47 protein-coding genes are annotated in these 50016 nt (G+C 60.9%); 38 read left to right on the forward strand and 9 right to left on the reverse strand.

Annotated features, from left to right (window positions below):
* The 4 genes from ftsY to rpoH all read left to right on the forward strand — a co-directional run.
* The coding region (gene ftsY / locus AC2CGI_RS21100; RefSeq protein ID WP_484593888.1) for a signal recognition particle-docking protein FtsY at positions 1-1097 on the forward strand (1097 nt) is incomplete at its 5' end.
* 5 nt (positions 1098-1102) lie between these two features.
* Positions 1103-1774 carry a cell division ATP-binding protein FtsE gene (gene ftsE / locus AC2CGI_RS21105; RefSeq protein ID WP_004934337.1) on the forward strand — a complete coding sequence of 224 codons (672 nt, stop codon included), beginning with the start codon at positions 1103-1105 and terminating at the stop codon, positions 1772-1774.
* Positions 1764-2717, forward strand: a complete 954-nt coding sequence (ftsX, locus tag AC2CGI_RS21110) for a permease-like cell division protein FtsX (RefSeq protein WP_004934340.1) — start codon at positions 1764-1766, stop codon at positions 2715-2717. Before ftsE ends, ftsX begins: the two co-directional genes overlap by 11 nt.
* 317 nt (positions 2718-3034) lie before the next feature.
* Positions 3035-3892, forward strand: coding sequence for an RNA polymerase sigma factor RpoH (gene rpoH / locus AC2CGI_RS21115; RefSeq protein WP_004934345.1), 858 nt, complete (start codon positions 3035-3037; stop codon positions 3890-3892).
* Between the two features lie 63 nt (positions 3893-3955).
* Here rpoH and AC2CGI_RS21120 read toward each other — a convergent pair whose 3' ends face one another.
* The 3 genes from AC2CGI_RS21120 to panM are packed head-to-tail and all read right to left on the reverse strand — an operon-like array spanning position 3956 to position 7618.
* Complete coding sequence (locus AC2CGI_RS21120; protein WP_175628167.1) at positions 3956-5968, reverse strand: hypothetical protein; 2013 nt, start codon at positions 5966-5968, stop codon at positions 3956-3958.
* Positions 5969-6011: 43 nt separating this feature from the next.
* The gene (locus AC2CGI_RS21125; protein WP_076741134.1) at positions 6012-7229 is read right to left on the reverse strand and encodes a DUF3142 domain-containing protein; all 1218 of its coding nucleotides are present in this window, start codon (positions 7227-7229) and stop codon (positions 6012-6014) included.
* A complete protein-coding gene (gene panM / locus AC2CGI_RS21130) occupies positions 7226-7618 on the reverse strand; it encodes an aspartate 1-decarboxylase autocleavage activator PanM (protein ID WP_015376288.1) in 393 nt (130 codons plus the stop codon). Before panM ends, AC2CGI_RS21125 begins: the two co-directional genes overlap by 4 nt.
* Positions 7619-8023: 405 nt before the next feature.
* Here panM and AC2CGI_RS21135 point away from each other — a divergent pair, with 405 nt between their 5' ends.
* From AC2CGI_RS21135 to AC2CGI_RS21190, 12 genes are all read left to right on the forward strand, one after another.
* A complete protein-coding gene (locus tag AC2CGI_RS21135; protein WP_015376289.1) occupies positions 8024-9139 on the forward strand; it encodes a branched-chain amino acid ABC transporter substrate-binding protein in 1116 nt (371 codons plus the stop codon).
* Between the two features lie 117 nt (positions 9140-9256).
* Positions 9257-10183 (forward strand): high-affinity branched-chain amino acid ABC transporter permease LivH, encoded by a 927-nt coding sequence (livH, locus tag AC2CGI_RS21140; RefSeq protein ID WP_015376290.1) that lies wholly within the window; start codon positions 9257-9259, stop codon positions 10181-10183.
* Positions 10180-11463 (forward strand): high-affinity branched-chain amino acid ABC transporter permease LivM, encoded by a 1284-nt coding sequence (locus AC2CGI_RS21145; protein WP_004934385.1) that lies wholly within the window; start codon positions 10180-10182, stop codon positions 11461-11463. The genes livH and AC2CGI_RS21145 overlap by 4 nt, the downstream gene beginning before the upstream one ends.
* On the forward strand, positions 11460-12230 hold the full coding sequence (gene livG, locus AC2CGI_RS21150; RefSeq protein WP_015376291.1) for a high-affinity branched-chain amino acid ABC transporter ATP-binding protein LivG: 771 nt from the start codon (positions 11460-11462) through the stop codon (positions 12228-12230). Before AC2CGI_RS21145 ends, livG begins: the two co-directional genes overlap by 4 nt.
* A 1-nt stretch (position 12231) precedes the next feature.
* Positions 12232-12933 (forward strand): high-affinity branched-chain amino acid ABC transporter ATP-binding protein LivF, encoded by a 702-nt coding sequence (livF, locus tag AC2CGI_RS21155; RefSeq protein ID WP_015376292.1) that lies wholly within the window; start codon positions 12232-12234, stop codon positions 12931-12933.
* A 44-nt stretch (positions 12934-12977) separates the two neighbouring features.
* Positions 12978-14165, forward strand: coding sequence for an aminotransferase-like domain-containing protein (locus AC2CGI_RS21160; RefSeq protein WP_044030277.1), 1188 nt, complete (start codon positions 12978-12980; stop codon positions 14163-14165).
* 187 nt (positions 14166-14352) lie between these two features.
* Complete coding sequence (gene ugpB, locus AC2CGI_RS21165) at positions 14353-15672, forward strand: sn-glycerol-3-phosphate ABC transporter substrate-binding protein UgpB (RefSeq protein ID WP_075685250.1); 1320 nt, start codon at positions 14353-14355, stop codon at positions 15670-15672.
* 78 nt (positions 15673-15750) lie between these two features.
* Complete coding sequence (ugpA, locus tag AC2CGI_RS21170; protein WP_015376293.1) at positions 15751-16638, forward strand: sn-glycerol-3-phosphate ABC transporter permease UgpA; 888 nt, start codon at positions 15751-15753, stop codon at positions 16636-16638.
* Positions 16635-17480, forward strand: coding sequence for a sn-glycerol-3-phosphate ABC transporter permease UgpE (ugpE, locus tag AC2CGI_RS21175; protein WP_004934403.1), 846 nt, complete (start codon positions 16635-16637; stop codon positions 17478-17480). Before ugpA ends, ugpE begins: the two co-directional genes overlap by 4 nt.
* Before the next feature lie 5 nt (positions 17481-17485).
* On the forward strand, positions 17486-18556 hold the full coding sequence (locus AC2CGI_RS21180; protein WP_021504802.1) for a sn-glycerol-3-phosphate import ATP-binding protein UgpC: 1071 nt from the start codon (positions 17486-17488) through the stop codon (positions 18554-18556).
* Positions 18556-19293, forward strand: coding sequence for a glycerophosphodiester phosphodiesterase (gene ugpQ, locus AC2CGI_RS21185; protein ID WP_004934408.1), 738 nt, complete (start codon positions 18556-18558; stop codon positions 19291-19293). The genes AC2CGI_RS21180 and ugpQ overlap by 1 nt, the downstream gene beginning before the upstream one ends.
* Before the next feature lie 60 nt (positions 19294-19353).
* Positions 19354-20310: an AEC family transporter gene (locus tag AC2CGI_RS21190; RefSeq protein WP_015376296.1), complete on the forward strand. Its 957-nt coding sequence runs from the start codon at positions 19354-19356 to the stop codon at positions 20308-20310.
* Here AC2CGI_RS21190 and AC2CGI_RS21195 read toward each other — a convergent pair.
* On the reverse strand, positions 20291-20620 hold the full coding sequence (locus AC2CGI_RS21195) for a hypothetical protein (protein WP_016929457.1): 330 nt from the start codon (positions 20618-20620) through the stop codon (positions 20291-20293). The genes AC2CGI_RS21190 and AC2CGI_RS21195 overlap by 20 nt on opposite strands.
* A 151-nt stretch (positions 20621-20771) precedes the next feature.
* Here AC2CGI_RS21195 and AC2CGI_RS21200 point away from each other — a divergent pair, with 151 nt between their 5' ends.
* A complete protein-coding gene (locus AC2CGI_RS21200; protein ID WP_004934420.1) occupies positions 20772-21632 on the forward strand; it encodes a carboxylate/amino acid/amine transporter in 861 nt (286 codons plus the stop codon).
* 16 nt (positions 21633-21648) lie between these two features.
* Here AC2CGI_RS21200 and metR read toward each other — a convergent pair whose 3' ends face one another.
* Positions 21649-22593, reverse strand: coding sequence for an HTH-type transcriptional regulator MetR (gene metR, locus AC2CGI_RS21205; protein WP_015376299.1), 945 nt, complete (start codon positions 22591-22593; stop codon positions 21649-21651).
* A 90-nt stretch (positions 22594-22683) separates the two neighbouring features.
* On the opposite strand from metR, the gene metE reads away from it, so the two are divergent.
* Complete coding sequence (metE, locus tag AC2CGI_RS21210; RefSeq protein WP_076741133.1) at positions 22684-24972, forward strand: 5-methyltetrahydropteroyltriglutamate--homocysteine S-methyltransferase; 2289 nt, start codon at positions 22684-22686, stop codon at positions 24970-24972.
* 86 nt (positions 24973-25058) lie between these two features.
* Here metE and AC2CGI_RS21215 read toward each other — a convergent pair whose 3' ends face one another.
* Positions 25059-25886, reverse strand: a complete 828-nt coding sequence (locus AC2CGI_RS21215) for a dienelactone hydrolase family protein (RefSeq protein ID WP_004934429.1) — start codon at positions 25884-25886, stop codon at positions 25059-25061.
* 487 nt (positions 25887-26373) lie between these two features.
* On the opposite strand from AC2CGI_RS21215, the gene udp reads away from it, so the two are divergent.
* From udp to hemB, 12 genes are all read left to right on the forward strand, one after another.
* Entirely contained in the window at positions 26374-27135 is a 762-nt protein-coding gene (udp, locus tag AC2CGI_RS21220) for a uridine phosphorylase (protein WP_004934432.1), read from the forward strand.
* A gap of 129 nt (positions 27136-27264) precedes the next feature.
* Entirely contained in the window at positions 27265-28047 is a 783-nt protein-coding gene (locus tag AC2CGI_RS21225) for a tyrosine-protein phosphatase (protein ID WP_015376302.1), read from the forward strand.
* Positions 28048-28126: 79 nt separating this feature from the next.
* Positions 28127-28657 (forward strand): DedA family protein, encoded by a 531-nt coding sequence (locus tag AC2CGI_RS21230; protein WP_004934438.1) that lies wholly within the window; start codon positions 28127-28129, stop codon positions 28655-28657.
* Between the two features lie 140 nt (positions 28658-28797).
* The gene (gene rmuC, locus AC2CGI_RS21235) at positions 28798-30345 is read left to right on the forward strand and encodes a DNA recombination protein RmuC (RefSeq protein ID WP_076741132.1); all 1548 of its coding nucleotides are present in this window, start codon (positions 28798-28800) and stop codon (positions 30343-30345) included.
* A gap of 78 nt (positions 30346-30423) precedes the next feature.
* The gene (ubiE, locus tag AC2CGI_RS21240) at positions 30424-31179 is read left to right on the forward strand and encodes a bifunctional demethylmenaquinone methyltransferase/2-methoxy-6-polyprenyl-1,4-benzoquinol methylase UbiE (RefSeq protein WP_004934443.1); all 756 of its coding nucleotides are present in this window, start codon (positions 30424-30426) and stop codon (positions 31177-31179) included.
* 13 nt (positions 31180-31192) lie between these two features.
* Positions 31193-31801: a ubiquinone biosynthesis protein UbiJ gene (gene ubiJ, locus AC2CGI_RS21245; RefSeq protein ID WP_015376304.1), complete on the forward strand. Its 609-nt coding sequence runs from the start codon at positions 31193-31195 to the stop codon at positions 31799-31801.
* Entirely contained in the window at positions 31798-33429 is a 1632-nt protein-coding gene (ubiB, locus tag AC2CGI_RS21250; protein ID WP_004934451.1) for a ubiquinone biosynthesis regulatory protein kinase UbiB, read from the forward strand. Before ubiJ ends, ubiB begins: the two co-directional genes overlap by 4 nt.
* Before the next feature lie 80 nt (positions 33430-33509).
* Positions 33510-33773, forward strand: coding sequence for a Sec-independent protein translocase subunit TatA (tatA, locus tag AC2CGI_RS21255; RefSeq protein ID WP_004934452.1), 264 nt, complete (start codon positions 33510-33512; stop codon positions 33771-33773).
* A gap of 3 nt (positions 33774-33776) precedes the next feature.
* On the forward strand, positions 33777-34346 hold the full coding sequence (gene tatB / locus AC2CGI_RS21260) for a Sec-independent protein translocase protein TatB (protein ID WP_004934455.1): 570 nt from the start codon (positions 33777-33779) through the stop codon (positions 34344-34346).
* A 3-nt stretch (positions 34347-34349) separates the two neighbouring features.
* Positions 34350-35120: a Sec-independent protein translocase subunit TatC gene (gene tatC, locus AC2CGI_RS21265; RefSeq protein ID WP_004934456.1), complete on the forward strand. Its 771-nt coding sequence runs from the start codon at positions 34350-34352 to the stop codon at positions 35118-35120.
* 53 nt (positions 35121-35173) lie between these two features.
* A complete protein-coding gene (tatD, locus tag AC2CGI_RS21270) occupies positions 35174-35956 on the forward strand; it encodes a 3'-5' ssDNA/RNA exonuclease TatD (RefSeq protein ID WP_048326672.1) in 783 nt (260 codons plus the stop codon).
* 14 nt (positions 35957-35970) lie between these two features.
* A complete protein-coding gene (gene hemB, locus AC2CGI_RS21275) occupies positions 35971-36993 on the forward strand; it encodes a porphobilinogen synthase (protein WP_076741131.1) in 1023 nt (340 codons plus the stop codon).
* 45 nt (positions 36994-37038) lie between these two features.
* Here hemB and rfaH read toward each other — a convergent pair whose 3' ends face one another.
* Positions 37039-37527, reverse strand: coding sequence for a transcription/translation regulatory transformer protein RfaH (gene rfaH / locus AC2CGI_RS21280; protein WP_004934466.1), 489 nt, complete (start codon positions 37525-37527; stop codon positions 37039-37041).
* 244 nt (positions 37528-37771) lie between these two features.
* On the opposite strand from rfaH, the gene pepE reads away from it, so the two are divergent.
* The 3 genes from pepE (at position 37772) to fre (ending at position 40832) form a co-directional block, all read left to right on the forward strand.
* A complete protein-coding gene (pepE, locus tag AC2CGI_RS21285) occupies positions 37772-38497 on the forward strand; it encodes a dipeptidase PepE (RefSeq protein ID WP_076741130.1) in 726 nt (241 codons plus the stop codon).
* A gap of 62 nt (positions 38498-38559) precedes the next feature.
* Positions 38560-40080 (forward strand): 4-hydroxy-3-polyprenylbenzoate decarboxylase, encoded by a 1521-nt coding sequence (ubiD, locus tag AC2CGI_RS21290; RefSeq protein ID WP_033631521.1) that lies wholly within the window; start codon positions 38560-38562, stop codon positions 40078-40080.
* Between the two features lie 50 nt (positions 40081-40130).
* On the forward strand, positions 40131-40832 hold the full coding sequence (gene fre, locus AC2CGI_RS21295; RefSeq protein WP_004934474.1) for an NAD(P)H-flavin reductase: 702 nt from the start codon (positions 40131-40133) through the stop codon (positions 40830-40832).
* Positions 40833-41004: 172 nt separating this feature from the next.
* Here fre and fadA read toward each other — a convergent pair whose 3' ends face one another.
* Complete coding sequence (fadA, locus tag AC2CGI_RS21300; protein ID WP_025304928.1) at positions 41005-42168, reverse strand: acetyl-CoA C-acyltransferase FadA; 1164 nt, start codon at positions 42166-42168, stop codon at positions 41005-41007.
* A 10-nt stretch (positions 42169-42178) separates the two neighbouring features.
* A complete protein-coding gene (gene fadB, locus AC2CGI_RS21305) occupies positions 42179-44368 on the reverse strand; it encodes a fatty acid oxidation complex subunit alpha FadB (RefSeq protein ID WP_076741129.1) in 2190 nt (729 codons plus the stop codon).
* A gap of 233 nt (positions 44369-44601) precedes the next feature.
* On the opposite strand from fadB, the gene AC2CGI_RS21310 reads away from it, so the two are divergent.
* The 5 genes from AC2CGI_RS21310 to hemG all read left to right on the forward strand — a co-directional run bounded on the left by AC2CGI_RS21310 (position 44602) and on the right by hemG (position 49898).
* The gene (locus AC2CGI_RS21310) at positions 44602-45798 is read left to right on the forward strand and encodes an MFS transporter (protein ID WP_076741128.1); all 1197 of its coding nucleotides are present in this window, start codon (positions 44602-44604) and stop codon (positions 45796-45798) included.
* A gap of 112 nt (positions 45799-45910) precedes the next feature.
* The gene (gene pepQ, locus AC2CGI_RS21315) at positions 45911-47242 is read left to right on the forward strand and encodes a Xaa-Pro dipeptidase (RefSeq protein WP_004934485.1); all 1332 of its coding nucleotides are present in this window, start codon (positions 45911-45913) and stop codon (positions 47240-47242) included.
* On the forward strand, positions 47242-47856 hold the full coding sequence (locus AC2CGI_RS21320; RefSeq protein ID WP_004934489.1) for an IMPACT family protein: 615 nt from the start codon (positions 47242-47244) through the stop codon (positions 47854-47856). The genes pepQ and AC2CGI_RS21320 overlap by 1 nt, the downstream gene beginning before the upstream one ends.
* A gap of 35 nt (positions 47857-47891) precedes the next feature.
* Positions 47892-49343, forward strand: a complete 1452-nt coding sequence (trkH, locus tag AC2CGI_RS21325) for a Trk system potassium transporter TrkH (protein ID WP_004934492.1) — start codon at positions 47892-47894, stop codon at positions 49341-49343.
* Between the two features lie 21 nt (positions 49344-49364).
* Entirely contained in the window at positions 49365-49898 is a 534-nt protein-coding gene (hemG, locus tag AC2CGI_RS21330) for a menaquinone-dependent protoporphyrinogen IX dehydrogenase (protein WP_004934493.1), read from the forward strand.
* The last annotated feature ends 118 nt before the right edge of the window (positions 49899-50016 follow it).

Consider the following 50016-nt stretch of genomic DNA (forward strand, 5'->3'; position numbering starts at 1 on the left):
CGGTCGTTGAGCCTGAGCCGGTCGTTGAGCCTGAGCCGGTCGTTGAGCCTGAGCCGGTCGTCGAACCCGAGCCGGTCATCGAACCCGAGCTGGTCGTTGAGCCAGAGCCGGAAGCGGAAGAAGAGCCGCTGGAACCCGTCGTGCCGGCCGCTGCGCAAGAGCAGGAGCGCCCGACCAAAGAGGGCTTCTTCGCGCGCCTGAAGCGCAGCCTGCTGAAGACCAAGCAGAACCTCGGCTCCGGCTTTATGGGGCTGTTCCGCGGTAAAAAGATCGACGACGACCTGTTCGACGAGCTGGAAGAACAGCTGCTGATCGCCGACGTTGGCGTGGACACCACGCGCAAGATCATCACCTCCCTGACCCAGCACGCCAGCCGCAAGCAGCTGAAAGACGCCGAAGCGCTGTACGGCAAGCTGAAGGAGGAAATGTCCGAAATTCTGGCCAAGGTCGATCAGCCGCTGGATGTCAGCGGGAAAACCCCGTATGTCATCCTGATGGTCGGCGTGAACGGCGTGGGTAAAACCACCACCATCGGCAAGCTGGCGCGCCAGTTCCAGGCGGAAGGCAAGTCGGTGATGCTGGCGGCGGGGGACACCTTCCGCGCCGCGGCGGTGGAGCAGCTGCAGGTGTGGGGTGAACGCAACCGCATTCCGGTGGTGGCGCAGCATACCGGCGCGGATTCCGCTTCGGTGATCTTCGATGCGGTGCAGGCCGCCAAGGCGCGCGGCATCGATGTGTTGATCGCCGATACCGCCGGCCGTCTGCAGAACAAATCGCACCTGATGGAAGAGCTGAAGAAGATCGTCCGCGTCATGAAAAAACTGGACGACCAGGCCCCCCATGAGGTTATGCTGACGCTCGATGCCAGCACCGGCCAGAATGCGGTCAGTCAGGCGAAATTATTTAATGAGGCCGTGGGCTTAACCGGCATCACGCTGACTAAACTGGACGGTACCGCCAAGGGCGGGGTGATCTTCGCCATCGCCGATCAGTTCGGTATCCCGATCCGCTATATCGGCGTCGGGGAAGGCATCGAAGATTTGCGGCCGTTTAAGGCTGACGATTTTATTGAGGCACTTTTTGCCCGAGAGGATTAATACGGATGATTCGCTTTGAACAGGTCAGTAAAGCTTATCTGGGCGGACGGCAAGCGCTGCAGGGGGTTGATTTCCATCTGCGCCCGGCGGAGATGGCGTTTCTGACCGGCCATTCCGGCGCGGGGAAAAGTACCCTGCTGAAACTGATTTGCGGTATCGAACGGCCCAGCGCCGGCCACATCTGGTTTGGCGGTCACGACATCAGCCGTTTGAAAAACCGCGAGGTGCCGTTCCTGCGCCGGCAGATCGGCATGATCTTCCAGGATCACCACCTGCTGCTGGATCGCACGGTGTATGACAACGTGGCGATGCCGCTGATCATCGCCGGCGCCAGCACCGAAGATATCCGCCGCCGCGTTTCCGCCGCGCTGGACAAGGTCGGTTTGCTGGATAAAGCGAAGAACTTCCCGATTCAGCTGTCCGGCGGTGAGCAGCAGCGTGTGGGCATCGCCCGTGCGGTGGTGAACAAGCCGGCGGTGCTGCTGGCGGATGAACCGACCGGTAACCTGGACGATGCGCTGTCGGAAGGCATTTTGCGCCTGTTTGAAGAATTCAACCGCGTCGGCGTGACCGTTCTGATGGCGACGCACGACACCGGGCTTATCGCCCGCCGCAATTACCGCATCCTGACGCTGAGCCAGGGCCGCATGCAAGGAGGCGCTCACCATGGCCAATAACGCAAAAACCGCCAAGAGCAAGGCGCTGCGCGGCGGCTGGCGCGAACAGTGGCGTTACGCCTGGATGAACGCCATCAAAGACATGCTGCGTCAGCCGTTGGCGACGCTGCTGACGGTGATGGTGATCGCCATTTCCCTGACGCTGCCGAGCGTATGCTACATCGTGTGGAAAAACGTCAGCACCGCGGCCAGCCAGTGGTATCCGACGCCGCAGCTGACCGTCTATCTGGATAAATCGCTCGATGACGACGCCGCGCTGAAAGTGCTCGACGCCATCAAGGCGGAAGCCGGCGTGGAGAAGGTCAATTACCTGTCGCGTGAAGAAGCGCGCGGCGAGTTCCGCAACTGGTCGGGCTTTGGCGGCGCGCTGGACATGCTGGAAGAGAACCCGCTGCCGGCGGTGGCGATCGTCACGCCGAAGCTGAGCTTCCAGAGTTCGGACACCCTCAACACCCTGCGCGATCGCGTGGCGGCGGTGCAGGGCGTGGAAGAAGTGCGTATGGATGACAGCTGGTTTGCCCGCCTGGCGGCGCTGACCGGGCTGGCGGGCCAGATTGCGGCGATCATCGGCGTGCTGATGATCGTGGCGGTGTTCCTGGTGATCGGCAACAGCGTGCGTCTGAGCATCTTCAGCCGTCGCGACACCATCAACGTGATGAAACTGATCGGCGCCACCGACGGTTTTATCCTGCGGCCGTTCCTCAACGGCGGGGCGATGCTGGGCTTTGCCGGCGCGCTGCTGTCGCTGGTGTTGTCCGGGGCGCTGGTATGGCAACTGGAGTCGGTGGTCGCCGGCGTGGCCAAGGTATTCGGCACCACCTTCACCCTGCACGGGCTGGGTTGGGATGAGGCGCTGCTGCTGCTGATCATCTCCGCGATGATCGGTTGGATCGCCGCCTGGCTGGCGACGGTGCAACATTTACGCCGATTTACACCACAGTAAGATTTTTTTGGTATACTCTTCTCCTGCTGCTTTTGATCGCGTTGCGGGAGAAGAGTGACCTCAAGCGAAGTCAGCACCATCCCTCTCTTCTTAGCGCACAAATTCCCTATCGGCCTGCACCTTCGTCACGTATTGTCAGCAACAATGCTTGCAAAAAAGGGTGAACTTCTGGGGCGGAATACGGTCAAAAATTGCAGCAAATGTTAAGGTGCCCGGCGTGTGGAACCGCTTTTGCTTCAGCAACTGCCGTAGAATCAATCATTTCCCCGCTGTAATAATCACCTGCATGATTTTGTATTCTCATAGAGAGGGTTTGAATGACCAAAGAAATGCAAACTTTAGCCTTAGTACCCCAAGGTAGCTTGGAAGCCTATATCCGGGCAGCCAACGCCTATCCGATGCTGACGGCAGAGGAAGAGCGGGAGCTGGCTGAACGGCTGCATTATCAGGGCGATCTGGATGCCGCTAAGCAGCTCATCCTGTCTCACCTGCGCTTTGTCGCTCATATTGCCCGCAACTATTCAGGCTATGGTCTGCCGCAGGCGGATCTGATTCAGGAAGGCAATATCGGCCTGATGAAAGCCGTTCGCCGCTTCAACCCTGAAGTCGGCGTGCGTCTGGTTTCCTTTGCGGTGCATTGGATTAAGGCGGAAATCCACGAGTACGTATTGCGCAACTGGCGCATCGTGAAAGTGGCGACCACCAAAGCGCAGCGCAAGCTGTTCTTTAACCTGCGCAAAACCAAGCAGCGTTTGGGTTGGTTCAACCAGGATGAAGTGGAACTGGTGGCTCGTGAGCTGGGCGTAACCAGCAAAGACGTGCGCGAGATGGAATCGCGCATGGCGGCGCAGGACATGACGTTCGATCCGACTCCGGACGACGAGGCCCGCGACGGCCAGTCGATGGCGCCGGTGCTGTACCTGCAGGACAAGAGCTCGGACTTCGCCGAAGGCATCGAGGAAGATAACTGGGAAAGCAACGCCGCAGACAAACTGGCCTATGCGCTGGAAGGTCTGGACGAGCGCAGCCAGCATATCATTCGCGCCCGTTGGCTGGACGACGACAACAAGTCGACGCTGCAGGAGCTGGCCGATCAGTATGGCGTTTCCGCCGAACGCGTGCGCCAGCTGGAAAAGAACGCCATGAAGAAACTGAAAATGGCGATCGAAGCCTGAGTCGATGCGAGATTCGATAAAAAAGCCCGGCAAGCCGGGCTTTTTAGTGCCTGAAATCCGGCGCTATGGCGCCACGGCGGCAAAGTCTGGCGCCGGGCAGTCGTAGCCGAATTTCGCCGCCCACGGGTAGCGGGTGCCGGTGTTGATGTAGCGCTGATAAAGCGCCCGGCCGGTTTTGGCGTCGCGCTTGATAACCCAGCTGGCGGCGTTACACAGCACGGCGGCATAGGCCTGGCTCTTCGGCGGCAGCAGATCGGCCGCCTGCTGCGCCAGCCCAACCGCCTGCCAGCGATAGTGCAGGAAACGGTTGTCTTCCGCCGGTAGCGCCGCCTTGGCGCGTACCGCTTCCGCGCTGTCGATCCAACTTTTGTGCTTCAGCTCGCGGGTATCGAACGCATCCCCCAGATAGGAATAGCCGGCGCCATAGATGGCGTAGTCCGGCGTCATCTCATAGCCGGTAAATTCCAGCCCCTGGGCGCGCAGCAGGTTGGCGGCGCGATAGTAAGCCTGCGCACGCGCCAGCGGTGCGGCGGATTTGTCCTTGGCGGCCTTCAGCTCGTCGGCATACTGCTGCGCTGCCTGCCGGTAGTTGGGGATATCGAAGTAGGCCAGCGCCTCCGGCGCTCTTCCGGCGCGCATCAGCCGCCGCGCCAGCAGTTCGCGCAGCTGCACTTCCGGCGTGATCTGCTGGCCGCCGTAGTCGTCCGGGTTAACCGGCTTGAGCGGCGTCGTCGGCGCCGGGGCGTGCTTATCGACAAAGCCTTTCAACTCATCGACGGTCAGCACTCGCTCCGCCACGTCGGCCACGTCGGCCCAATAGAGCGCCTTGCCGCGATACAGCAGGTCCATCGCCTGCAGATAGTCGCCGCGGTTCAGCGCCAGGATGGCCTGTTCGCCGGCCACCCGGCATTCGGGCACGATGGTTTCCGCAACGAAGTCGGCGTTGCGCTGTTCACCCCAGCTTTCGTCGGCGGGGAACGCGCTTGCCGCCTTGGCGTAGGCGGCGGTGGCGGCTTTCACATCGCCGTCGCGCAGCGCCATTTTGGCGCGCAGCCACCACGCCAGGCCGCTGTCGCCGGCATTTTTCAGCAGGCTCGCCGCCATCGGGTACTGCCCCGAACGGTAAGCCAGAGCCGCCAGCCGATCGCTGCCGGCGAAGCCGCTTTTCACTGAGCCGTCCAGCAGCGTCAGGATCTGGTTGATGATTTGCGCGGAGCGGCCGTTGCCGTCGGTATCCGCCATTTGCAGGTTGCCGCTGCGAGCGAACAGCTCAATGGTCACCAGCTGCTGGATCAACGGATCGCCGATAATCTGTTTCAGCGTGTCCAAATGGTCGGGATTGACCAGGAAGCTGGAGACGTACTGCAGCGACTGCCCGCCGCTCGGATCGCCCTGCGCCGCCTGCTGTGCGTACAGGTGGGCGGCGGGGGCGACCTCACCCAGCCACAGGTGGATGCGCGCCTGCTGCCCAAGGCTGCTCAGCGCCAGCTGATCGGGATCGGCGGTACCGTTTTTCACCCGATCGATCACCTGCTGGAATGCAGCCAGCGCCTGTTCGAGCGCGGCTTTTGGCGGGTGCTCGGCGGCGGGGGCCGCTTCACCGGATTCGTTCACCGGCGTCCCGTGGTCCGCCATCAGTACCCGCCCCAGCGAATACTGCGCCCGCAGCCCCCAATCGCCCTGCTCGGCGGCCGGTAGCTTCAGCACCTGCTGGAAATAGTCTGCGGCGCGCGGATCGTGGCTGGCGAAAGCCACGGCGCCCAGTTGATAGAGACGCGCAGCGTTGGACAACCCCTGCGTATTGACGGCGTCAGCCTCTTCCACCGTTTTGGCGGCGCGCATTTTGCCGATCGCTATCGTTTCCGGCGATTGCGGCATCGGTTTCGGCGGCATCGGCGGCGGCGGGGCCTGCCAGTGCGGCAACTGACTGTCCGCCGGCACCAGCCGACCGGCTTCGAAGGCGAAATTGCCCTCCGGCATATACAGCAGGGTGCCGTTGCGATCGATCAGCAGCCGGTTAGGAAAATCCGGGCCGCAGGCATAGCCGCCCAGCGGCAGTGCGGCGCCGATCAGCATGGCCAGCGGAAGAAGGCGGCGGGTGTTCCGTGCCGCGCGCGTATCAAGGTGTGACAAGGGTGCCTCCTGGCGTCAGTTGTTGGCAGCGCAGCCAGCCCAGCGGCCGGGATTGCCCGGCGCGCAGCTGATCGCCGCTGATGCGAATAAAGCGTTGCCGTTGCGGTGTGGATTCCAGCCGGTAGTTGCCGACCGCGTCCGCCGCCAGGCAGTCGTCGGCGCGGATGATGACTTCTTGCGGCAGCGGGGCGTCCACCGGCCCGTTGTTATGAATTATCAGATCATACAGCCCGTTTTGCTGTGGCTGAGGCCTAAATTTTACCTGCCAGTCGACATTCAGCGGCCGCCGTTCGATCACCGCTCGCAGCGTGGCGAGCGACCAGGCACGCCGATCGTCCGCCAGTGGCAAGCGGAACCAGATAATGCCGCGCAGCCGGGGCGGCGTTTGCTGCGCCAGCGTTTGCAGAAAATCGGCGATCTGCTGCGGCGCGACCGTCAGTTCGCGGCCGTTGCCGGCCACGCGCAGCGAGGATTCGCTCTCCACCTGCGCGCCCTGTGCATCAAAACCCAGCAGTGCCATGCCATAAGCCGGCAGCGCGACGCGAAACGGCTTCGGTGTGACGGCGGCGTACTGCCGCACCCAGCGTAGCGCCAAGGAGCCGTCAAACAGCCCCTGCTGCGGCGAGAGCACCGCATGCACCTGCAGGACGGAACTGTCGGCCTGTTGCAGTACGCCGGGCAGGTCGGGTGAACCGATCCAGGCGGGCAGGGCGGTGATGCCGAGTTGCAAAGCGGCGGGCAGCCGTTGGCGCAGCCGCTGCAGAAAGCGTTGGTAGTCCGGCAGGCGGGCGGTGGCGGCGTCATGATCGATCTCGACGCCGGTGACGGGCAGCCCGGCCGCCTGCCAGCGTTGGGCGAGCGCCAGCAGCCGCTGGATAATGGCTTCCTGGTCCAGCTGCGGCAGCTGGCCGTCGAGGCGCGCCACCAGCCAGAGCGGGCGGCCATCCTGTTGCAATAAGCGCAGGTCGGCCGGGATTTCCCGCCAGCCCTCGCGTGGATGCACCTGCAGTGCCAGCACCCGCAGCCCGGCGAACAGATTGCGGCTGTGCGCCAGCGCATCGGCGTGCTGCGGCGTCCAGACCCGCTGCCAGACATAAACCTGCTGATCCCAGTCTGAGGCCAGGCGCAGCGCCTGCTGGCGCCCGAGGAACGCGGCCGCCAGCCCCAGCGCAATCAAGACCAGCGCCGCCAACCGGCGTTTCATTTTTGCCAGAGATCGCCCTGCGGTGCGAAGCCGCAGGCGCGCATGAAGTTCTCGACTTCGCCGCGTTCGCGCGGTGCCAGGCCGGCGGTCGACAGCTGCCAGTGAGCGACCTGCGGCAGCTGACGCTGCGCATCCTGCACCAGGTAAAGACCGACGCCGCGGCGGCGCGTCACTTCGCGCACCAGCAAGTCCTGCAGCTCGGCGCGGTCATCCTGCAGCGCAATTTTCACCGCGCCCAGCAGACGCTCGTTGAAGCGGGCGGCGAACAGCGCCTTGCCGCCGCTCAACCAGCTCTGCCACTGTTCCGGCTGCTGATGCGGCCAAATTTTACCGAGATCGATAAGGTCTTGCGGGGACAGCGCGGTCAGGCGCTCGATGGTCAGTTTCATGCAGAATTTCCGCGCAGCTAAATGATGCCGACAGTGTAATAGATCTTGTGCAGAGCGTTGTGTAAGTTTTTCTGTACGATTACTGTGCAATATGTTTTTTGCACGGGGCATTTTCCGAGTAAATAGTTAGTAAAGGGATTGTTAACCAGCACAACGCGCTACGCCTCAAGGTAAACGGCGCAGATTTAATTCGAATTTTATCCTGTTTACACCGCTTGTTTCTGCCTGATGAAGTTGATTTGCAGCAGAAAATTCCTGTTTAATGGCATGAAAAATAAAGTCTTATTAGAAAATAATGCCGACAAAGCGCCTAAATCATTATTACTTATAACAAAAGCGGTCAATAACGATCGGGCGCAGGCAAACACAACAGGTACGTTCACAACGACAGATGGGGATTTGCGGATGAAATTAACAACAGGTAAGGCACTGCTGGCGGGTTGCATTGCGATGGCCATGAGCCAGGCGGCCATGGCGAAAGACATCAAGGTGGCGATCGTCGGGGCGATGTCCGGCCCGGTCGCGCAGTATGGCGACATGGAGTTTACCGGCGCGCGCCAGGCGATTGCCGACATCAACGCCAAGGGCGGCATCAAGGGCGACAAGCTGGTCGGCGTGGAATACGACGACGCCTGCGATCCGAAACAGGCGGTTGCGGTCGCCAACAAGGTGATCAACGACGGCATTCGCTACGTGATTGGCCACCTGTGTTCCTCTTCCACCCAGCCGGCGTCCGATATCTATGAAGACGAAGGCGTGATCATGATTACCCCGGCGGCCACCAACGCCGATCTGACTACTCGCGGCTACAAGATGATCCTGCGCACCACCGGTCTGGATTCGGATCAGGGCCCGACCGCCGCCAAATACATCCTCAGCGACATCAAGCCGAAGCGCATCGCCGTGGTGCACGATAAGCAGCAATACGGCGAAGGCCTGGCGCGCTCGGTGCGCGACAGCCTGAAAAAACAGGGTACCGAAGTGGCGATGTTCGAAGGCATCACCGCCGGCGACAAAGACTTCTCCACCCTGGTGGCGCGTCTGAAGAAAGAGAATATCGATTTCGTGTATTTCGGCGGTTACTACCCGGAAATGGGCCAGATCCTGCGTCAGGCCAAACAGGCCGGGTTGACCACCCGCTTCATGGGGCCGGAAGGCGTGGGTAACTCCTCGCTGTCCAACATCGCCGGCGCCGCCTCGGAAGGCATGCTGGTGACGCTGCCGAAACGCTACGATCAGGTGCCCGCCAACCAGCCGATCGTCGATGCGCTGAAAGCCAAGAAGCTGGATCCGACCGGCCCGTTCGTCTGGACTACCTATGCCGCGCTGCAGTCGCTGACCACCGGCATGGAGCGCAGCGGCAGCCAGGAGCCGGCGGACATCGTCAAGGATCTGAAAACCGGCAAGCCGGTGGACACCGTGATGGGGCCGCTGAGCTGGGATGACAAGGGCGACCTGAAAGGCTTCGAGTTCGGCGTGTTCGAGTGGCATGCCAACGGCACGTCCACACCGATCAAATAAGCCATAATGATTAGGGTGGGGCGCAGTTTGCTGCGCCCGGCGGGTCGGCTTGCCGGCCCCGTCTCCCTTTACCCGCCGGTTCTCCGCCGGCGGGTTTCGCAGCCAAGGGTTCAGAGTATGTCAGAGCAGCTCCTCTATTTTCTGCAGCAGATGTTCAACGGCTTAACGTTGGGCAGCACCTATGCATTGATCGCCATCGGTTACACCATGGTTTACGGCATCATCGGCATGATCAACTTCGCCCACGGCGAGGTGTACATGATCGGCAGCTATGTCTCCTTTATCGTTATCGCCGCCCTGATGATGCTCGGCATCGACGTCGGCTGGTTGCTGATCGGCGCCGCGTTCCTGGTCTCGATCGTCATCGCCAGCGCCTACGGCTGGAGTATCGAGCGGGTGGCCTACAAGCCGGTGCGCAACTCCAAGCGCCTGATTGCGCTGATCTCGGCCATCGGCATGTCGATATTCCTGCAAAACTACGTCAGCCTGACGCAGGGGTCGCGCGATCTGGCGCTGCCCAGCCTGGTGACCGGCCAGTGGGTGCTGGGGGAAAGCAACGGCTTCGCCGCCACCATCAGCACCATGCAGCTGACCATCTGGCTCGTGACCTTCCTGGCGATGCTGGCGCTGACGCTGTTTATCCGCTATTCACGCATGGGCCGCGCCTGCCGCGCCTGCGCGGAAGATCTGAAGATGGCCAGCCTGCTGGGCATCAACACCGACCGGGTGATCTCGCTGACCTTCGTCATCGGTGCGGTGATGGCGGCGGTGGCCGGGGTGTTGCTCGGCCAGTTCTACGGCGTCATCAACCCTTACATCGGCTTTATGGCCGGTATGAAAGCCTTTACCGCTGCGGTCCTGGGCGGCATCGGCAGCATTCCCGGCGCGATGATCGGCGGCCTGGTGCTGGGCGTGGCGGAAGCGCTGACCTCCGCTTATTTGAGCACCGAATACAAAGACGTGGTGTCGTTCGCGTTGCTGATCGTGGTGCTGCTGATCATGCCGACCGGCATTCTTGGGCGTCCGGAGGTTGAGAAAGTATGAAACTCAATCTGCTTAATGCGCTGATCGCCACGGCGGTGCTGTTCGTGATGGCTTCGTTCCTGATGGGCATGCAGCTCAGCCTGGACGGCACCAAACTGGTGGTGCACGGCGCGGCGGAAGTGCGCTGGATGTGGATCGGCATCGGCTGCGTCATCGTCTTTTTCTTCCAGCTGTTGCGCCCGCTGCTGCTGCAGGGCCTGAAAAAGGTCTCCGGCCCGGCGTTCGTGCTGCCGAGCTTCGACGGCACCACGCCGCGGCAAAAGCTGCTGGCGGCTCTGCTCATCGTCGCGGCGGTCGCCTGGCCGTTCCTGGTGTCGCGCGGCACGGTGGATATCGCCACCCTGACGCTGATCTACGTGATGCTGGGCCTCGGCCTCAACGTGGTGGTGGGTTTGTCCGGTCTGCTGGTGCTGGGCTACGGCGGTTTCTACGCCATCGGCGCCTACACCTACGCGCTGCTGAATCACTATTACGGTTTCGGATTTTGGGAGAGCCTGCCGCTGGCGGGTATCGTCACCGCCGCCTTCGGCTTCCTGCTCGGTTTCCCGGTGCTGCGGCTGCGCGGCGACTATCTGGCGATCGTGACGCTCGGCTTCGGCGAGATCGTGCGCATCCTGTTGCTGAACAATACCGAGATCACCGGCGGGCCGAACGGCATCAGCCAGATCCCGAAACCGACCTTTTTCGGCCTGGAATTTAACCGCAGCGTGCGCGACGGCGGCTGGGATACCTTCCATAACTTCTTCGGCCTGAAATACGATCCGAGCGATCGCATCGTGTTCCTGTACCTGGTGGCGCTGCTGCTGGTGGTGCTGACGCTGTTCGTCATCAACCGCCTGCTGCGCATGCCGCTCGGGCGCGCCTGGGAAGCGCTGCGTGAAGACGAGATCGCCTGCCGCTCGCTGGGCCTCAGCCCGACGCGCATCAAGCTGACCGCCTTTACCATCAGCGCCGCCTTCGCCGGGTTTGCCGGCACGCTGTTCGCCGCGCGCCAGGGTTTCGTCAGCCCGGAATCCTTCACCTTCGTCGAGTCGGCCTTCGTATTGGCGATCGTGGTGTTGGGGGGCATGGGCTCGCAGTTCGCGGTCATTCTGGCGGCGATCCTGCTGGTGGTGTCGCGCGAGCTGATGCGCGATCTGAATGAATACAGCATGTTGCTGCTGGGTGCGCTGATGGTGCTGATGATGATTTGGCGGCCGCAGGGGCTGTTGCCGATGAAACGGCCGCAGCTGAAGCTGCAGGCGGCGGACATTCACGCGGGCAAGGGGGAACAGGCATGAGCGTTCAACCTTTACTTCAGGTGGAAGGCCTGTCGATGCGTTTCGGCGGGTTGCTGGCGGTCAACAATGTGGCGTTGACGCTCAATGAAGGCGAAATCGTGTCGCTGATCGGCCCCAACGGCGCCGGTAAAACCACGGTATTCAACTGCCTGACCGGTTTTTACCGCCCGAGCGGCGGCACCATCAAATTGCGCGATCGCCATCTGGAAGGGCTGGCGGGGCAGGCCATTGCCCGTATGGGCGTGGTACGCACCTTCCAGCATGTGCGGCTGTTCCGTGAAATGACGGTGATTGAGAACCTGCTGGTGGCGCAGCATCAGCACCTGAAAAGCGGCGTGTTCGCCGGGTTGCTGAAAACCCCGGCCTTCCGCCGCGCCGAAGCCGAAGCGCTGGCGCGCGCGGCGGAGTGGCTGGAGCGCGTTGGCCTGCTATCGATGGCCAACCGTTCGGCGGGCAACCTGGCCTACGGGCAGCAGCGTCGGCTGGAGATCGCCCGCTGCATGGTGACCCGGCCGGAGCTGCTGATGCTGGACGAACCGGCCGCCGGCCTCAACCCGAAAGAGACCGACGAGCTGGATCATCTGATCGTCGAGCTGCGCGATCGGCATAAGGTCTCGGTGCTGCTGATCGAGCACGACATGAAGCTGGTGATGGGCATTTCCGATCGCATTTACGTGGTGAATCAGGGCACGCCGCTGGCGCAGGGCACACCGGCGGAGATCCGCAACAACCCGGACGTGATCCGGGCTTATTTGGGCGAAGAATAATATGTTGTCATTCAATCAGGTATCCGCCCATTACGGCAAAATTCAGGCGCTGCATCAGGTCAGTCTCACGATAAGTCAGGGCGAAATCGTGACGTTAATCGGCGCCAACGGCGCCGGTAAAACCACGCTGCTCGGCACCCTGTGCGGCGAACCGCGCGCCAGCGAAGGCAGCATCGTCTTTCAGGGCCAGGACATCACCCAGTGGCAAACCTCGCGCATCATGCGTGAAGCGGTGGCGATCGTACCGGAAGGGCGGCGCGTCTTCTCGCGCATGACGGTGGAAGAAAACCTGGCGATGGGTGGCTTCTTCGCCGATCGTCACCAGTATCAACAGCGCATCGAACGGGTGTTCACGCTGTTCCCGCGCCTGCTGGAGCGCCGAAGCCAGCGCGCTGGCACCATGTCCGGCGGCGAACAGCAAATGCTGGCCATCGGCCGCGCGCTGATGAGCCAGCCGAAGCTGCTGCTGCTCGACGAACCTTCGCTTGGGCTGGCGCCCATCATCATCCAGCAGATCTTCGACATCATTCAGCAGCTGCGGGAAGAGGGCATGACTATCTTCCTGGTGGAGCAAAACGCCAATCAGGCGCTGAAATTGGCGGACCGCGGTTATGTGCTGGAAAACGGCCGCGTGGTGTTGGAAGATACGGGGGCTGCATTGTTAGCCAACGAAGCAGTGAGGTCGGCGTATCTGGGCGGTTAATCCGCCCCCCTACGAATTAAAATAATCAGGTACGAGAAGAAGAAATGAAGACAGAAGGGTTACTCGCGCAGCGCATCGTTAACGTAAAAAGTTCGGCCATCCGTGAATTGCTTAAGCACAGCAAGATGGAACACGTCATTTCGCTGGCGGGCGGCATCCCCTCTGATGCGCTGTTCGATTTCGAAGGATTGAGCATCGCCACCCGGCAGGCGATCACCGAACAGCCGAAAAGCGCATTCCAGTATGGCCTGACCGAGGGCAGCCCGCTGCTGCGTGAGCGCATTTGCGCGCTGTGTGCCGAGCGCGGCGTCACCGCGCGCGCAGAAGAGGTGATGGTCACCGCCGGCTCTCAGCAGGCCCTGGATTTGGTGATGCGCGCCATCGTCAACCCGGGCGACGTGTTCGTGGTGGAGCGCCCGACCTACCTGGCGGCGCTGCAAACGCTGGAACTGGCGGAGGCCAACATCATGTCGGTCTCGTCCGACAGCGACGGCATGGTGGTGGAAGAGCTGGCCGAGCTGCTGAAAACCCAGCGCATCAAGGGCGTGTACGTGGTGCCGAACTTCGGCAACCCCAGCGGCATCACCCTCAGCGCCGCGCGCCGCGAACTGCTGGTGAAGCTGGCCGCCGAACATAACTTCCTGATCATCGAAGACGATCCGTACGGCGAGCTGCGTTTCACCGAAGAGCGCCACCCGACGCTGCATCAGGTGTCGCAGCAGGTGCTGGGCAACACCGACCACATCATCTATACCTCGACTTTTTCCAAGATCCTGGCGCCGGGCCTGCGCCTGGGCTGGGCGATCCTGCCGCCGTTCCTGTTGCATAAAGTGGCGATCATCAAACAGGCGGCGGATCTGCACGCCAGCGCCCTGTCGCAGAGCATCGTCGAATGCTATCTCGGCCTGGATCGCCTGCCGGCTCAGATCGACAAGATCCGCGCCGCCTACAAACAGAAGGGCGAGATCCTGGCCGGTTTGGTGGAGCAGGAGCTGGGCGACTACATCACCTTCGATAAACCGAAGGGCGGCATGTTCCTGTGGGCGCGTTTCCGCCAGCCGTTCAACGCCACCGAATGGCTGAACACCACGCTGCAGCAGGGCGTGGTGTTCGTGCCAGGGGAATACTTCTTCTCCGACAACCCGGATCGTTCGACCTTCCGCCTGTCGTTCGCCACCGCCACCGAGCAGCAGATGCAAGAAGCGGTGGCGCGCCTGCGCCGTTCGCTATAAGCCTCGCGGCGGCGGAGCTGATGCCCGCCGCCGACATCAAACCGCCATCTTCACTTCACCTTGCCGTCATGTGGCTGTCATCTAACGGTTATTTTTCTGTCATCCGCGCATGGCATGTTAGCTTCCGAACAAAAAACTGATTCTTTTCGCTCACGCGCTTTTACACCAGCTTTTTCAGGAGTTAGGCATGCTCACCTACGCTATTCGCAAAACCACGCTGTGCGTCGCATTGACCCTGGCGGTCAGCGCCCAGGCGCTGGCGGCGACAGAAATCCCGTTCTGGCATTCGATGGAAGGCGAACTGGGTAAAGAAGTGGACTCTCTGGCGGATCGCTTCAACCAGTCGCACAGCGACGTCAAGATTGTGCCGGTTTATAAAGGCAACTACGAACAGAGCCTGGCGGCGGGCATCGCCGCTTACCGCTCCGGCAAGGCGCCGGCGATCTTGCAGGTTTACGAAGTGGGCACCGCCACCATGATGGCCAGCAAAGCCATCAAGCCGGTCTACGAAGTGTTTAAAGAGGCCGGCATCAACTTCGATGAATCGGTGTTCGTGCCGACGGTGGCCGGCTATTACACCGACAACAAGAGCGGGCATCTGCTGTCGCAGCCGTTCAACAGCTCCACGCCGGTGCTGTACTACAACAAAGACGCCTTCAAAAAGGCCGGCCTGAATCCGGATCAGCCGCCGAAAACCTGGCAGGAACTGGCGGCGGATACCGCCAAGCTGCGCGAAGCTGGCATGAAGTGCGGTTACGCCAGCGGCTGGCAGGGTTGGATCCAACTGGAGAACTTCAGCGCCTGGCACGGCGTGCCGTTCGCCAGTGAAAACAACGGTTTCGGCGGCACCAGTGCCAAGCTGGAGTTCAACCAACCGCTGCAGGTCAAGCATATCGCGCTGCTCGAAGCGATGAACAAGAAGGGTGATTTCACCTACTTCGGCCGCAAAGACGAATCCACCGAGAAGTTCTACAACGGCGATTGCGCCATCACCACCGCCTCATCCGGTTCGCTGGCGGACATCAAGCACTACGCCAAATTCAACTACGGCGTCGGCATGATGCCGTACGATGCCGACGCGAAAAACGCGCCGCAGAACGCCATCATTGGCGGGGCCAGCCTGTGGGTGATGAACGGCAAAGACGCCGTCACCTACAAGGGCGTAGCCGAATTCCTGCAGTACCTGGCGCAGCCGGAAATCGCCGCCGAATGGCACCAGAAGACCGGCTATCTGCCGATCACCACCGCGGCTTACGACCTGACCAAGCAGCAGGGCTTCTATGACAAGAACCCGGGCGCCGACGTCGCCACTCGCCAGATGCTGAACAAGCCGCCGTTGCCGTTCACCAAGGGCCTGCGCCTGGGCAACATGCCGCAGATCCGCAGCGTGGTGGATGAGGAGCTGGAAGGCGTGTGGACCGGCAAGAAAACGCCTCAGCAGGCGTTGGACGCCGCCGTGCAGCGCGGTGACGTACTGCTGCGTCGCTTCGAAGCATCAACCAAATAACCCTGCGTCGCGGGCCCGGCGGACCGGGCTCGCGTCTTCACGCCGATCCTTCCGTACCCGATTAATGGTTTAACTGCTATGTCATCTTCCCGTCCCGGTTTCGGCTGCAGCTGGTTGCCCTATGCATTGGTGCTGCCGCAGCTGCTGATTACCGCCGTCTTCTTTTTATGGCCCGCCGGCGAGGCGCTGTGGTATTCGGTGCAGAGTCTCGATCCGTTCGGCCTGTCCAGCCAGTTTGTCGGGCTGGATAACTTTAAGCAGCTGTTCCAGGATCCTTACTACCTCGACTCGTTCTACACCACGCTGATCTTCAGCTTCCTGGTGGCGGGCATCGGGCTGGCGGTCTCGCTGTTCTTCGCTGCGCTGGTGGACTACGTGCTGCGCGGCAGCCGCCTCTATCGCACGCTGATGATCCTGCCCTACGCGGTGGCGCCGGCGGTGGCGGCGGTGCTGTGGATCTTTCTGTTCAACCCCGGTCTCGGGTTGATCACCCACTTCCTCAATGGGCTGGGCTATAACTGGAACCATGCGCAAAACAGCGGCCAGGCGATGTTCCTGGTGGTGCTGGCCTCGGTATGGCAGCAGATAAGCTATAACTTCCTGTTTTTCCTCGCGGCGCTGCAGTCGATCCCGCGTTCGCTGGTGGAGGCGGCGGCCATCGACGGCGCCGGCCCGGTACGCCGCTTCTTCCATCTGGTGCTGCCGCTGATCGCGCCGGTGAGCTTCTTCCTGCTGGTGGTCAATCTGGTGTACGCCTTCTTCGATACCTTCCCGGTGATCGACGCCGCCACCGGCGGCGGGCCGGTGCAGTCCACCACCACGTTGATCTACAAGATTTACCGCGAAGGCTTCGCCGGATTGGATCTCTCCAGTTCCGCCGCGCAGTCGGTGATCCTGATGCTGCTGGTGATCGGCCTGACGGTGATCCAGTTCCGCTTCGTTGAACGTAAGGTGCGCTACCAATGATTGAGAATCGACGCGGGCTGGACATCTTCAGCCATGTGATGCTGATTATCGGCGTGCTGGTGGTGCTGTTCCCGCTGTACGTGGCCTTTGTCGCCGCCACGCTGGACGACAAACAGGTGTTTCAGGTGCCGATGACGCTGGTGCCCGGCGGCCACCTGTGGGAGAACATCCGCAATATCTGGCAGGGCGGCGTGGGCAACCTCAAAGTGCCGTTCTCGCTGCTGCTGCTGAACAGCGTGATCATGGCGCTGGCGATCACCTGCGGCAAGATCGCGGTGTCGGTGCTGTCGGCTTACGCCATCGTATATTTCCGTTTCCCGCTGCGCAGCCTGTTCTTCTGGCTGATTTTCCTCACCCTGATGCTGCCGGTGGAGGTGCGCATTTTCCCGACGGTGGAGGTGATCTCCAACCTCAACCTGCTGGACAGTTACACCGGCCTGACGCTGCCGCTGATGGCCTCGGCTACCGCCACTTTCCTGCTGCGCCAGTTCTTCATGACGCTGCCGGATGAGCTGCTGGAGGCGGCGCGCATCGACGGCGCCGGGCCGATGCGTTTCTTCTGGGACATCGTGCTGCCGCTGTCGAAAACCAATCTGGCGGCGCTGTTCGTCATCACCTTTATCTACGGCTGGAACCAATACCTGTGGCCGATCCTGATCACCAGCGACGCCTCGATGGGCACCGCGGTAGCGGGCATCAAGAGCATGATCTCCACTTCCGGCGCGCCGACCCAGTGGAACCAGGTGATGGCGGCGATGATTCTGACTTTATTGCCACCGCTGGCGGTGGTGCTTCTGATGCAGCGCTGGTTTGTGCGCGGTCTGGTTGATAGCGAGAAATAACGACGATGGCAGGATTAAAACTACAGGCGGTCACCAAGTCTTACGACGGTAAAACGCCGGTGATCAAACAGATCGATCTCGATGTGGCGGACGGTGAGTTCATCGTGATGGTCGGCCCGTCCGGCTGCGGCAAGTCCACGCTGCTGCGGATGGTGGCCGGGCTGGAACGCACCACCAGCGGCGATATTTATATCGATACCCGGCGCGTGACCGATCTGGAGCCCAAGGATCGCGGCATCGCGATGGTGTTCCAGAACTACGCGCTCTATCCGCACATGAGCGTGTACGACAACATGGCTTACGGCCTCAAGATCCGCGGTTTCGGCAAGGAGCATATCCGCCAGCGGGTGGAGGAAGCGGCGCGCATCCTGGAGCTGGAGCCGCTGCTCAAGCGTAAACCGCGCGAACTTTCCGGCGGCCAGCGCCAGCGGGTGGCGATGGGGCGCGCCATCGTGCGCGAACCGGCGGTGTTCCTGTTCGATGAGCCGCTGTCCAACCTGGATGCCAAGCTGCGGGTGCAGATGCGCCTGGAGCTGCAACAGCTGCACCGCCGTCTGAAAACCACCAGCCTGTACGTGACCCACGATCAGGTGGAGGCGATGACGCTGGCGCAGCGGGTGATCGTGATGAATAAGGGCGTGGCGGAGCAGATCGGCACCCCGAGTGAAGTGTACCAACGGCCGGCTTCGCTGTTCGTCGCCGGCTTTATCGGCTCGCCGGCGATGAACCTGCTGCCCGGCACCCTGAGCGCCGACGGCGGCCAGCTGCTGTTGGCGGACGGCATGGCGCTGCCGTTGCCGGCGGCCAAGCCGCAGTGGGCGGGGCGGCCGTTGACGCTGGGCATTCGGCCGGAGCATATTCAATTGGTGGCGCAAGGCCAGGGCGTGCCGCTGCAGCTGCAGACGCTGGAACTGCTGGGAGCCGACAATCTGGCGCACGGCCAGTGGGGCGGTCACGGGGTGATCGCGCGGCTGTCGCATGAAACCTTGCCGACGGCGGGCAGTACGCTATATTTGCAGCTGCCTGCTCAGGCGCTGCACTTCTTTGACACCCACAGCGGATTACGGATGGATTGATGACGAGACCCTGGCCTTACCCTCATATCGTTGCCCACCGCGGCGGCGGTTCTCTGGCGCCGGAAAATACCCTGGCGGCGATCGACGTCGGCGCGCGCCACGGCCACAAGATGATCGAGTTCGACGCCAAACTGGCGCAGGACGGACAAATTTTCCTGCTGCATGATGATACGCTGGATCGCACCAGCAACGGCTGGGGCGTGGCGGGCGAGCTGCCGTGGGATAAGCTGGTGCAGCTGGACGCCGGCAACTGGTACAGCTCGGCCTTCAAGGGCGAGCGGCTGCCGCTGCTGTCGGAGGTGGCGGAACGCTGCCGGGAACACGGCCTGATGGCCAATATCGAGATCAAACCGACCACCGGCAGCGACGACGAAACCGGCCGGGTGGTGGCGCTGGCGGCGCGGCTGCTGTGGCAAGGGCAGACCGACCCGTTGCTCTCCTCCTTCTCGGTGGAAGCGCTGGCGGCGGCGCAACGCACCGTGCCGGATTTGCCGCGCGGCTTGCTGCTGGAGGACTGGGACGACAACTGGCGCGAGCTGACCGAACGTCTGGACTGCGTCTCGCTGCATATCGACCACAAGGCGCTGACCGCCGAGCGGGTGAAAGCGTTGAAAGACGCCGGTCTGCGCATTCTGGTGTACACCGTTAACCAGCCTGATCGCGCGCGCCTGCTGCTCGACTGGGGCGTTGACTGCATTTGCACCGACCGGATAGATTTGATTGGCTCGGAGTTCTAATCCGGCGCCGATGAATCCTGCGACGACAAGCCTTGCCGCCGCACCACCGGAAGGAATGCGATGCCTGGCTTTATCCTGTCACTGTGGCACCAGATGGTGCTGTCATTACCGCTGTTCGTCCTGATCGCGTTGGGTTATGGGCTGATTCGCTGGGGGAAATGGCCCGCCAGCATCACCGATGGCCTGACGCGCTTTGTGTTTTCCCTCGCCTTGCCCGCCATGCTGTTTCGCATGATGTGCGACTTCTCGCAGCGTCCGGCGGTCGATGCCCGGCTGTTGATCGCGTTCTTCGGCAGTTGCCTGATCGTGTTCGTGCTCGGCCGCCTGGTTGCCCGGTACCTTTTCCGGCTGGATGGCGTCGCCGGGTCGGTGTTTGCGCTGGGCGGTATTTTCTCCAATAACGTGATGCTCGGTTTACCGATCGCCAGCGTGATGCTGGGGCAGGCGGCGATCCCGTCGGTGGCGCTGGTGCTGGTGTTCAACGGCCTGATCCTGTGGACGCTGGTCACGGTGTCGATCGAATGGGCGCGCAACGGCTCGCCGACGCTGGGGGGCTTTGCTAAAACCGCGCGCAGCGTGCTGACCAACCCGCTGATCGTCGGCATTTTGTCCGGCACGCTGTTTAGCCTGACCGGCCTGCCGCTGCCGGACTTCGTCGATCGGCCGGTCAGCATGCTCGGCCAGGTGGCGGCGCCGCTGTCGCTGGTGGTGCTTGGCATGGGGCTCGCCGAGTACCGCATCAGCGAAGGCTGGCAACTGAGCAGCGCCATCTGCGTGCTGAAGTTGCTGGTACAGCCGTTGGTGATTTGGCTGCTGGCCTGGATGATGGATCTGCCGCCGATGGAGACCCGCGTGGTGGTGCTGCTGGGCTCAATGGCGGTGGGGGTGAATGTCTACCTGATGTCGCGTCAGTTCAATACGCTCACCGGCCCGGCCGCCACCAGCCTGGTGATGTCCACCGTGCTGGCGGCGATCACCACGCCGCTGATCCTCACCGTTATGGGCGTGCGGGCGTAGCCGGCAGCGGGGCCTGCGGCACCGCCGGCGCGGTACGGTTGAACGGATCGCGCGGCTGGTTGCCGTTAGGCAGCAGCTGGCCGCCGTTCGGCGTGGTTTGCAACAGCTGTTGCCGTTGATTGTCGAACTGTCGCTGTTGTTGCAGGCGGCGTTGATCCATCTGCCGGTTGTTCAACAAGCGCTGTTGCTGCGCCTGTTGGCTGTTTTGGTTGAGAAGCTGCTGCTGTGAACGCAGATCGGTTACGCCGTTGGCCGCTGCAGCCAGGCCGGGCAGCAACAGCAGAGCGAACAGGATGTGAGACGTTTTCATGATGGTTACCTCGCTTTTTTATTAAGCCTAACCCAGCGGTGAAATTTTGCTGGTAGTTTGTATTTTGTTCAAATGTAAACCGCCTTTTCGCCAACGCGGTGCCCATCTTCCGTTACAATCGCGGTTTATGAATTGCTAGGATGAACCCATCGTGCTGCTCTTGGTTATCACCACCATTCTGTGGGCGTTTTCTTTTAGCCTGATCGGCGAGTATTTGGCGGGTCAGGTCGACAGCGGGTTTTCGGCGCTGGTGCGCATCGGGCTGGCGGCGCTGGTGTTCCTGCCGTTCCTGCGCTGGCGCAATATCAAGCCCAGGGTGATCCTGCTGTATATGCTGGTGGGCGCCTTCCAACTGGGCATCATGTATCTGTTCAGCTTCCGCGCCTATCTCTACCTGACGGTACCCGAATTCCTGCTGTTCACCGTGTTGACGCCGCTGTACATCACGCTGATCTACGACTTACTGAGCGGCCGACGTTTACGCTGGGGCTATGTGTTCAGCGCGCTGCTGGCGGTGCTGGGCGCGGCGATCATTCGCTATCACCAACTGAGCGAACACTTCTGGTGGGGGCTGCTGTTGGTGCAGGCGGCGAACATCAGCTTCGCCATCGGCATGGTCGGCTATAAGCGCCTGATGGAAGTGCACCCCTTGCCGCAGCACACCGCCTTTTCCTGGTTCTACCTGGGGGCGGCGGCGGTGGCGGTGGTGGCCTGGTTCCTGTGGGGCAATCCGCAGCAGCTGCCGACGACCAATCTGCAGTGGGGCGTGCTGATCTGGCTGGGCGTGGTGGCGTCGGGGCTGGGCTATTTCATGTGGAACTACGGCGCGACGCAGGTGGATGCCGGCACGCTCGGCATCATGAACAACATGCATGTGCCGGCCGGCTTGTTGGTCAACCTGGCCATCTGGCAGCAACAGCCGCACTGGCCGAGCTTTATCATCGGCGGGGCGGTGATCGTCGCTTCGCTGTGGGTGCACCGCCGCTGGGTGGCGCCGAAACAGCTCGGCTAAACGGGAGGGCGACAGTTTATACGCCGGCCGCCAACGCTTTGGCGCCGGTCGCGCCGGGGCGTGCCGCGTCGCGCACGAACGGCAGATGATCGCAGGCGTGCTGGCGGGCCGAGCGGATAAAGGCTTCGGTCACCGCCTGGCGCTGTTCGCCGTCGCGCACGGCGGCGTACAGGCGGCTCCACAGGCCGTCACCCAGGGTTTTGGTCACCACCAGCCCCTGCCGTTCGAAACTCTCCACCACCCAATGCGGCAGCGCCGCAATCCCCATCCGCGCCGAGACCATCTGGATCAGCAGCAGCGTGTTATCGACGTTCTTCAACGCCGGGTTGACGCCCGCCGGCTGCAGGAAATGCCGCCAGATATCCAGCCGCTGGCGCTGCACCGGGTAAATCAACAGCGTTTCATCGCTCAAGTCTGCCGGCTCGATGTGCGGCTTGCCGGCCAGCGGATGATCCGGCGCCAGCACCAGACGCACCTCGAAATCGAACATCGGCGAATAGTGCAGGCCGCTGCGCGGCAGAATATCCGACGTCATCACCAGATCCAGCTCGCCCTGTTGCAGGGCCGGCTGCGGATCGAAAGTCACGCCGGAGGTGAAGTCCATCACCACCTGCGGGAAACGCTGGCGGAAATTGTCCAGTGCCGGCGTCAGCCACTGAATGCAGCTGTGGCATTCGATGGCGATGCGCAGCGTGGTCTGGTGCGGCTCGTGGCAGGCCTGCAGCGCCTGTGAGATTTGCGGCAGCACCTGTTCCGCCAGCTGCAGCAAGATCTCGCCCTGGGCGGTGAAGCGCAGCGGCTGGCTCTTGCGCACGAACAGCTTGAAGCCCAGACGTTGCTCAAGATCGCTGAACTGGTGCGACAGGGCAGACTGCGTCTGATGAAGTTGGGCCGCCGCCCCCGCCAGCGAACCGCTGCTGCGCAGGGCCTGCAGCGTCCGTAAATGTTTCAGTTCGATCATGAGAGTCCTTCACATTGACAGTGAATAAATTGCGCTTGTGGTTAATACAGTACCTGCTGATTATGGATGTGTAAACATCTGGACGGCTAAATGGGGAATAAGACGATGGCAATTTTGAATCACACACTGGGTTTTCCTCGCGTTGGGCTACGACGTGAGCTGAAAAAAGCTCAGGAAAGCTACTGGGCTGGCAACTCAACGCAGGAAGAGCTGTTGGCGGTTGGCCGCGAGCTGCGCGCTCGCCATTGGCAACAGCAACAGCAGGCCGGGGTGGATTTGGTGCCGGTCGGCGATTTCGCCTGGTACGATCATGTGTTGACCACCAGCCTGCTGCTGGGCAACGTGCCGGCGCGCCATCAGAATGCGGATGGCTCGATCGATCTGGACACGCTGTTCCGCATCGGCCGTGGCCGCGCACCGACCGGCGAGCCGGCGGCCGCGGCGGAAATGACCAAATGGTTCAACACCAACTACCACTACATGGTGCCCGAGTTCCAACAAGGCCAGCAGTTCAAGCTGGGCTGGACCCAACTGCTGGATGAAGTGGACGAAGCGCTGGCGCTTGGTCACCGCATCAAACCGGTGCTGCTGGGCCCGGTGACCTATCTGTGGCTGGGTAAAGTGAAGGGCGAGCCGTTCGATCGCCTGTCGCTGCTGAAAGACATTCTGCCGGTTTACCAGCAGGTGCTGGCCGAGCTGGCGAAACGCGGCGTCGAGTGGGTGCAAATTGACGAGCCTGCGCTGGTGCTGGAGCTGCCGCAGGCCTGGCTGGACGCCTTTAAACCCGCTTACGACGCGCTGCAGGGGCAGGTTAAGCTGTTGTTGACCACGTATTTCGACAGCGTCGGCCACAACCTCGATACGGTTCGCACGCTGCCGGTGCAGGGGCTGCACGTCGATCTGGTCGCCGGTCACGACGATATCGCCGCGCTGAGCGCCGCATTGCCGCAAGACTGGCTGCTGTCGCTGGGCGTGATCAACGGCCGCAACGTTTGGCGCGCCGATCTGAGCCGCTGGTTCGAACGTCTTCAGCCGCTGGTGGGCACCCGCCCGTTGTGGATTGGCTCCTCCTGTTCACTGCTGCACAGCCCGATCGACCTGAGCGTGGAAAGCCGTCTGGATGAAGAAGTGAAAAGCTGGTTCGCCTTCGCTCTACAAAAATGCGCCGAGTTGGCGCTGCTGGCTGAGGCGCTGAACGCGCCTGACGCGGCGAAGCAAGCCGAACTGGACGCCTACAGCGCACCGATCCGCGCCCGCCGTCAGTCGAGCCGTGTACACAATGCGCAGGTTGAGCGCCGTCTGGCCGCGATCACCGCGCAGGACAGCGAGCGCCACAGCGCTTACGCCGAGCGCGCCAGGGCGCAGCGCGAACGTTTCAACTTGCCGGCCTGGCCGACCACCACCATCGGTTCGTTCCCGCAGACCACCGAGATCCGCGGCCTGCGCCTGGATTTCAAACAGGGCCGTTTGGACGGCAACAACTACCGCACCAGCATCGGTGAGCACATCAAACAGGCGATCGTCGAGCAGGAGCGCCTCGGGCTGGACGTGCTGGTGCACGGTGAAGCCGAGCGCAACGACATGGTGGAATATTTCGGCGAGAACCTCGACGGCTTCGTGTTTACCCAGAACGGCTGGGTGCAGAGCTACGGCTCCCGCTGCGTGAAGCCGCCGGTGATCATCGGTGACGTCAGCCGCCCGGAAGCCATCACCGTCGAATGGGCAAAATTCGCCCAGTCGCTGACCGACAAGCCGGTGAAAGGCATGTTGACCGGGCCGGTGACCATCCTGTGCTGGTCGTTCCCGCGTGAAGACGTGACCCGCGAAGTGATTGCCAAGCAGATTGCGCTGGCGCTGCGCGACGAGGTGGAAGATTTGGAAAAAGCCGGCATCGGCATCATTCAGATCGACGAACCCGCCCTGCGCGAGGGGCTGCCGCTGCGCCAATCCGACTGGGCCGCCTACCTGAACTGGGCGGTGGACGCCTTCAAACTGAATGCCGCCGTGGCGCAGGATGACACCCAGATCCACACCCACATGTGTTACTGCGAGTTCAACGACATCATGGACTCCATCGCCGCGCTGGACGCCGACGTGATCACCATCGAGACCTCGCGTTCCGATATGGATCTGCTGGAAGCCTTCAAAGAGTTCGAATACCCGAACGAAATCGGGCCGGGCGTCTACGATATCCACTCGCCGAACGTGCCGAGCGTGGAATGGATCGAAGCGCTGCTGCGTAAAGCGGCGCAGAACATCCCGGCGGAACGCCTGTGGGTTAACCCGGACTGCGGCCTGAAAACCCGCGGCTGGCCGGAAACCCGGCAGTCGCTGGCCAACATGGTATTGGCGGCGCAGCGCCTGCGCGAGCAGGCGTGATGGCGTGCGGCGGATGAGCTCCGCCGCTTACAGATTGACTGGTGTGATGATTGGGCGCTTCGGCGCCCTTTTTTATGCGGGGGAGGTTACTTGACGCCGTGCTGGGCGAACCACGCCAGCATGCGCTGCCAGCCGTCTTGCGCCGCTTCGGCGTTGTAGCTGGGACGATAATCGGCGTTGAACGCATGCCCGACCTCGGGGTACACCACGATTTCGGCCTCGGCGTTGGCGGCGCGTATCGCCTGGCGCATGGTTTCCACCGTCTCCAGCGGAATGCCGCTGTCCTGCCCGCCATACAGCCCCAGTACCGGCGCCGACAGGTGGGTGGCGACATCGACCGGATGCTTCGGTGAATTCAGCGTTTTCTCGCCGACCAGTTTGCCGTACCAGGCGACCGCCGCCTTCAACTGCGGGTTGTGCGCCGCGTACAGCCAGGTAATGCGGCCGCCCCAGCAGAAGCCGGTGATCGCCAGCTTGCCGGCGTCGCCGCCGTGGCGGATAGCCCAGTGCGCGGCGTGATCCAGATCCGACAGCACCTGACGATCCGGCACCCTGGTCACCAACTGCTGGAACAGCTCGCCGATATCGCTGTAGTCGTTGGCATCGCCCTGGCGAAAATAGAGCTCAGGCGCGATCGCCAGATAGCCCTGCTTGGCCAGGCGACGGCAAAGATCCTGAATGTGCTCATGGACGCCGAAGATTTCTTGCACCACCAGCACGATGGGAAAGGGGCCGCTCTGATCGGCGGGTTTGGCGACGTAGGCCGGCAGCGCGTCGCCCTGAGAAGGGATGGTCGTTTGCCCGGCATGAATGCCCTGTTCGTCGGTGATAATCGCGGAGGCGGCCAACGGCGCGGCGGCCGGGGCGAATCCCCCCTGAGCCTGTTCTAATGTCATCACATGTTCGGTTTTCATTGCGGTCTCCGTGCAATAGAAAAAAGCGCTGAGATTAACTATAGGAAAGATTACCCATTATTGGCGCTGCGTGGCGCACTTTCGGACAAGTCAATAAAAAACGGCTAATTATCTGGCTTTGCGGCATTTTTAAGCGCTTTTTATCATGTTATTACGCGTTTTGGCCCGCGTAAGTGCCATAAGGTGCGTTAGAGGGCTTTTTTGCCCCTAAGCAACCGATAAGATGGAGTTATTTCGGATTGATGAGCTAAATAGTTTCAGCCGGCAACCAACGGGCAGGGAGCTGCAAGGTTTGTCGGCTAGACTGAGGTTTAGCGTTGCGTTCTGGATGCCTTATAGTGATTTTTTGTGATAAAAATCACAAAAAATATGTAGCATGTAATTTGTTTCTCTTTTCATAGTGACTGTCGTCACGAAATTAAGCGGCGATTTTCAGTAGAGTGCTTTTTTGTTCCTCCCAATAAACATGATCCATGAGGAGTCTCGTATGTCTCAGTCTGACGTTTTTCATCTCGGCCTCACCAAGAACGATTTACAAGGGGCCCAGCTTGCCATCGTGCCGGGCGATCCACAGCGCGTAGAGAAGATTGCCAAGCTGATGGAAAATCCGGTGCATCTGGCCTCCCATCGTGAATTCACCACCTGGCGCGCAGAGCTGGACGGCAAGGCGGTGATCGTCTGCTCCACCGGTATTGGCGGCCCCTCTACCTCTATCGCGGTGGAAGAGCTGGCGCAGCTGGGCATTCGCACCTTCCTGCGCATCGGCACCACCGGCGCCATTCAGGCCAATATCAACGTCGGTGACGTGCTGGTGACTACGGCGGCGGTACGCCTCGACGGCGCCAGCCTGCACTTTGCGCCGATGGAGTTCCCGGCGGTTGCGGACTTCGCCTGCACCACCGCGCTGGTGGAAGCGGCCAAAGCCAGCGGCGCGACCACCCACATTGGCGTAACCGCTTCTTCCGATACTTTCTACCCGGGCCAGGAACGTTACGACACCTACTCCGGCCGCGTGGTCAGCCGTTTTAAAGGCTCGATGGAAGAGTGGCAGGCGATGGGCGTGATGAACTATGAAATGGAGTCCGCCACGCTGCTGACCATGTGCGCCAGCCAGGGCCTGCGTGCCGGCATGGTGGCTGGGGTGATCGTTAACCGCACCCAGCAAGAGATCCCGAACGCCGAGACCATGAAAAACACCGAAAGCAAAGCGGTGCAGATCGTGGTGGATGCCGCCCGCCGTCTGCTGTAATCGCCTCCCCTGAACGGGCCGCCGCCGCGGCCCGTTTTTCCATTCGCGACTAATCTGTTACGGTGATACTCCTCAGCGCTGCGCCGATGGCCGCCGCGCGTTGTCATAACAAAAACAACGAGGACGTTTATGACCGCCCAGATCCTGCTTCATCCTTCGCTTGCGCCGCTCGACGGCGGCATTAATTTCCGTGACTTCGGCGGCAACGGCGTGGCCGACGGGCGCCGCATCAAGCGCGGCCTGCTGTTTCGTTCCGGTTCCCTCGAGCGGCTGACGGAAAACGACTGCGCCTTTCTCGCCGGCGTGCCGGTGCGTTCGGTGCTGGACTACCGCGATGCCGACGAAGTGCAGGCCAAACCGGATATTCTGTGGAATGGCGCCGACTATCATCACGTGCCGGCCAACCCGCTGAGCAGCGAAGTCAACGCCAACCTGGAGAAGCTCACCAACGAAACGCTGGCCGCTTTCGACGCCCGCGCGTTCATGCTGGAACTGTATCGCCGCCTGCCGTTCGGCAATGTGGCCTATCAGCGGTTGGCGCAGCTGCTGAGCAACCCCGGCGGCGGCGCGATCGTGCAGCACTGCGCAGTCGGCAAGGATCGCACCGGGGTCGGTTCGGCACTGGTGCTGTTCGCGCTGGGGGCCGACGAAGCGACGGTGCTGGAAGACTATCTGCTGACTGAAACCACGCTGGCCACTTTCCGCGAGCAGATGCTGGATCAGCTCTCTATCAAGCTGAATGCGGCGGCGCTGGAGCAATTCGCCTACGTGCTCAGCGCGCGCGAGGAGTTCCTGATGACGGCGCTGGGCTGCATCCGTCAGCAATACGGCTCCACCGACCGCTGGCTGGAAGCGGAATACGGTCTGGGCGCGGCCCAGCGCGAAGCGCTGCAGGCGTTCTACCTCGAGTAAATCGCTGCGTGTTTAACCGGGGTTTAACTCGCCCCGGCTTATCCTAGGCGGCGAACCATCGCGTATCAGGAGCCCCGTATTGAGCCTCAATGACGTTATCAACTGGGTCAGCGACGTCGTGCGTCAGCACGAAGGCTGGGCCATTCCCATCATCTTCTTCCTGGCGTTCGGCGAGTCGCTGGCGTTTTTGTCGCTGCTGCTGCCGGCCACGGTGATCCTGCTGGCGCTGGGCGCGCTGATCGGCGAAAGCGGCATCGCCTTTTGGCCGATTTGGGCCGCCGCCGCCGCCGGGGCGTTTTTCGGCGACTGGCTCTCTTACTGGATCGGCTATCACTATCAGGATCGCGTGGCCCATATGTGGCCGCTGTCGCGCAATCCGCAGCTGCTGGCGCGCGGCCACGCCTTCTTTGAACGCTGGGGCGTGCTGGGCATTTTCATCGGCCGCTTCTTCGGCCCGCTGCGCGCCGTGGTGCCGTTGGTGGGCGGCATTTGCGGCATGCCGCAGCGCTATTTCCAACTGGCCAACGTCACGTCGGCGATGATCTGGGCGTTCGGCATTCTGGCGCCGGGGGCGTTCGGCATCAAGTGGCTCAGCCAGTGGCTGGGTTGATTTCTCGCTAAATTGCGCAGCGCCGCGCAATATTGTGCGCGGCCGGCAAAATCAGGCTGGACATCCATACAGCCTCCCCTTAACGTGACGGGCAATGGGCGTGCAAAACGCCGCAACGGCAAGGTGCAACAGGAGGCAGGGTGGATACCAGTCTGATTTATGGGATTGGCGGCGTAGCGATCGGCATGCTGTTGGGGTGGCTGATCGCCAGTCTGCGGGTGCAGCAGACGCATGCGCAACATGAAACCGAGCTGCGGTTGCTGGAGCAAGCGTTGCAGCAGGCGCAGCAGGAAACGGCGGCGCGACAGGAAACGCTGCAGCGCCACGAGCAGCAGTTGCGCCAGAGCGAGCTGGAGCTGCGCAATCTGCACAGCCAACTGGCGGCCGGACATGAGAAGCTGCAACAGCTCAACCATTGGCGCAACGAATGCGAGCTGCTCAATCAGGAGCTGCGCGCCCAGCGCGAGGTTAACAGCGCGCAGGAAGCCGAACTGCGCGAAGTCACCATCCGTCTGGAAGAGACGCGTATGGCAGCGGAGGAGAAGCAGCGCCTGCTTATCAACAGCGAACAGCGGCTCACCACCCAGTTTGAAAATCTCGCCAACCGCATTTTTGAACACAGCGGCCGCAAGGTGGACGAGCAAAATAAGCAAAGTTTGGATCGTTTACTGTTGCCGCTGCGCGAACAGCTGGACGGTTTCCGCCGGCAGGTGCAGGACAGCTTTGGCCAGGAAGCGCGGGAGCGCCATACGCTGACGCACGAGATACGCAATCTGCAGCAGTTGAACGCGCAGATGGCGCGCGAGGCGATCAACCTCACCAAGGCGCTGAAAGGCGACAACAAAACGCAGGGCAACTGGGGCGAGGTGGTGCTGAGCCGGGTGCTGGAGGCTTCCGGCCTGCGCGAAGGGCATGAGTATGAAACGCAGGTCAACGTGCGGGTGGATCATCAGAGCCGCATGCAGCCCGATGTGATCGTGCGCCTGCCGCAGGGTAAGGATGTGGTGATTGACGCCAAGATGTCGCTGATCGCCTACGAGCGCTATTTCAACGGCGAGGATGAGGCGGAGCGCGAAGCGGCGCTGAGCGAACATATCGCCTCGCTGCGCGGCCACATCCGCATGCTGGGCCGCAAGGACTATCAGCAACTGCCGGGGCTGCGTTCGCTGGATTATGTGCTGATGTTCATTCCGGTCGAGCCCGCCTTCCTGCTGGCTATCGATCGCGAGCCGGAGCTGATCAGCGAAGCGCTTAAGCACAACATCATGCTGGTCAGCCCGACCACGTTGCTGGTGGCGCTGCGTACCATCACCAACCTGTGGCGCTACGAGCATCAGAGCCAGAACGCCCAGCGCATCGCCGATCGCGCGGCGAAACTGTATGACAAGATGCGGCTGTTCGTGGACGATATGTCCGCGCTGGGGCAGAGCCTGGACAAGGCGCAGGGCAGTTATCGTCAGGCGATGAACAAACTGAGCGAAGGCCGTGGTAATCTTATCGGCCAAATTGAAGGTTTCCGCGCGTTGGGGGTTGAGGTCAAACGGCCGATAAACCCGCTGCTGGCGCAGCAAGCCGGCGCGCAACACGATGAAGCGGAAGAGGCGAACGACGATGATGTCGCCGCGCTGCCGCAGACGAACGACGATGAAGGTACCGCCGGGGAATCGGGCTTCGTTTCGCACGGCTGAGGCCGTGGCGAGGTGGGGTATTCACCGGGCTTCTGGTACACTCATCCACACAAAATTGACTGAATAGCAGGCAGGACAATGGCAGATCAATCGCAGGAAACCACCGATTTCGGTTTTCGCACCGTCGCTAGAGACGAAAAACAGGCCATGGTGGCGGACGTTTTCCATTCGGTAGCGGCAAAGTATGACGTGATGAACGACCTGATGTCGTTCGGTATTCACCGTATCTGGAAGCGTTTCACCATTGACTGCAGCGGCGTGCGCCGCGGGCAGCGCGTGCTGGATCTGGCCGGCGGTACCGGCGACCTGGCCGCCAAGTTCTCCCGCATGGTGGGCGAGCAGGGGCAGGTGGTGCTGGCGGACATCAACGATTCGATGCTCAAGATGGGACGCGAGAAGCTGCGCGATCGCGGCATCGTCGGCAACATCAATTACGTGCAGGCCAACGCCGAAGCGCTGCCGTTCCCGGACAATTACTTCGATTGCATCACCATCTCCTTTGGCCTGCGTAACGTCACTGACAAAGACAAAGCGCTGCGCTCGATGTTCCGCGTGCTGAAGCCGGGCGGCCGTCTGCTGGTGCTGGAATTCTCCAAGCCGCTGCTGGCGCCGCTGAGCAAAGCCTATGACGCCTACTCTTTCCACGTGCTGCCGAAGATCGGCGAGCTGGTGGTGAAAGATCCGGACAGCTACCGCTACCTGGCGGAATCGATCCGCATGCACCCCGATCAGGAAACCCTGAAGGGCATGATGGGCAACGCCGGTTTTGAAAACGTCACCTATTTCAACCTGACCGGTGGTATTGTCGCCCTGCATCGCGGCTTCAAGTTCTGAGAGGGAGATGCCGATGCTGTTTACCCCTCTGCTGACCGGTGCGCTGGAAACCTCGCTGAATAACCTGCTGTTTCGCGATCGCAGCATGAAAGCCGCCCGCCAACGCCTGGCGGGCAAGGTGCTGCGCATCGAACTGGAAGAGTTGGCTTCGCCGCTGGTGCTGGTGTTCAGCGAACTGCGCGTGGATGTGCTGGGGCAGTCTGAAGACAGCGCCGATTGCACCGTGCGTAGCCGCATTCCCTCCTTGCTGAAGCTGCGCGATCGCCAGCAGTTGCCGGTGCTGATGCGCAGCGGCGAATTGACGGTGGAAGGCGATATTCAGGTGGTGCAACAGCTGGTTGGCCTGCTCGATCTGGCGGAGTGGGATCCGGCGGAGTGGCTGGCGCCCTACATCGGCGATATCGCCGCCCAAGGCATTACACAGGCGCTGGGAAAAGGCGCCTCGCTGCTGAAAGCCGGCTTTATGCGCCGGCAGCAAGACATGGCTGAGGCGTTGACAGAAGAGTGGCGCCTGGCGCCGGGGCCGCTGGAAGTGGTGTGGTTCAACGAAGAAGTTGACGCACTCGCCCGCAGCGCGGAAGCGCTGATTGCCCGCATGGACAAGTTGGAGGGCAAGCGATGACCCCAGGCGAACTGCGCCGTTTGTATTTTATCGTCCGCGTTTTTCTCAGCTACGGGCTGGACGAGCTGATCCCTAAAATGCGGTTGACGCTGCCGCTGCGCTTTGGCCGCCGGCTGCTGTTCTGGATGCCGAATCGGCACAAGGACAAACCGCTGGGTGAACGTCTGCGGCTGGCGCTGCAGGAATTGGGGCCGGTCTGGATCAAGTTCGGCCAGATGATGTCGACCCGCCGCGATCTGTTCCCGCCGCACATTGCCGATCAGCTGACGCTGCTGCAGGATCGGGTGGCGCCTTTCGATGGCGCGTTGGCGCGTAAGCATATCGAGCTGGCGATGGGCGGCCCGCTGGAGACCTGGTTCGATGACTTCGATCAGCAGCCGCTGGCCTCTGCCTCGATCGCGCAGGTGCATACCGCGCGGTTGAAAACCACCGGCCAGGAAGTGGTGCTGAAGGTGATCCGGCCGGATATCGGGCCGATCATCAAGGCCGACGTGCGTCTGATGTACCGGTTGGCAGGCTGGGTGCCGAAGCTGTTGCCGGACGGCCGCCGTCTGCGCCCGCGCGAAGTGGTACGCGAGTATGAGAAAACTCTACTGGACGAATTGAACCTGCTGCGCGAAGCGGCTAACGCCATTCAGCTGCGCCGCAATTTCGACGGCAGCCCAATGCTGTACGTACCGGAAGTTTATTCCGACTACTGCCGCGAAAGCGTATTGGTGATGGAGCGCATTTACGGCATTCCGGTCTCGGACATCGCCACGCTGGAACAGCAGGGCACCAACATGAAACTGTTGGCGGAACGCGGCGTCCAGGTGTTCTTTACCCAGGTCTTCCGCGACAGCTTCTTCCATGCGGACATGCATCCCGGTAATATTTTCGTCAGCTACGAACATCCGGAAGATCCTTGCTACATCGGCATCGACTGCGGCATCGTCGGTTCGCTGAACAAGGATGATAAACGCTACCTGGCGGAAAATTTCATCGCCTTCTTCAACCGTGATTACCGCAAGGTGGCGGAACTGCACGTCGACTCCGGGTGGGTGCCGCGCGACACCAACGTGGAAGACTTCGAATTCGCCATCCGCACCGTGTGCGAGCCGATTTTCGAGAAGCCGCTGGCGGAGATTTCCTTCGGCAACGTGCTGCTGAACCTGTTCAACACCGCGCGACGCTTCAATATGGAAGTGCAGCCGCAGCTGGTGTTATTGCAGAAGACCTTGCTGTATGTTGAAGGATTGGGGCGTCAGCTCTATCCGCAACTGGATCTGTGGACCACCGCCAAGCCGTTCCTCGAGAGCTGGCTGCGCGATCAGGTCGGCATTCCCGCCGTGGTGCGTGCGCTGAAAGAGAAAGCGCCGTTCTGGGCGGAGAAGCTGCCGGAACTGCCCGAGCTGTTTTACGACAGCTTGCAGCAGCATAAACTGTTGCAACAAAGCGTTGATAAGCTGACCAACCAGATGCAGGCTCAGCGGGTTCGTCAGGGGCAGTCACGTTATTTGTTCGGCGTTGGCGCTACACTGTTGGTAAGCGGCACGCTGTTGCTGCTGGGGCAAATCGAGGTGTTTCCCGCCTGGATGATGGCCGCCGGCATCGTATGCTGGGTGATTGGCTGGAAGCGAACCACCTGATTTAATTCGTTACTCTGGTAAAGTCGGCTCTATAATGCGGGCTGGCTTTAAAAGACCCTTTAAAATTAGAGGTAATTAAAATGGGCGGTATTAGTATTACGCAATTGTTGATCATCGCAGTGATCGTGGTGCTGTTGTTCGGTACCAAAAAACTGCGCACGCTGGGCTCCGATCTCGGCGCCTCGATCAAGGGCTTCAAGAAGGCGATCGGCGACGATACGCCATCGACCCCCAACACGGCTGAGAAAAGCAGCCTGGATGACGCTGACTTCTCGGCCAAGCCTATTACCGATAAGCAGCCGGAAGTGAAACCGGAAGAGTCGAAGAACAAAGAGCAGGTATAAACCGTGTTTGACATTGGGTTTAGTGAGCTGCTGCTGGTGCTGGTAATCGGCCTGGTTGTTCTGGGGCCGGAACGCTTGCCGGTCGCGGTCAGAACGGTATCGGGCTGGATCCGCGCGCTGCGCTCGCTGGCGGCCTCGGTGCAGCACGAACTGTCTCAGGAGCTGAAGCTGCAGGAGCTGCAGGACAGCCTGAAAAAAGCGGAACAGGCCGGCCTGCAGAACCTGACGCCGGAACTGAAGGCGTCGATGGATGAGCTGAAAGACGCGGCGGAATCATTGAAACGCACCTACCAGGGCGAGAAAGAAGAGCTGGCGAACACCATTCATAACCCGCAGATCACCGATCCGGAAGCCTTGCACGACGGCGTGACGCCGGCGGAAGCGGCAACCCGCGCCAGTGCGCCCGCCGCCGCGCCAAAACCGGCAGCGGAACCTGAAGCCGTCGCGCCCGTGTCACCAGCACCGCCGGTGGCGGCGCAACCGGCTAAGGCGCCGGCGGAAACCGCGCCGGCACCTGTCGAACCTGTTGCGGATAAAACCCCAGCGTCTCACCAACCTAGTGGCGATCGTTAATACATGGCTGTTGAAGATACCCAACCCCTTATCAGTCATCTGATAGAGCTGCGCAAGCGGCTGTTGAACTCGATTATTTGCGTGCTGGCGGTGTTCGTGGTGCTGGTGTTTTTCGCCAACGACATCTACCAGTTGGTCTCTGCGCCGCTGCTCAAGCAGCTGCCGGCCGGGGCGAGCATGATCGCTACCGACGTGGCGTCACCGTTCTTTACGCCGATCAAATTGACCATGATCGTCTCGGTGTTCGTCTCCGCACCGATGATTTTGTATCAGGTGTGGGCATTCATCGCGCCGGCGCTGTACAAGCATGAACGCCGCCTGATGATGCCGCTGCTGGTGTCCAGCAGCCTGCTGTTCTACCTCGGCATGGCTTTCGCCTACTTCATCGTGTTCCCGCTGGCCTTCGGCTTCTTTGCCAAGACCGCGCCGATGGGGGTGACCATTGCCACCGACATCAAAAACTACCTCGATTTCGTCATGGCGCTGTTTATGGCGTTCGGTGTCGCCTTCGAAGTGCCGGTCGCTATCATTCTGCTGTGCTGGAGTGGCGTCACCTCGCCGGAAGATCTGAAGAAGAAACGGCCGTATGTGTTGGTCGGCGCGTTTGTGGTCGGCATGCTGTTGACGCCGCCGGACGTGTTCTCGCAAACCCTGTTGGCAATACCGATGTACCTGCTGTTTGAAGTGGGGGTGTTCTTCGCTCGCTTCTATACCGGCAAACGTCGTCCGCAGGCGGAAGAAGAAGACGAGGGTGACGAACCGCCAGCCCCTTGATCCATCTTGATTGCTAAGCCGCCCATTGGGCGGCTTTTGCTTTGGAAAAAATCATGTTTGATATCGGCGTTAACCTCACCAGCAGCCAATTCGCCAAAGACCGCCAGGCGGTAGTGGAGCGCGCCCGCGCGGCGGGCGTTACCGGGATATTGATTACCGGCACCGATCTGGCAGAGAGCCGCGAAGCGGCGGAATTGGCGCAGCAACATGCGGGCTACGGTTGGTCTACCGCCGGTGTGCATCCGCATTACGCCAGCGGTTGGGATGAACAGACCGCCGAGCAGATTTATGCGTTAGCCGTACGCCCTGAAGTGGCGGCGATCGGCGAATGCGGCCTGGATTTCAATCGCAATTTCTCGACGCCCGTACAGCAGGAAGCGGCGTTCACCGCGCAGCTGGCGCTGGCGGCGGAGTTGGCGCTGCCGGTGTTTCTTCATTGCCGCGACGCACACGCACGTTTTGCCGAGCTACTGACGCCGTGGTTGGATAAACTGCCCGCGGCCGTGGTGCACTGCTTCACCGGCACCGCCGAAGAATTAACAAGCTGCCTGTCGCTGGGTCTGTCGATCGGGATCACCGGTTGGGTCTGCGACGAGCGGCGCGGCTTGGAATTGCGCGCCCTGTTGCCGCAGATCCCGGCCGAGCGTCTGCTGCTGGAAACGGACGCCCCTTATCTGTTGCCCCGGGATTTACAGCCTAAACCCGCATCTCGCCGCAACGAACCCTGTTTCCTGCCCCACATCGTGCAGCAGGTCGCCGTCTGGCGACAGGAAGAGCCGCAATGGCTGGGGCAAAAAACCGATGAGAACGCCCGCCGGCTATTCCGGCTGGTTTGAGCTAGGAGAAAACTATGAGCTATGCATTTCCGGGCACCTTCCCTGGTCGCCGTATGCGCCGCGTGCGCCGTCACGACTTCAGCCGCCGCCTGGTGGCCGAGAACCAACTGACGGTCAACGACCTGATTTATCCGGTGTTTGTCATGGAAGGCAGCAACCGCCAGGAAGAAGTGGCCTCGATGCCGGGCGTATCGCGCATGACGATCGATCTGCTGGTGAAGGAAGCGGAAGCCATCGCCAAACTTGGCGTGCCGGTGATTTCCCTGTTCCCGGTAATTGAACCGAGCCTGAAATCGCTGCATGCGGAAGAAGCCTATAACCCAGAAGGGTTGGTACAGCGCACGGTGCGCGCGCTGAAAGACGCGGTGCCTGAGCTGGGCATTCTGACCGACGTGGCGCTCGATCCCTACACCACGCATGGGCAGGACGGGGTGATCGATGAGCAGGGTTATGTGATTAACGACGTGACCAAAGACATTCTGGTGCGTCAGGCGCTGTCCCATGCCGAAGCGGGCGCGGAAATCGTGGCGCCGAGCGACATGATGGACGGCCGCATCGGGGCGATCCGCGATCGTCTGGAATTGCAGGGCCTGGTGAATACCCAAATCATGGCTTACTCCGCCAAGTATGCTTCCTGCTACTACGGCCCGTTCCGCGATGCGTTGGGCTCCAGCGGCAACCTGAAGGGCGGCAACAAGAAGACCTATCAGATGGATCCGGCCAACAGCGACGAAGCGCTGCAGGAGATTGCGCAGGATCTGCAGGAAGGTGCGGACATGGTGATGGTGAAACCGGGCATGCCGTACCTCGACGTCGTGCGCCGCGTGAAGGATACCTTCGGTGTGCCAACCTTCGCTTATCAGGTGTCCGGCGAGTACGCCATGCATATGGCGGCGATTCAGAACGGCTGGCTGCAGGAGCAACCTGCGGTGATGGAATCGTTGATGTGCTTCAAACGCGCCGGCGCCGACGGCGTGCTGACCTACTTCGCCAAGCGTGTCGCGCAGTGGCTGCACGACGATGCGATGCGTCGCTAAGCGCAAAATGAGCCAACAAAAAGGCGCCTGAGGGCGCCTTTTGCATTACATCTTCTGGAACTGTCGGTTGTCGATGCTTTGACTGACCTGCTTGTTGATCAGGTTCAGCAACAACATGGAACGCGCCTCGCCGTCCGGTTCGGTGTAGATCGCCTGCAGCCCTTCGAACACGCCGTCGACGATCAGAACGGTATCCCCTGGCTGTGGGGTTTCCGGATCGACATAGGTTTCGCTGGCGTGCGTGCGCAGCTCATCGATCACCTTGCTCGGGATGACGCTCGGCAACGCGCCGAAACGCACGAAGTGGCTGACGCCACGGGTGGCGCTGATGGTGGTGGTGTGAATGCGCTCCGGGTCGAACTCCACAAACAGATAGTTGGGAAACAGGGGTTCGCTGACCGCGATGCGCTTACCACGCACGATCTTTTCCAGCGTGATGATCGGGCTGAGGCAGTTTACCTGCTGCCGTTCCAGATGTTCCTGCGCCCGCAACAGCTGACCGCGTTTGCAATAAAGTAGATACCAGGATTCCATAGTTTCACATGCCTTTCTGCCAGCCGGTAAGCATATCAAAAGCTATTCCGGATACATAGTGATGCAAGTTTCAGCGTGTAACATCACCTATCTCTATGAATCTGCGGCTATTAGCGAGGGGTCACACACTTATCGATACGGCGCTGGTATAACAGAGGGCTAAAAATTTGTTACCGTCACAGTATGGCAGGCGTTGCGCCGCTGGCTGTGACGCTATTCATCGTTTTGACCGAGAGGGAAAGAAATGGAGCTGTTTCTGTTGAGCAACGGCAAGCTGTCTGGCGAAGCCGAGCTGCTGGGGTACGCCAAAAGCCAACTGCTGGCGATGATTGCGCGTCGCGGCATCAAATCCGCCGTCTTTATCCCTTACGCCCTGATCCGTTACGACTACGACCAGCGTGCGCAGGAGCTGGCGCAAACGCTGAGCATTGAAGTCACCAGCATCCATCACGCGGCTTCGCCGGCGGCGGCGATCGCGCAGGCGGAGTGCATTTTGGTCAGCGGCGGCAATACCTGGTTGCTGAACCAAATGCTGCACGAACAAGGCCTGATCGTGCCCATCCAGCGCGCGGTGCGCGAGCGTGAAGTGCCTTACGTCGGCTGGAGCGCCGGCTGCAACGTGGCCACGCCGAGCATTCGCACCACCAATGACATGCCGGTGCGCTGCAGCGTGGTGCTGCCGGCGCTGGGGCTGTTCCCGGTGCAGATCAACCCGCACTACATCGACGCACATATCAGCGGCCACATGGGCGAAACCCGTGACGAGCGCCTGGCGGAGTTCTGCGCGGTCAATCCAAGCGAGTCGGTGGTGGCGCTGCGTGAAGGTAGCCTGCTGCACGTTGAAGGCAATGCGCTGCGTTACTTCAGCGCTAACGGGCAGGGCTTCAAGGTGTTCCGCCACGGTGAGGAGACGCGTGAATATCAGGATACGCGCGCGCTGGCTGCGCTGGTGCCGTTCAACTGCGGCTGAGGGCCACCCGGCGGCGGGCGGCGTTAACAAAATTGCAGCAACAACCGTGAAGAGGGCTTATAATGCCCTCCCCACTGGCCGTTATAATGATCAGCATGAAATACCGTGACTTACGCGATTTCCTCTCGTTGCTGGAGAAGAGAGGGGAACTAAAACGCATCAGCCAGCCGATCGATCCTTACCTGGAAATGACGGAGATTGCCGATCGCACCCTGCGAGCGGGCGGTCCGGCACTGCTGTTTGAAAACCCGAAAGGGTATGACATGCCGGTGCTCTGTAACCTGTTCGGCACCGCCAATCGCGTGGCGATGGGCATGGGGCAGGAAGACATCAGCGCGCTGCGCGAAGTCGGCAAACTGCTGGCGTTCCTCAAAGAACCGGAGCCGCCGAAAGGCTTCCGCGATCTGTTCGACAAAATGCCAAAGTTCAAGCAGGTGCTGAACATGCCGACCAAGGTGCTGGGATCCGCGCCTTGTCAGGAGCAGGTATGGCAGGGCGACGATGTCGATCTGGGCCGTATTCCGGTGATGCACTGCTGGCCGGAAGACGCCGCGCCGCTGATCACCTGGGGGCTGACGGTGACCCGCGGCCCGCATAAGGAACGGCAAAACCTCGGCATCTATCGCCAGCAGGTGCTGGGCAAGAACAAAGTGATCATGCGCTGGCTGTCGCATCGCGGCGGCGCGCTGGATTATCAGGAGTGGTGCCAGGCGCACCCGGGTGAGCGTTTCCCGGTCGCGGTGGCGCTGGGCGCCGATCCCGCTACCATCCTCGGTGCGGTCACGCCGGTGCCGGATACCCTGTCTGAATACGCCTTTGCCGGGCTGCTGCGCGGCAATAAAACCGAAGTGGTCAAGTGCATTTCCAACGATCTGGAAGTGCCCGCCAGCGCCGAAATCGTGCTTGAAGGCTATATCGAGCCGGGTGAAATGGCGCCGGAAGGCCCCTACGGCGACCACACCGGTTACTACAATGAAATCGACCAGTTCCCGGTGTTCACCGTTACTCACATCACCCAGCGCCGCAACGCGATCTACCACTCGACCTACACCGGCCGCCCGCCGGATGAGCCGGCGATCCTGGGCGTGGCGCTGAATGAAGTGTTCGTGCCGATCCTGCAAAAGCAGTTCCCGGAAATCGTTGATTTCTATCTGCCGCCGGAAGGGTGCTCGTACCGCCTGGCGGTAGTGACCATGAAAAAACAGTACGCCGGCCACGCTAAACGCGTGATGATGGGCGTCTGGTCGTTCCTGCGGCAGTTTATGTACACCAAATTTGTTATCGTCTGTGATGATGACGTCAATGCGCGCGACTGGAACGACGTGATTTGGGCGATCACCACACGAATGGATCCGGCAAGGGATACCGTTCTGGTGGAGAATACGCCGATCGACTATCTGGACTTCGCCTCGCCGGTTTCCGGCCTGGGTTCGAAGATGGGGCTGGACGCCACCAATAAATGGCCGGGTGAAACCGATCGCGAATGGGGCCGTCCGATTCAGATGGATGAAAAGGTACGTGCGCGCGTCGACGAAATCTGGGATGAGCTCGCAATCTTCAGTGACAGGGAACCGACGTTATAGCGTCAGGCCCTGTTCTCAGCTTTGCATTGATGACCCGACAGAGGGAACGCATGACAATATTGAGCTGTAAAGTGACCTCGGTAGAGGCCATTACCGATACGGTTTATCGGGTACGTCTGGTGCCCGAACAGCCGTTTTCTTTCAAGGCAGGGCAATATCTGATGGTGGTGATGGATGAGCGCGACAAGCGCCCGTTCTCACTGGCATCAACCCCGACGCAGCAAGATTACATCGAGCTGCATATCGGCGCTTCGGAGCTGAATCTGTACGCCATGGCGGTGATGGATCGCATCCTGAAAGAGCAGGCGATCACCGTTGACGTGCCGCATGGCGACGCCTGGCTGCGGGAAGAGGGCAGCCGTCCGCTGGTGCTGATCGCCGGCGGCACCGGTTTCTCTTACGCGCGTTCAATCCTGTTGACCGCGCTGGAGCAGCAGCCGGATCGCGACATTTCAATCTACTGGGGCGGGCGTGAGCTGAAGCACCTGTACGATTTGAGCGAGCTGGAAGCGCTGTCGTTGCAGCATCCGAATCTGAAGGTGATCCCGGTGGTCGAGCAGCCGGAGGCTGAATGGCGTGGCCGCAGCGGCACCGTGCTTAGCGCGGTGCTGCAGGATTTCGGCACGCTGGCGGAGCATGACATTTACATCGCCGGGCGTTTCGAGATGGCGAAAATCGCCCGCGAGCGTTTCTGCGCCGAGCGCGGCGCGCTGGAAGCGCATATGTTTGGCGACGCGTTTTCGTTTATCTGACACAGGCGATGCGCAGTGAACGGGGTGGCCGAGGGTCGCCCCGTTTTTATTTGGGCGTCGGCAAATTTCAGGCATAAAAAACCCGCCCCTGACAGGCGGGAAGAACGGCAACTAAACTTGGCGGGATGCCGCGATTTGAAGTGGTGACGCGGTCATCCCAAGATAGACACAGCTAAACGCGTTCAAACACGGTGGCGATACCCTGGCCCAGGCCGATGCACATGGTCGCCAGGCCGAACTGCGCGTCGCGACGTTCCATGTTGTTCAACAGGGTGGTCGAGATGCGGGAGCCGGAACACCCCAGCGGGTGGCCGAGCGCGATGGCGCCGCCGTTCAGGTTAATCTTGTCGTCGATGCTGTCCATCAGCCCCAGATCCTTGATGCACGGCAGCGACTGGGCGGCGAACGCTTCGTTCAGCTCGAACAGATCGATGTCCTGCACGCTCAGACCGGCGCGTTTCAGCGCCAGCTTGCTGGCCGGCACCGGGCCGTAGCCCATGATGGACGGATCGCAGCCGACGACCGCCATCGAGCGGATGCGGGCGCGGGCCTTCAAACCGAGCGCTTTGGCGCGCGATTCGCTCATCAGCAGCATGGCGGAAGCACCGTCCGACAGGGCGGAGGAGCTGCCGGCGGTGACGGTGCCGTTGACCGGATCGAACGCCGGGCGCAGGGCCGACAGGCTTTCGACGGTGGTCTCCGGGCGAATAACTTCATCGAAATCGTAACGGGTCAGCACGCCGTCGGCGTCGTGGCCGTTGGTCGGTATGATCTCGTTTTTAAAGTAACCGGCCAGCGTTGCTGCATGCGCGCGCTGGTGGGAGCGGGCGGCAAATTCATCCTGCATCTGGCGACTGATGTTGTGCATCTTGGCCAGCATTTCGGCGGTCAGCCCCATCATCCCGGCGGCCTTGGCCACGCTGCGGCTCAGGCCCGGATGGAAATCCACGCCGTGATTCATCGGCACATGGCCCATGTGTTCCACGCCGCCGATCAGGCTGACGTGCGCGTCGCCCACCATGATGGCGCGTGCCGCGTCGTGCAGCGCCTGCATCGAAGAGCCGCACAGGCGGTTGACGGTCACCGCCGGCACGCGGTGCGGGATCTCGGCCAGCAGCGCGGCGTTGCGGGCGATGTTGAAGCCTTGTTCCAGCGTCTGCTGCACGCAGCCCCAGTAAATGTCATCAATCTCGGCGGCGTCCAGCGCCGGATTGCGGCTCAGCACTTCACGCATCAGGTGAGCGGAGAGATCTTCGGCGCGTACCTGGCGGAATGCGCCGCCCTTGGAGCGGCCCATCGGCGTGCGTACGGCATCAACAATAACTACGTTTTCCATCTTTATGACCTCATGCCGGTTGGCGGGTAGCGACGTCGGACAGCGGTGTCGCCACCGGGTAGTAGCTTTCATTGCGTTCGGCCTTGGCGCGCAGACCGGCCGGCACCTGGTACAGGGCGCCGAGGTGTGCGTAACGCTGGGCCAGCTCAACGTAGTTGGCGGTGCCGAGCGTATCCAGGTAGCGGAACGCGCCGCCGTGGAACGGAGGGAAACCGATGCCGTAGACCAACGCCATATCGGCTTCGGCCGGGCTGGCGACGATCTTTTCTTCCAGGCAACGCACCACTTCGTTGATCATCGGGATCATCATGCGCGCGATGATTTCTTCGTCGCTGATGATCTGGCGCGGTTGGCTCACTTCGGCCAGCAGCGCATCGGTCTGCTCATCGTTGTCCTTGCGCGGTTTGCCTTTGCTGTCCTGGCTGTAGCGGTAGAAGCCCAGTTGATTTTTCTGACCGAAGCGCTGGTTGTCGAACATCACGTCAATGGCGTCGCGATAGTCTTTGCTCATGCGATCCGGGAAACCGGCGGCCATCACGGCCTGCGCGTGGTGCGCGGTGTCGATGCCCACGACGTCGAGCAGGTAGGCCGGGCCCATCGGCCAGCCGAACTGTTTTTCCATTACTTTATCGATTTGACGGAAGTCGGCGCCGTCGCGCAGCAGCAGGCTGAAGCCGGCGAAGTACGGGAACAGCACGCGGTTGACGAAGAAGCCCGGGCAATCGTTCACCACGATCGGCGTTTTGCCCATGCGGCTGGCGTAGGCCACCACTTTGGCGATGGTGTCATCGCTGGTCTGTTCGCTGCGGATGATTTCAACCAGCGGCATGCGGTGCACCGGGTTAAAGAAGTGCATGCCGCAGAAGTTTTGCGGGCGCTTCAGCGATTTTGCCAGGTGATTAATCGGAATGGTCGAGGTGTTCGACGCCAGAACGGTGTCTTCACCGATCAGGCCTTCCACTTCCGACAGCACGGCGGCTTTGACTTTCGGATTCTCGACGACCGCCTCAACGATCACCTGCGCGCGCTCGATGCCGGCATAGTCCAGCGTCGGCTGAATGGTCGACAGCACCTGCGCCATTTTCAGGCCATCCAGCTTGCCGCGCTCCAGCTGCTTGTTGAGCAGCTTGGCCGCTTCGCTCATGCCCAGCGTCAGCGACTTGTCGCTGATGTCCTTCATGATCACCGGTACGCCTTTCAGCGCCGATTGGTAAGCGATACCGCCGCCCATGATGCCGGCGCCCAGCACCGCCGCCTGTTTTGGCGCATCCACATTCTTGGCCAGCTTTTTCGCCTGGCCCTTCACGAACTGATCGTTAAGGAAGATGCCGACCAGCGCGCGCGCTTCGTTGGAGCGGGCCAACGGCACGAAGCTGGCGGTTTCCAGTTTCAGCGCTTCATCGCGGCCCAGCTTGGCGGCGGCTTCAATGGTCTTCACCGCGGTCATCGGCGCCGGGTAATGTTTACCGGCGGTCTGCAGTACCATGCCTTTGGCGGTGGTGAAGCTCATCGCCGCTTCAATCGGGCTGAGTTTCAGCGGCTCCAGCTTAGGTTGACGCGCGGCGCGCCAGTCCAGCTTGCCGTCGATCGCCTGTTGCAGCATGTTGAGCGCCGCTTCGGCCAGTTTTTCCGGCGCCACTACCGCATCGACCAGGCCGACTTTCAACGCCTCTTTGGCGCTGACGTCTTTGCCGGCGGCGATGATTTCCAGCGCGCTGTCGTTACCCAGCAGGCGTGGCAGACGGACGGAACCGCCGAAGCCCGGCATGATGCCCAATTTGGTTTCCGGCAGGCCGATGCGCGCGTCCGGCGAGGCGACGCGGAAATCGGTCGCCAGAATGCATTCGCAACCGCCGCCGAGCGCATAGCCGTTAATGGCCGAAATGGTCGGTACCGGCAAATCTTCCAGCCGGTTAAAGACGTTGTTGGCGAATACCAGCCACTCGTGCAGCTTTTCAGCCGGTGCGGCAAACAGAGAAAGGAATTCGGTGATATCGGCGCCGACGATAAATGCGGCTTTGGTGGAGCGCAGCAGCAGCCCCTTGAGCTCAGGCTGGTTTTCCAGCACGGTGAGCGCCTCGCCCAGGCTGGCGACGGTGCGGGTGTCCAGCTTGTTGACCGAGCCTGATGCGTTGAACACCAGCTCGGCAATGCCGTTATCGAGCCAGTGCAGTTGTAATGTTTCGCCTTGGTAGAGCATGTCTATCTCCTGAATCAGCGTATGATCTGGTATGACCAGATGAAGAGGAGTGTGGTTTTTATGTTAAAAATATGCAAATGAGAGATTGCATATTTGCTGGTCTGATCACATCTCACCAAGTTAGTGTTTTGATTTAAAACGGAGTTATATTTTATGTGCTATCGGCATTTGCTGGTGGTTGTCGGCCCTCATACACTTGCCTGCAGCGATTTATCATTCAGACGAGGTTAGGCATGACTAAGGCGGTTTGTGTCAAACGCAGCGGCTTATGGAGCATTCCCGCCAGAACCATGACGCTGGCGTGTCTGTTGGTGTTTATGGCGCAGATGGCGACGACCGTGTATCTGCCTTCGCTGCCGACGGTGATGCGCGAGCTGGCGATGAGCCGGCGCGCCACCGAGCTGTCCATTTCGATCTTCGTCATCGGCGCTGCCTTACCGGTGCTGTTCTGGGGCGCGGCTGCCGATCGCTTTGGCCGCCGAGCGCCGCTGACGCTTTCCCTGCTGCTTTTCATTGGCTGCAGCGGACTGTTGGCGCTGTGCAGCAACGGTACCCAATTACTGGCGCTGCGTGCGCTGCAAGGTGTGGGTGCCGGTGGTGCGGCGATCATTGCGCGTATCATCGTGCGGGATAACTGGAGCGGTGATGAGCTGGCGCGCCGTCTGTCGGTGCTCTCCATCGCTTTCATCACCGCGCTGGGCGGGGGGCAGTTTATCGGCGGCCTGCTCAGCCAATATTCGCACTGGCAGATGGGCTTCGTCCTGATGGGCGCCACCGGTTTGATCATTCTGGCGCTGATGGCGACGCTGCCGCTGGAGGCGGGACGGGCAGGGGGCGTGCGCCCGGCGATGGCGGCAACCTACTTTGCCATCCTGCGGCGGCCGGGGTTCTTCTGGCCGGCCTGCGTCGGCGGATTGGGCTTCGCCACCACGGTGACATTGCAGGAGGTGAGTCCGTTCGTCATGCAGCAGGGTTTTGGTCTCAACGTCACGGCGTTCGGTGCCCTGGGGCTGGTGATCGGCGTCGCCTACTTCAGCGGGGCGCTGACGGTGAACCGCACGGTGGCGCGTGTCGGCGGGAAAAAACTGATGCAAACCGGCAGCGGTATCGTGGCTCTGGCGACGGCGGCGATCCTGCTGTTGTGGTGGAGCGGCATTCTGGCCGGCCTTTCCGGTATGGCGCTGTTCATCGCGCTGTATTGCCTGACCATTTTTGGCCAGGCGGTGCTGTTTCCCAACAGCATGGCGATGGCCGTCAGCGATGCCAAAGAGTACGGCGCTTATGCGATGGCGCTGTGTGGCTTTCTGCAGCAGTGTCTGGCGGGCGTCGCCGCGGCTGGCGCGGTGTTGTTGGAACACCATGGCCTGTGGGCGCTGGCGATAGCGCTGCTCGGTTTGGGCGGCTGGTTAATGGTTAAGCTGCGGATGTAACGGCATTTGCAGGGAATTGCGAGCTGCTCCGCATGCCCAACGCGATGAGGTTGGTGCGCCGGAGCGCTGTGTTAAGATGACTTCTTTCGTGCTAAGGCATAAGGGTACTGTGATGGAAACGCTGGCTTCTTTGTATAACGACCACCTGGCAGAGCTGCAAAAACGCGCGCGCGAAGTGCTGGAGCGCAACAAGTTGGATGCGCTGCTGATTCACTCCGGTGAGCTGCAAAAGGTATTTTTGGACGACCATAGCTATCCGTTCAAAGTGAACGCGCATTTCAAAGCCTGGGTGCCGGTGACGTCGGTGCCGAACTGCTGGTTGTGGATCGACGGTGTCAATAAGCCGAAGCTGTGGTTCTACTCCCCGGTCGACTACTGGCACAGCGTAGAGCCGCTGCCGGACAGTTTCTGGACCAAATCCCTTGAATTGATGCCGTTGGCCAACGCCGACGCCATCGCCCAGCAGCTTCCGCCGCAGCGCGAGCGCGTGGGCTATATCGGTTATGCGCAACAGCGCGCACGCGATCTCGGCATTTCTTCTGAAAACATCAACCCGAAAGCGGTGTTGAACTACCTGGATTTCCACCGTTCTATCAAAACCGGCTACGAGCTGGCCTGCATGCGCGAAGCGCAGAAGACGGCGGTAACCGGCCATCGTGCGGCGCATGAGGCGTTCCTCTCCGGTATGAGCGAGTTCGACATCAACCTGGCCTACCTGACGGCGACAGGCCACCGCGATACCGACGTGCCTTACGACAACATCGTAGCGCTGAACGAACACGCTTCGGTACTGCACTACACCAAGCTGGATCATCAGCCGCCGGCCGAACCCCTGAGTTTCCTTATCGACGCCGGCGCGGAATATAACGGCTATGCCGCCGATCTGACCCGCACCTACGCGGCGCAAAGCGGCAGCGAGTTCGCCCACTTGGTGAAAGATCTCAATGGTGAACAGCTGGCGCTGATCGACACCATCAAGCCCGGCGTGCGCTATACCGACTACCATGTGCAAATGCATCAGCGCATCGCCAAGCTGCTCAAGAATCACAAGTTGGTGAACGGCCTCAGCGAAGAGGCGATGGTTGAAACGGGTATTACCACGCCGTTCCTGCCGCACGGGCTGGGCCATCCGCTGGGCCTTCAGGTGCACGACGCCGCCGGCTTTATGCAGGACGAGCAAGGCACCCATCTGCCGGCGCCGTCCAAGTATCCATTCCTGCGTTGCACCCGCGTGTTGCAGCCGGGCATGGTGTTGACCATCGAGCCAGGTCTGTACTTCATCGAGTCTCTGTTGGCACCGTGGCGCAGCGGTGAATTCAAGCAGCACTTCGCCTGGGATCGCATCGATGCGCTGAAGCCGTATGGCGGCATCCGTATCGAAGACAACATCGTGATCCACGAAAAGCGCATCGAGAACATGACGCGCGATCTGAACCTGGCCTGATGCGGCCTTACCCGATACCGGCGGAAGCCACCTGCTTTACCGAAGAAATAAAGAAGAGCCGTTTTATCACCCTGCTGGCGCCGACCAGCGGGGTAGAAGCGGCAAAGGCGTTTATTCAGCAGGTGCGGGATGAGCATCCGGCGGCGCGACACCATTGTTGGGCTTTCGTCGCCGGCAGCCCCGATGACTCGCAGCAACTGGGGTTCTCAGACGACGGAGAGCCGTCGGGCACCGCCGGCAAACCGATCCTCGCGCAGCTGATGGGGAGCGGCATCGGTGAAGTGACCGCCGTGGTCGTTCGTTACTATGGCGGCGTCAAGCTGGGCACCGGCGGGCTGGTGAAAGCCTATGGCAACGGTGTTCAACAGGCGTTGAAGCAGTTGGCGTTGGCACAAAAGGTGCCGGAAGCCGAATATATCTTGCAGTGCGACTATGCGCAGTTGGCGTTGGTGGAGAACTTGCTGCAGCAAACCGCAGGTCGGATCCTGCAGGGCGAATACGGCGCCGCCGTCGTGCTGCATCTGGCGTTGCCGGCCACCGAGGTCGAACTGTTTGGGAATAAATTGCGTGATCTCAGTCGCGGTAATTTGCAATTAACCCCCATTTCGCAATAATTCCTCCCAATTGAATTGCTAAGGATCGTGCTGAAATGCATTTTCGCGCCATAACCCGTATCGTTGGTCTGCTGGTCATCCTGTTCTCCGGGACGATGTTTATTCCCGGCCTGGTGGCATTGATTTACCGCGATGGGGCGGGGCGCGCGTTCAGCCAAACCTTCTTCGTGGCGCTGACCATCGGTCTGATGCTGTGGTGGCCGAACCGCAAACAGAAACACGAGCTGAAGCCGCGTGAAGGCTTCCTGATTGTCGTGCTGTTCTGGACCGTGCTGGGCAGCGTGGGGGCATTGCCGTTCCTGTTTTCGGAACGGCCCAACTTGTCGCTGACCGACGCCTTCTTTGAATCCTTCTCGGGATTGACGACTACTGGCGCAACGACGCTGGTGGGGCTGGACTCGTTGCCGAAGGCCATCCTGTTCTATCGCCAAATGCTGCAATGGATGGGCGGGATGGGGATCATCGTGTTGGCGGTGGCGATACTGCCGATACTTGGCGTCGGCGGCATGCAGCTGTATCGAGCGGAAATGCCCGGGCCGCTGAAAGATAACAAGATGCGTCCACGCATCGCCGAAACCGCCAAAACCCTGTGGCTAATCTATGTGTTGCTGACCGTCGCCTGTGCGCTGGCGCTCTGGGGGGCCGGGATGTCGGTGTTCGACGCCATCGGCCACAGTTTCTCGACCATCGCCATTGGCGGGTTTTCTACCCACGACGCCAGTATCGGTTATTACGCCAGTCCGACTATCAACACCATTATCGCCGTGTTCCTGCTGATTTCCGGCTGTAACTACGGCCTGCACTTCGCTTTGCTAAGCGGCCGTAGTCTGAAGGTGTACGGGCGCGATCCTGAATTCCGCATGTTCATCTTCGTTCAGTTGACGCTGGTGGTGGTATGCACGTTGGTGCTCTGGGGACATGGCGTCTATAAGAGCGGTATGGAAACGCTCAATCAGGCGTTCTTCCAGGTGGTATCGATGGCGACCACGGCCGGTTTTACGACCGACAGCATCGCCAAGTGGCCGCTGTTCCTGCCGATGTTGTTGCTGTGCTCGGCGTTCATCGGCGGCTGCGCTGGCTCGACCGGAGGCGGCCTGAAGGTGATCCGTATTCTGCTTCTGTACCTGCAGGGCTCGCGAGAGTTGAAAAGGCTGGTGCACCCCAACGCGGTCTATACCATCAAATTGGGCAATCGCGCACTGCCGGAACGTATTCTGGAAGCGGTGTGGGGATTCTTCTCCGCCTATGCGCTGGTGTTTATCGTCAGCATGCTGGCGATCATTGCCACCGGCGTTGACGATTTTTCCGCGTTCGCCGCAGTGACGGCAACACTCAATAACCTTGGCCCCGGCCTGGGCGTGGTGGCGGATAACTTCACCACGATGCCGGCGGCGGCCAAGTGGATCCTGGTGGTGACGATGCTGTTCGGGCGCCTGGAAGTGTTTACATTGCTGGTGCTGTTCACGCCAACTTTTTGGCGTGAGTGAGCCTGATATAAGGAGTACGCCATGAAGGCATTGATACTTTATTCGAGCCGTGACGGGCAAACACGTGCTATCGCTTCTTATATAGCAAGCAAGTTGCAGGACACGCTGCGTTGTGAGGTGATTGATCTGCTGCAGGCGGAACAGGTCGACCTTAGTCAGTACCAGCAGGTGATGATCGGTGCTTCTATCCGTTACGGGCACTTTAATCCGGTACTGGATAAATTCGTTAAGCGCCATGCCGAACAGCTGAATAGGATGCCGAGCGCCTTCTTCGCCGTGAACCTGACCGCGCGTAAACCGGAAAAGCGCTCACCGCAAACCAACGCTTATACCCGCAAGTTCCTGCTGGCCTCGCCGTGGCAGCCAAAACAGTGCGCGGTGTTTGCCGGCGCATTGCGGTATCCGCGCTATCGCTGGTTCGACCGCATCATGATTCAATTTATTATGCGTATGACGGGCGGTGAAACGGATACCAGTAAGGAAGTGGAGTACACCGATTGGCAGCAGGTCGATCGTTTCGCCCAGGAATTTAGCCAGATCCAGTACGAAAAGTGACAAAAACGCGGGTTTGGCCAGCGTTTTGCCGAAAAAATCCTCGCTTGAAAAGTTTTTTGCAATTAGGGGTTGCGGCCTGCCGAGAACTCCCTATAATGCGCCTCCACTGACCGGGAAC

This window comes from Serratia sp. LSHTC3, from assembly GCF_057197125.1.

What these genes read in the sequence shown, in the direction of transcription:
- ftsE (WP_004934337.1), top strand. Translation starts at nt 1,103, where the DNA reads ATGATTCGCTTTGAACAGGTCAGTAAAGCTTATCTGGGCGGACGGCAA.
- ftsX (WP_004934340.1), top strand. Translation starts at nt 1,764, where the DNA reads ATGGCCAATAACGCAAAAACCGCCAAGAGCAAGGCGCTGCGCGGCGGC.
- rpoH (WP_004934345.1), top strand. Translation starts at nt 3,035, where the DNA reads ATGACCAAAGAAATGCAAACTTTAGCCTTAGTACCCCAAGGTAGCTTG.
- AC2CGI_RS21120 (WP_175628167.1), bottom strand. Translation starts at nt 5,968, where the DNA reads ATGCTGATCGGCGCCGCACTGCCGCTGGGCGGCTATGCCTGCGGCCCG.
- AC2CGI_RS21125 (WP_076741134.1), bottom strand. Translation starts at nt 7,229, where the DNA reads ATGAAACGCCGGTTGGCGGCGCTGGTCTTGATTGCGCTGGGGCTGGCG.
- panM (WP_015376288.1), bottom strand. Translation starts at nt 7,618, where the DNA reads ATGAAACTGACCATCGAGCGCCTGACCGCGCTGTCCCCGCAAGACCTT.
- AC2CGI_RS21135 (WP_015376289.1), top strand. Translation starts at nt 8,024, where the DNA reads ATGAAATTAACAACAGGTAAGGCACTGCTGGCGGGTTGCATTGCGATG.
- livH (WP_015376290.1), top strand. Translation starts at nt 9,257, where the DNA reads ATGTCAGAGCAGCTCCTCTATTTTCTGCAGCAGATGTTCAACGGCTTA.
- AC2CGI_RS21145 (WP_004934385.1), top strand. Translation starts at nt 10,180, where the DNA reads ATGAAACTCAATCTGCTTAATGCGCTGATCGCCACGGCGGTGCTGTTC.
- livG (WP_015376291.1), top strand. Translation starts at nt 11,460, where the DNA reads ATGAGCGTTCAACCTTTACTTCAGGTGGAAGGCCTGTCGATGCGTTTC.
- livF (WP_015376292.1), top strand. Translation starts at nt 12,232, where the DNA reads ATGTTGTCATTCAATCAGGTATCCGCCCATTACGGCAAAATTCAGGCG.
- AC2CGI_RS21160 (WP_044030277.1), top strand. Translation starts at nt 12,978, where the DNA reads ATGAAGACAGAAGGGTTACTCGCGCAGCGCATCGTTAACGTAAAAAGT.
- ugpB (WP_075685250.1), top strand. Translation starts at nt 14,353, where the DNA reads ATGCTCACCTACGCTATTCGCAAAACCACGCTGTGCGTCGCATTGACC.
- ugpA (WP_015376293.1), top strand. Translation starts at nt 15,751, where the DNA reads ATGTCATCTTCCCGTCCCGGTTTCGGCTGCAGCTGGTTGCCCTATGCA.
- ugpE (WP_004934403.1), top strand. Translation starts at nt 16,635, where the DNA reads ATGATTGAGAATCGACGCGGGCTGGACATCTTCAGCCATGTGATGCTG.
- AC2CGI_RS21180 (WP_021504802.1), top strand. Translation starts at nt 17,486, where the DNA reads ATGGCAGGATTAAAACTACAGGCGGTCACCAAGTCTTACGACGGTAAA.
- ugpQ (WP_004934408.1), top strand. Translation starts at nt 18,556, where the DNA reads ATGACGAGACCCTGGCCTTACCCTCATATCGTTGCCCACCGCGGCGGC.
- AC2CGI_RS21190 (WP_015376296.1), top strand. Translation starts at nt 19,354, where the DNA reads ATGCCTGGCTTTATCCTGTCACTGTGGCACCAGATGGTGCTGTCATTA.
- AC2CGI_RS21195 (WP_016929457.1), bottom strand. Translation starts at nt 20,620, where the DNA reads ATGAAAACGTCTCACATCCTGTTCGCTCTGCTGTTGCTGCCCGGCCTG.
- metR (WP_015376299.1), bottom strand. Translation starts at nt 22,593, where the DNA reads ATGATCGAACTGAAACATTTACGGACGCTGCAGGCCCTGCGCAGCAGC.
- metE (WP_076741133.1), top strand. Translation starts at nt 22,684, where the DNA reads ATGGGGAATAAGACGATGGCAATTTTGAATCACACACTGGGTTTTCCT.
- AC2CGI_RS21215 (WP_004934429.1), bottom strand. Translation starts at nt 25,886, where the DNA reads ATGAAAACCGAACATGTGATGACATTAGAACAGGCTCAGGGGGGATTC.
- udp (WP_004934432.1), top strand. Translation starts at nt 26,374, where the DNA reads ATGTCTCAGTCTGACGTTTTTCATCTCGGCCTCACCAAGAACGATTTA.
- AC2CGI_RS21225 (WP_015376302.1), top strand. Translation starts at nt 27,265, where the DNA reads ATGACCGCCCAGATCCTGCTTCATCCTTCGCTTGCGCCGCTCGACGGC.
- ubiE (WP_004934443.1), top strand. Translation starts at nt 30,424, where the DNA reads ATGGCAGATCAATCGCAGGAAACCACCGATTTCGGTTTTCGCACCGTC.
- ubiJ (WP_015376304.1), top strand. Translation starts at nt 31,193, where the DNA reads ATGCTGTTTACCCCTCTGCTGACCGGTGCGCTGGAAACCTCGCTGAAT.
- ubiB (WP_004934451.1), top strand. Translation starts at nt 31,798, where the DNA reads ATGACCCCAGGCGAACTGCGCCGTTTGTATTTTATCGTCCGCGTTTTT.
- tatA (WP_004934452.1), top strand. Translation starts at nt 33,510, where the DNA reads ATGGGCGGTATTAGTATTACGCAATTGTTGATCATCGCAGTGATCGTG.
- tatC (WP_004934456.1), top strand. Translation starts at nt 34,350, where the DNA reads ATGGCTGTTGAAGATACCCAACCCCTTATCAGTCATCTGATAGAGCTG.
- tatD (WP_048326672.1), top strand. Translation starts at nt 35,174, where the DNA reads ATGTTTGATATCGGCGTTAACCTCACCAGCAGCCAATTCGCCAAAGAC.
- hemB (WP_076741131.1), top strand. Translation starts at nt 35,971, where the DNA reads ATGAGCTATGCATTTCCGGGCACCTTCCCTGGTCGCCGTATGCGCCGC.
- rfaH (WP_004934466.1), bottom strand. Translation starts at nt 37,527, where the DNA reads ATGGAATCCTGGTATCTACTTTATTGCAAACGCGGTCAGCTGTTGCGG.
- pepE (WP_076741130.1), top strand. Translation starts at nt 37,772, where the DNA reads ATGGAGCTGTTTCTGTTGAGCAACGGCAAGCTGTCTGGCGAAGCCGAG.
- ubiD (WP_033631521.1), top strand. Translation starts at nt 38,560, where the DNA reads ATGCCCTCCCCACTGGCCGTTATAATGATCAGCATGAAATACCGTGAC.
- fre (WP_004934474.1), top strand. Translation starts at nt 40,131, where the DNA reads ATGACAATATTGAGCTGTAAAGTGACCTCGGTAGAGGCCATTACCGAT.
- fadA (WP_025304928.1), bottom strand. Translation starts at nt 42,168, where the DNA reads ATGGAAAACGTAGTTATTGTTGATGCCGTACGCACGCCGATGGGCCGC.
- fadB (WP_076741129.1), bottom strand. Translation starts at nt 44,368, where the DNA reads ATGCTCTACCAAGGCGAAACATTACAACTGCACTGGCTCGATAACGGC.
- AC2CGI_RS21310 (WP_076741128.1), top strand. Translation starts at nt 44,602, where the DNA reads ATGACTAAGGCGGTTTGTGTCAAACGCAGCGGCTTATGGAGCATTCCC.
- pepQ (WP_004934485.1), top strand. Translation starts at nt 45,911, where the DNA reads ATGGAAACGCTGGCTTCTTTGTATAACGACCACCTGGCAGAGCTGCAA.
- AC2CGI_RS21320 (WP_004934489.1), top strand. Translation starts at nt 47,242, where the DNA reads ATGCGGCCTTACCCGATACCGGCGGAAGCCACCTGCTTTACCGAAGAA.
- trkH (WP_004934492.1), top strand. Translation starts at nt 47,892, where the DNA reads ATGCATTTTCGCGCCATAACCCGTATCGTTGGTCTGCTGGTCATCCTG.
- hemG (WP_004934493.1), top strand. Translation starts at nt 49,365, where the DNA reads ATGAAGGCATTGATACTTTATTCGAGCCGTGACGGGCAAACACGTGCT.